Here is a 57,491-nt window from a genome sequence, read left to right on the forward strand (position 1 = left end):
AGCCGAAGCCGAAGCCGAAGCCGAAGCCGAAGCCGAAGCCGAAGCCGAAGCCGAAGCCGAAGCCGAAGCCGAAGCCGAAGCCGAAGCCGAAATGGCCGTGGAACCGACCCACGCTGAGCCTGCGGCGCACAAAGAAGAAAAGCGAGGCGGCTTTGTCCCGGCCCTGATCGGAGGTGCAATCGCCGCGGCGATTGGCTTTGCCGCTGGCAGCGCGGGCATGTTCAATTCGGGCCAGTCTGACGCGCTGACAGCCCTTGAATCGAAGTTGAGCGACCAGGCCAGCCAGATTGAAGCGCTGACGAAATCCCTATCCGAATCCCAGTCCGACAGTTCGGACGTAGACAGCAAGATCGCGGCCCTGACTGATCAGGTCACGCCGCTCAGTTCGGATCTGGCGGCGTTGAAAACCAGTCTGGATGGGCTGGCTGGCAAGGTTGGCCCCTTGGCCAGCCGTCTGAACGATCTGGAAAGCGGCGCCCTGACGCAAGGCGCCTCGCCCGAGGTCTCGGCCGCCTTTGAGGCCGAACTGAAGAAACTGCAGGACTCGCTGACCGTGCAGCGGGCTGAGGTCGAGAAAATGGTCTCGGATGCACAAGCGCTTGAGGCGCAGGCCGCGGTCAAGGCACAGGCCGCGACCAATGCCGCGGTTCTGTCTCAGGTGCATGGGCAGTTGGAGGCGGGCCAGCCTTATAACGACCTGGTAGACCAATTGACGGCAGGTGGCGTGAACGTGCCAGAGGCCCTGTCAACACCGTCCACGGAAGGCGTTGCAACTCTTGCCGCCTTGCGCGAGTCCTTTGTGCCCGCAGCCCGTACTGCGCTGGCCGATGCACGTGATGCCGACAAGACAACCGGGCTGGTCGCCTTTCTGCAACGGCAGACCGGCGCGCGATCGGTGACGCCGCAAGAGGGTGACGGCCCGGACGCGGTCCTGTCACGGGCACAGGCAGCCCTGTCCGAAGGGGATATCGCCACCGCGCTGAGCGAGCTTAAATCTCTGCCCGACACGGCACAGGCCGCATTGGCCGATTGGGAACAGGCGGCCCAGACACGTGTGGCTGCCGTGGACGCCGCAAATGCGCTGCAATCCAGCGTAAACTCGAACTGAAGGACCTGCCATGCTGTGGTCATTGTTAAAGATCCTTGTTTTTGTAGCGATTATCGGCCTGCTGGCCATGGGCGCCATGTTCCTGATGGAAACCAGTGGTGGCGTGCAGATCACCGTTGCGGGCACCGAATTTACATTGGGGCCATTGCAATCGGTGATCGCGCTGGGCGTGCTTGTGGCGGCCATCTGGGTGATCTTCAAGCTGCTGACCCTGCTGATTGCGACACTGCATTTCCTCAACGGCGACGAAACTGCCCTGTCGCGCTATTTCGACCGCAGCCGTGAAAAGCGCGGTTACCAGGCGCTGGCGGATGGGTTGATGGCACTTGCTTCGGGTGAGGGGCGCGTGGCGATGAACAAGGCCGCCAAGGCCGAGAAACTGCTGAACAAGCCGGAACTGACCAATCTACTGGTGGCACAGGCTGCCGAGATGAATGGCGATACGAAAAAGGCGTCAGAGACCTACAAGAAACTAGTCACCAATAACGCCACCCGCTTTGTCGGTGTGCGCGGCATCATGAAGCAGAAACTGGCCGAGGGTGATGATGACACCGCCCGAAAGCTTGCTGAAAAGGCGCTGGCGATCAAACCGCGTCACGCTGAAACCCAAGATATTTTGCTGGGCCTGCAGACCAAATCGCAGGACTGGGCCGGTGCGCGATCAACCCTGACGGCCAAGTTGAAGGCGGGCCAACTACCACGCGACGTGTTCAAGCGCCGTGACGCGGTTCTGGCCCTGTCCGAAGCCAAGGACATTCTGGATGACAGCGCCACGGTCGAACAACAGGAACACGCGATCGAGGCCAACCGCCTGTCGCCCGATCTGGTGCCTGCCGCCGCGATGGCCGCGCGTGCCTATATTGAAAAGGGCAAGCCGCGTGCTGCGACCAAGATCCTGAAAAAGGCTTGGGAGGTGCAGCCGCATCCCGATCTGGCCCATGCTTTTGCCGAGATTGCACCGGATGAAACCCCTGCGGCGCGGATTACCCGCTTTGTCGCCCTGACCCGTATCCACCCCGAGGATCTGGAGACCCGCCTGATCCTGGCTGAGTTGAACATCGTCGCCGAGGACTTCCCAGAAGCCCGCCGCGCGCTGGGCGATGTGGTGGAAAAACAGGCCGATGCGCGGGCCTATACCCTGATGGCAGCGATAGAACGGGGCGAAGGGTCCTCGGACGCTGTTGTACAAGGCTGGCTGGCCAAGGCGCTGAACGCGCCCCGCGGGCCGCAATGGGTCTGTGATAATTGCCACGACATTCAGCCCGAATGGGGACCGGTGTGCCAGAACTGCGGCAGCTTTGACACCCTCAGCTGGCAGACCCCGCAAACGCCCGAGATCGCCACGGCCACTGGTGTGCATATGCTGCCGCTGATCGTCGGCGCGCTGGAGGACAAAGTCGAGCCGGAACCCGAGCCCGAATCCGAGCCGGAAGAGGACGTGGTCGAAGAGGCCGAGGCCCCCGAGATCATCGAGATGGAGGCCGAACCTGTCCGCCCTGACGTTGAACCGGTGCGGCCCGATGTCGAACCCGTGGTGGAAAAACAGGCCTGACGCCTTAACGCGCAGTTTCTACGTTGAATGCGTCGTTCCAGAGTTTAAACAGCTCGGCCCGACGGTTCTGATCGCGCGCCACCAGCAGCGCTGGGGACAGGGCGATAAATCGGCGGGCGCTAGGGTTCAGGCCAGTCTCAGCCGCGTCCATCGGGGCGACAAGGCCCGAGGCCGCCAGCAGGGTTTGTGCCTCAGGTGACAGCAGGAAATCCAGAAACCCGGTGGCGGCATCCTTGTTTTCCGCCTGTGCCGGGATCATGAAGGCGCGGGATAGGACCAGCGTGTAATCCTCGGGCAGGATCACCCCCACACCGGGGGCATCGGCATTGGCTACGTAAGAGCCCAGAACGTTATAAGCGATCAAGAACCGCCCCTCGGCCACATCGCGGATGATTTCGGCGGAACAACAGGTGGCCACGGCGTCGATGCGGGCAAACCCCTCGATCAGGGACCCGAATGTCGTAGCCTCAAGACTGTCGCCATAAGCAAACAGGTACCCCAGCCCGGATGCGGCGATATCATAGGTGGCCACCCGCCCGCGTAACAGCTCGGGCTGGGTGCGCATGGCGTCCAACAGGGCAAACCGGTTGCGCGGAACATCCTGATCTGACAGCAGAGATTTGTTATAAGCAATAACCGCGGGTTCCGTGGTGATCCCCCACAGCTCATCCCTCCAACGCCGGGCCGCGGGCAGGGCTTCGGTTCGGGGTGATCTGTAACGATGCCCGCAGGCGGCGTTGACCAGCCAGACCATTTGCTGAATGGCCGAGGAAAAGACCACATCAGCCGGGTTCTCACCATTCTTGCAAACCGTCCGGCTGTGCTGGAACAGCGCGTTTGACCCCCATTGCTCATACGTGATCCGCAGGTCGGGGTTCTGGTCGGCAAACCGCTCAAGAACCGGGGCGATGATGGCGATATCAGTGGTCGAACGGATCAGCATCGGGTCGTCTCCGTCACCGAAGCTGGCCGTGGCCTCCTGCGCGCATGCAAGGCCAGGCAGGGCAAACAGAAGGCAGGTCATAAAGGCGCGGATCATTCCACCCCCCTTGAGGTCGTGGCAGGAAAGCTGAGTGCGGCGCGAAAGCCAATGTTGTCGCTAGTCATTTCAACCTTGCCGTCAAACGCCTCGGCTGTCGATTTCACGATGGACAGTCCCAGCCCGCTGCTGTCCTCGCCCGAGCCGGTGGTACGATTGAACCGATCACCGATTTGTTCGGCGACAGGGGTGGCCGGGCCAGGCCCATGATCGCGCACCCACAATACGGCACGGCCACTTTCTTGCGCAGCCCCAATGCTGACCGGGGGTTGCCCGTGCCGCAGCGCATTGCCCAACAGGTTTTTGGCAGCTTCGGCCAGAGAAAAGGCATCGGCATTTACCAGAACGGGATTTTCTCCGATCTCCAGCCGCACTTCGACCCCGGGGGCGACAAGCTCATGATCGCTTTGTTCCAGCACGTCCAATGCCACCTCGCGCAGATCAACGGGAAGGCGCGGGGCACTGTCGATGCGGTGGATCACCATGGCACGGGACAGCAGTTGGTCCAGCAAAGTGCCCAGCGATCGCGTGCGGCCCAGTAGCCGGTCTAATGCCCGTTTGCGGGCGGGGGGGTCGGGATCATCCTGCGCAATTTCCGCCTGAACCCGGATCGCCGCCACCGGCGTGCGTAGCTGATGCGCCGTGTCGGCAATCAGGTTGCGCATGGTGTCCACCTGCCGGTCCAGCCGTCCCATAAAGCGGTTCATCGCGTTCAGCATCACCTGCAGTTCGCGCGGCAGGCCGTCGCTGGCCATAGGGGTCAGATCGTGAGGATCGCGGCGGGTCAGATCCTCGGACAGGGCCTCAAGCGGGCGCAGGGCGGATCGGGTGACAATCCATGACATCGCCAGCAACAGAACGCCCGCCACCGCCATCGGCAGCAAGGCGTCGCGCATCAGGCCAACGGTCATCATCTGACGCGCGCGCAAGGTCTGCCCGACCAGTATTTCCACCTCGCCCGAAAACTCGCGTTCGGCAAACAGGCGGGCCAGGCGGACAAAGCGCGCAGGTTCTCCGTTCAGATCAGCGGCGAAATAGATCGGAGCAGCACCAGGCTGTTGCGGTATGTCGATCACCGTGTCGCGGTCCAACCCGGTGATAAAAGGGCCATCTGGTACTTGAACCGCATAGAAAATCCGATCTTCAGGGGCTTGCGCCAGCAGTTGAAAGGCGGAAACCGGCAGGTCTACGACGGGTACGCCGTCCTGAATCCGCACGGATTCGGCGATGTCGCTGGCGGCGCCAAGCAAAAGCCTGTCATAAGCCTGCCGCGCCGCCAATCTGCCATTGGCCCAGATCGACAAAGCGACAAGGCAGCCGCCCAGTATCAAAATCAGCATCACCGCGCTGAGAACACGGGCAGTCAGGCTGTGGGGCAGGTGCAGCTTAGCCATCCAGACCGATCCGGTATCCGACACCACGCCGGGTGGTGATGCTGACCGTACTGCCGGTGAACTTTTTGCGCAGGCGGGCGATATACAGCTCAATCGCGTTTTCGCCGACATCGGCATCCTCGAACCCGTAAAGCGAATCGTACAGCCGGGTTTTCGACAGGAATTGCCCCTCATGCCGGATCAGTGCGTCCAGCACAGCGGCCTCGCGCGCAGTCAGGTTCAGGCGTTTGCCCTCCAGCGCGGCGCTGCGGTCCTTGGGGGCATAGATCAGCGGGCCCAGCGTGATCTGCTCGGATTTTCGGTCGGCGTCGCGACGAACCAGGGCGCGCAACCGGGCCTCAAGCTCGCGCTGGTCGAAGGGCTTGCCCAGATAGTCGTCGGCCCCCTTGTCCAGCGCGGCGATCCGATCTTCGACCGAGGTCAGCGCGGTCAGCATCAGCACAGGGATACGGTCACCTGCAGCGCGGATCTTGCTTAGGAAACTCAACCCGGACCCATCGGGTAGATTGATATCCAGTAACATGGCGTCATAGGTTTGGACTGCACGAAAATCACCGGCGGCTTCGACGGTTGTGGCCAGATCACATACGACACCGGACCGGGCGAGATGGGCCATGACACCTTCGGCCAGATCTTCGGCATCTTCGATCATTAATACGCGCATGACCCCTCCCCAAGGCGAACGCCTGAACCCTGACAGGTTCGTGACAGCATTATTCGGTAAACAGATTCAACCTGCAAGAACGGGCCTTGTGTCCTGCGGGGATCGGTTTCGGCTGCACGCGCAGTCCAAAAAGACCAGAGGAGGAGACACGAATGAAACTGTTTGGAACCAGTGGCGCGATTGCGGCTGCTGTCTTTGCCCTGTCCGGCGTTGCGGCCAGCGCGCAGGAATGTATCGCCCCGGCCAACCCCGGTGGCGGATGGGATTTCACCTGTCGTCAGGTGGGTAAATCGCTGCAGGATCTGGGTCTGATCGACCAGACCATGCAAGTGGTGAACCTTGCCGGCGGCGGCGGCGGCGTTGCTTTTGCCGAGGTGGTGAACAAGCGCGGCGAGGATAATGAGCTGATCGTGGCGGCCAGTGCGGCCACTGCCACCCGTCTGGCGCAGGGGGCTTACCCCGGCAATACCATGGATCAGGTGCGGTGGCTGGCGGCCATCGGCGCGGATTACGGCGTGATTGCCGTTGCGGCAGATAGCCCGGTCAACACGCTGCCTGAATTGCTGGACCAGATCAAAGCCGACCCAACCGCCGTGTCGGTTGCGGGTGGCTCGGCCGTGGGTGGTTGGGATCACCTGAAGGTTCTGATCGCGGCCAATGCATATGGCATCGACGATGTGCGCTCGGTCAAATACATCGCCTTTGACGGCGGCGGTGAGGCCGTGACCCAGCTGCTGGCCGGGTCGGTTCAGGCCTTTACCGGCGATATCTCCGAGGCCAAGGGTTTCGTAGACTCGGGCGACATCAAGGTGATCGCGGTGCTGGCACCCGAACGTCTGCCCGGCGAATTCGCCGATTTCCCGACCGCCAAGGAACAGGGCATTGACGCGATCGGCGCCAACTGGCGTGGCTTCTATGCCCCCGGTGGCATGACCGATGACGCCTATGGCGACTGGGTCGGCAAGATCGGTGATCTCTACGCTTCGGATGAATGGAAAGAGGTGATGGCCGCCAACGGTCTGGCACCGCTGGACCTGCAAGGCGCAGATTTCCAGAACTTCGTGGCTGAATCCGTGGGTCAGATCCAGACCATCTCGAAAGAGATCGGGATCATCAAATAACACCACTCACTGTGATCCGGGCGCCTGGCTGTGCCCGGATCCAAATCATTTACCCGAACTATAGGAGACACCGATGAGTGACCGTATCTTCGGGGTCGTCGGACTGCTACTTGCCATCGGATTTGCCTTTTCCGCACTGGCGATCGAGGAAAGCTTTCTGTCTGACGCCGTCGGGCCCAAGGCCTTCCCGCTGATCATTGCTGCCATTCTGGGCCTGTCGAGCATCGTCATCGCCCTGCGCCCTGATACCGAACCCGAATGGCCCGCGCTGGGCCGTCTGGTTGAGATCGGCGCGGCCGTGGTCATGATGATCCTTTACGCCGAATTGCTGCCCGTTGTGGGATTTGTCATCGCCACCGCCTTTGCCGCCACCTATCTGGCCTGGCGTCTGGGGGCCGGGCCGCTGGAAAGCGTGTTGGTTGGCGTCGGCACATCCATAGGTATTTACGTAATTTTCCATCTGGTTCTGGGTCTGTCACTGGCCCGCGGCCCGCTGGGCTTCTGAGGAGAGGGGCATGGAAACATTAGCATCCCTTGGGGACGGTTTCGCCATCGCGCTGACATGGCAGAACCTGATGCTGGCCCTGCTAGGCTGTTTTCTGGGTACAATCATGGGTGCGTTGCCCGGTCTGGGCCCGTCCAATGGTGTGGCCATTCTGATCCCGCTGGCGTTCACGCTAGGTCTGGGGGCGACACCCTCGCTGATCCTGCTGACCAGCGTCTATTACGGTGCAATGTATGGGGGACGGATTTCATCCATTCTTTTGAATATCCCCGGGGATGAGCCCGCGATGATGACCTGTCTGGACGGGCATCCGATGGCCAAAAAAGGGTTCGCAGGTGAGGCACTGTCGCTGTCCGGCATCGCGTCGTTTGTTGGGGCGTTTCTGGCCACTTGGGGCCTGATCTTTCTGGCACCGCAGCTGGTGAAGATCGCGCTGTTGTTTGGACCGGCGGAATATTTCGCCCTGTTCGCGTTGGCCTTTATGACGTTGGGCGGCGTGTCGTCGACCAATCAGGCGAAATCGGCATTTGCCGCCGCATTGGGACTTGGGCTGGCAACCATTGGTGTCGACACACAAACCGGCGTGCCGCGGTTCACCTTTGGCGAGGTGCATCTGTATGACGGGTTGGATTTTCTAGTCGCCATCGTCGGCTTGTTCGCCTTGTCCGAAGTGTTCATCTTTCTTGAACACCGCCACGGCGGATCGGATGCCGAGGGGCGCAAGCTGAATATCGGTCGGCTTTACCCGCCGATGTCGATGGTCAGGAAATGCACACCGACCATGCTGCGCACCTCTTTCCTGGGCTTTATAGCCGGGGTTTTACCGGGTGCAGGCGCTTCGTTGGGCTCGTTCATTTCCTATTCGATGGAAAAGCGGCTGGTCGACAAGGAAAACACCTTTGGCACCGGTGATCCGCGCGGTGTGGCGGCGCCCGAGGCCGGGAACAACGCCGCTGCCGGGGGTGCTCTGGTACCAATGCTGGCGCTGGGCGTACCGGGTTCGGGAACCACGGCCGTGCTGTTGGCGGTCCTGCTGGCGCTGAACATCACGCCGGGGCCGCTGCTGTTCACGCAGAACCCGGATGTGGTCTGGGGTTTGATCGCGGCGCTGTTCATCGCGAACTTTATGCTGCTGGCGATGAATATCCCGATGGTGGGCCTGTTCACGCGGGTTCTGATGGTGCCGTCGCGCATCCTGATGCCCGTCGTGGCGATGGTCAGTTTTGTGGGTATCTATGGCATTTCGGGCTCCAGCTTTGATCTGCTGGTGATGATCGGGTTCGGTGTCATGGGGTGGGTTCTGCGCAAGCTGGACGTACCGCTGGTGCCGGTTATCTTGGGCACGCTTTTGGGCAACTCGATGGAAAACAACCTGCGTCGAGCGGTGACCATCGACAACGGCAACTGGTGGACCCTGATCGACAGCCCGTTGTCCATCGCGCTGTGGACCATTGCCATCATCGGCTTTGTTCTGCCCCTGATCGTGGGCGCACGGGTCAAAGCCAAGATGCACCAGCGCCGCGATGAAGAAGGCGCGATCAGCGATTGATGAATCAGGCGTCGCCGATCACGTGTTGGCGGCGCCGTCCCAGGGTCTTTCGGTTTGGTAATTCGCCTGAATTGTCGTTTCGGATGCCGAGCTGAGGCGTCGTTGGAACCCATATGCAGCAGGTTCTGACCCTGATTGCTTAGATGCGATAGAACTGGCGCGCTGTGCCTCCGAAGACAAGATCGTGGTCTTGTTCGGGAACCAGCGCGCCGTACCTTTCAACCAAAACCGCATAGGTGGAAGACAGGCTGTCGACCGGGAAATTCGACCCGAACATGCACCGATGGGGCCCGAATTGGGTCAGGCATGTGTCCACGATGGGCCGCACGCGGTCGGCGCTCCAGTTGTGATCGAACATGCCAAGACCGGACAGTTTGCATGTCACCTGCGGCAGCGCCGAGAGGTGATGCAGTGCTTGCACCCACCGTTGCAACCCTTGTTCCGACCGGTCATGGGGTGACCCTGCATGGCACAGCGCCACCCGCGTCGCAGGGGCCTGCGCCAGAACGGCGGCGGTCTGCTCCATCAATTCTGGCAGCAATTGCAGGTCAAATGACAGTCCGCGGTCACCCAGTTGTTTCAACCCGTCCAGAAACCTTGGATTGTCCAGCAGGTCGTTTGTGCCGGACAGTTGATCCTCGCCCGGTGCGCGGCCGATGATCTGACGCACCCCACGCACAGAGGGCAGGGTTTGCAAACGGTCCAATTGCGCGGTTACGTCCTGTGCGGTCAGATCACAAAAGGCAACCTGGACCAGTGGCCAATCGGGATTTTGATCGGCAACAGACTGGACCCATTGCGCCTCGGCCCAGGGATCGGCCGCACCTACCTGGATATGGACCGAGGCGGAAAATCCTTGAGCGTCAGCTCGGAACTCGGGCAGCAGATAGTTCCGCTGAATGGGGCTGGGGTCACCGAAGAATCGCACCGCGCCCTTTTCCATCAACCACGGATAATGCACCGCGGTCAGGTCCCACAGATGGTGATGCGCATCAATCCTCATGGTGTTTCAATCCCGGTTGTGCGGGCCAATATATCGACGCCTTGTTGTTTCCAGAAATGCAATAGATCGATGAAGATCCAGTTCTCGGCCAGCTTGTCACCCGCACGGCGATAGATGTCGATCACCCGAAACTCAGCCGCCTTTCCGGTGGCGGGCATCCCCATGAAACCGCCCGTGGGCACGGCGGTGAAATTGGGCCAGCCGAAAAAGCCGCCATAGTGCCCCTCGGCCATGCGGCAGATATGTTGGGTCTTTGAGCGTTCGGTGAAGGCCGCGCGAAACGGGCCGGAATGCTGTTGCGCGTAACGCGCGATTGTGTAGGTGGCACCGATCCCTTCGGGCCCCCACCAGATCATGTCCTCGTGCCAGGTTTGCGCCAGCTCATCCGTCAGGGACAAGCCGCTGTCCCACTGCCCAAGGTCCGCGATCATGGCGTTGATGACCTCCAGCGTCTTGTGAGCTTCGTCGGCGGGCTGATCTTCGGTCAGAATGCCGTCATGTGTCATAGGTCCGGGCTGCACCAGATGCGCTGCGGTCTGTGGCGGAAAGGGGTTCTGACCGGCCTGAACCATCAGGTGCGGAATGTCGAAATACATTGCCGTTTCGGAAATCTTGCCATCTGCAACATTGTGAAATTCGCAATACCGCAGAAGGGCCATCTTGCCAGTGGGGCGGATGCCCAGCCATGGCGCGTCGAACAGACCCATGAGGTGCCCCATCGACACCACCCAGACGCCCCCTTCGGTCAAAGAATTTCGGCCCGCGAAAAAGATATCCTGTCGGCGTTGTAGATGGGTCAGACTGTGTTTCAGCGGCTGCCAGAACCTGCGCGCCACCGCGTCAGGGCCTGCGATTTCGTCGAACGGGTGAAATCCGCGCCACACCAGATTCGGTGCGCAATATTGCTTTGTGACGGTGGCCAACTCATCCCCATAAGCGCGGCTAAGCGCGTCATGGAAGGACAGGATCAGCTTTTTTTCAGTTTGAAAACTCACGGTGCTTTCCGTTCTTTATCAGTGTTTTGCGGGGTCTATTCCGCGAATTCGACTCGGTGGTTTCGCGTATTTTTGCATACGTATGCAAAAAAGTCTTGCCTGATTTGATATATGCGAATTACTGTTTTGCAAACGTATGCAAACGAATCCTTTCAGGGGGCACCATGGCGGAAATTCAATTGCGCAACGTCGGCAAGCGCTGGGGGTCATTCATTGGGGTCCACAATTTCGACCTGACCATCGCGGATCGCGAATTTCTGGTTCTGCTGGGCCCCTCGGGCTGTGGCAAGACCACCACGATGCGCATGATCGCCGGTCTTGAGGACGTCACCGAGGGCGAAATTCTGGTCGATGGCAAGGTGGTCAACGATCTGGAGCCCAAGGACCGCGATGTGGCGATGGTGTTCCAGAGCTACGCGCTCTATCCCAACATGAACGTCTACGAAAACATCCGCTTTCCTTTGAAAGTGCGCGGCATCGACCCGTCGACCCATGACGACAAGGTGCGTCGGGCCAGCGCGATGGTGGAACTGGACGATTTCTTGCACCGCAAACCCGCCGAATTGTCAGGTGGTCAGCGGCAACGTGTGGCGCTGGCCCGCGCCATCGTACGGGAACCGAACGTGTTCCTAATGGACGAGCCGTTGTCGAACCTGGATGCCAAGCTTCGTGTTTCGACCCGAGCTCAGATTAAGAACCTCAGCCACGAACTGGCGGTGACAACCATCTACGTGACCCACGACCAGATCGAGGCGATGACGTTGGCCGACCGAGTTGTTGTGATGAAACAAGGCGTGGTGCAGCAGGTCGGCAGCCCGACCGATATTTACGACCGGCCCGCCAATACTTTTGTGGCCAGCTTTATCGGCTCACCGGCGATGAACCTGATGGATGGCGAGGCTTCGGGCGGTGTGTTCCGCGCCGAACATGTAGCCATTCCGGTCGACGCACCGGACGGTCCGATGACATTGGGCTTCCGCGCTGAAGATGCTGGCCTTGCCGAAGGGCAGGGCGAAATCACCGCACCGATCTACACGCTGGAACTGCTGGGCGATGCGACCATGATCTCGGTCCGGGTCGGCGGTGCGCTGGTATCGGTCAAAGCCGACAAAGCCTTCCGCGCCGAGATTGGAGATCCCGTCTCGTTCTCGGTGCCCAAAGAAATCTGTCACCTCTTCGAAGCTGGAAGCGGTGCGCGGATCGGGGAACAACCCCACGAACAGCCCATACGGGCTTAACACCGGTCCGGACGTCGACGACGGACCGATCCTGACAGGGAGAAACGCATGAAACTCAAGACGATCCTCATGGCAGGTGCCATGTCCATCGCGGCAAGTGGCACATGGGCTGCCTGTTCGTTTGAAAATGACGTACCGCTCAAATCGCTCTCGGCCGGTTTCGAGGCCTGGAAGGCCGTCACCGATGCGATGGCCGAATGCGGCAATTTCAATGCCTCGCTGGACCAGGAATTCCGCGAGAAACAGCCTGAGGCTTTTGCCGCCAGCCCGTCGCTCTATCAGATCGGTGGGGTGTCAAACACGACACTGATCCCGTTGCTGAATGCAGGCACGATCCGTCCGCTGGACGATCTGGTCGAGAAATACGGACAGAACCTGCTGCCAAACCAGCTGATCAAGGTGGATGGCAAGACCATGGCAATCGCCATGATGGTGAACGCGCAGCACATGATGTACCGCAACGACGTTCTGGCCGACCTGGGTATTGCCGAGCCCGCAACCTATGATGACGTTCTGGCCGCCGCCGCCAAGATCAAAGATGCGGGTGTTATGGAATACCCGATCGGCGGCACCTTCAAGACCGGTTGGAACCTCGGTCAGGAATTCATCAACATGTATATGGGTGAAGGCGGATCTTTCTTTGGCGACGGCAACATGCCTGCGATCAATAACGAGCAGGGCGTTAAGGCGTTGGAAACCCTGAAGGCCATGACCGATTATATGGATCCGGAATATCTGGTCTCGGATTCAACTTACGTTCAGCAGCAGTTCCAGCAGGGCAAGATTGCCATGGCAAACCTGTGGGCCAGCCGCGCCGCTGCAATGAATGACGAAGCCGAAAGCCAGGTGGTGGGCAAGGTTACTATGTCGGCGGCTCCGATGGGCTCGGCTGCACCGGCCACCACGATCTGGTGGGACGGTTTCGTTCTGGCCTCGAACATGAGCGACGAAGAGGCCGACGCCGCCTTCCGCGTCATGCTTGAAGGCATGGATGAGGAAATGGTCAGTGCCAACAATGACGCTGCCGTCTGGCTGAACCCGGCCTACAAGGCAGGTGAACTGGCCGCCGGTGCGGCTGCATCCGCCCAAGCCGGGGCCAAGGCATACCCGGCTTCGGGCCCGATGGGCATCATGCACACTGCATTGGGCAACGGTCTGGCTGATTTCATGACCGGCGCCAAGGACGCGCAAACCACACTGGCCGATATCGAGGCGGATTACATCACCGCCGCCAAAGAAGCCGGTTTGATCAACAACTGATCCTCCCGCGGGAGGGCCTCGGCCCTCCTGCACTCTTCCCTTTGAGAACCATGAGAAAGGCAGAGCCATGAATTTCCGGACATTTGCCGCCTTTGTTGGCCCCTCTGTCTTTATGATGCTTCTCTTTATCGCGTTCCCGCTGATCAGCGTGTTCAAGCAGAGTTTCTATGTCACCCAACCGATCTATGAGACGGTTGAAGTTGAAACCTGCACCCCCGGCTTTCTGACCCAGACCTGTGTGACCGAGACGGTTTCGCAACCCCAACTCGACGAAGAGGGTAAGGTCATCATGCAGACCCAGTATGTCGGGCTGGAAAGCTATCGCAACGTGCTGGAGCCTGAACGTGCCTGGCGCGCGATCAGCGAGGGCAGCTGGAATGTGTTGTCCACCATCAACTTCTGGAAAGCGCTGCGGTTCACGCTGACTTTCACGCTGATCACCCTGCCGCTGGTCATCGTCTGCGGGCTGGGGATCGCCGTTTTGATCAACAATGCCGCGCAGGCGATAAAAGGGCCGGTTATCTTTATTTCGCTGTTGCCCTTCATCATTACCCCGGTGATCGGGGTGCTGTCGGTCAACTGGCTGTTTCGCGGCGACGGTATCCTGACGGCGCTGCTGGAGTGGTGGTTGAACCGCGATATCGCCCTGTTTGCGCAGGCCTGGACAATTGAGGTGCTGATGATGCTGTACCGCGTCTGGCACGTCGCCCCCTTTGCCGCCATCGTGTTTTACGCCGGTTTGCAAACGGTCAATCAGGACAGTCTGGAAAGTGCTGTGATTGACGGCGCAACCCGGTGGCAGCGGATGAAATACATCGTCATCCCGCATCTGATGCCGCTGATCATCTTTGTGTCGATGATCCACCTGATGGACAGCTATCGGGTGTTCGAAGAGATCGTCGGTTTCGCAAGTCAGGGCTATGTCATCTCGTTGCAGTGGTTGACCTATGACTTCCTGGTGCCTGATCAGGCGGGCAACCGTTCGATCAGCCGGGCCTCGGCCAGCGCCATGCTCACCATGATCGGTATTGCCATCCTGCTTATCTTCCCGCTGCGCCGGACATGGCGCGATCACAAAGGAGGTCACTGACATGTCCTCGCGCGCGCTTCGCCAACCGCTCAGCCTGCGGCTGACTTCAAACATCTTCCTAGCCTTCTGGTGCATCGTCGCCATCTTCCCGATCTTCTGGATCACGGTGATGAGCTTCAAGTCCCCAGTCGACGCCTTTGACGGTAATGCCCTGAACGTGATCTTCGGGCCGGCGACGCTGGCCAATGGCAAGGGGATTTCGCTGCTGGATATCCTTCTGGGGATCGGGGTGATCTGGGGCACGATTGCTCTGGTGACCAAAAAGATGCCTGGGATGATCAAAGCCTATTCCAAAGAAGGTCAGGAGTGGTTTGGCTGGGTGATTGGCATTCTGGCCACCGTGGTGGCCTTTCTGATCGTATTCTTCGTGATCCTGCCTGCCATTCTGAGCATACTGAACCCGCTCTTTGGCCCTCTGGGGCGGGACATATTGGGGCTGACGACCGAACACTATAAAACCGTTTGGATCGACCGAGGGTTTTCGAACAACTTCAAGAACTCGCTGATCGTAACCACGGGGGTTGTTGTTCTGTCGCTGTCGGTCGGGACACTGGCGGGTTACGGGCTGGCACGGTCGGGTTCGACTCTGGCGTTCTGGCTGCTGATCGTCGCGCTGATCTTCCGCGCGCTGCCACCCTCGGCGCTGGTGGCCAGCTATCTGCCGGTCTTCATCAGCTCCTCCGAATGGCTGGCGCCGATTCTGGGGGAAAACGCACCGACCCTCTACGGCAAGCCTTTCGCGGTGATCGCGGTGCTGGTAGCGATCAACCAGCCTTTTACGATCTGGATGCTGCGGTCATTCTTCCAGAATATCCCGGCCGAACTGGATGAGGCCGCGCGCGTTGATGGCTGCAATCACTTCCAGGCGTTCCGACGCGTGATCATGCCGGTGATGTGGCCGGGAGTGATCACTACCGGGCTGTTCAGCTTCCTGCTGGCGTATAACGACATCCTCGTCACGTCGCTGCTGCTGGATGCGCAGAACCAGACCATGGTTCCCGCCATTGTCGGCATGTTCAACCGCGAGACCACGACAACCGACCAGGTGGTCGCCGTGGCTGCCGCCGTATCGATCACCGCGCCGCTGATCTTTCTTGTTCTGATCTTCCAGCGCCAGATCGTCAGCGGTCTGACTGCCGGAGCGGTGAAAGGGTAATGAGCAAGAACGCACGCCATAACGCCCTGTCGCGCCACCCGGCGCTGAACAGGATGCCCAGGGATTTTCTAAGCATTGGGGTCTCTTGACCCAATCCCTCCCTCGGCAACCTGAAAGGATAGAAAGATGAAAGGTTCCCGCCCCGAACAAGCGGTTCTAACCCGCGACACGGACCTGGACAAAACCGAAGACACGCGCCGCGTGATCGAAACCATGGTCGATGGCCTGAATGACCACCGCATTGATGACATTGGCGAGTTCTTTGCTCAGGGCTTTCGCTGGATGGGCAATCAGGGCTGTGGCACCAAGACCGGCCTGCAAGAGTTTCAGGACAACTGGCAGCGCCCGTTTCAGGCCGCGTTCTCGGACAAGACCTGCATTGATGAGGCCCGCCTGTATATGGGCGAATGGGCCGCAGCGTTCGGCCGCCAAGAGGCGACCCATTCCGGTGAGTTTCTGGGCATCGCCCCCACCGGCAAACGGGTCGAGATCCGGTACATGGATTTCTGGAAAGTGGTCGATGGCAAGATCGTCGACAACTGGGTGAACGTCGATTTCGCACATGTCGCGGCGCAGCTGGGTGTCGATCTGTTCAACGGGGAAGGCTGGGAAGCTTTTGACCGGGGTGAAAAAGTAGCGCCCCGGCCGGAAAACTGAGGATTGGAAACATGACAATCGAGTATCTCAAACGCGGTAAATCTGATGCTGACCGGGCCGAAGATGACGCCAAAACCCGCGCTGTGGTCGAAGCGACCCTGAAAGACATCGAAACCCGTGGCGATGTAGCCGTGCGCGAGCTGAGCGAAAAGTTCGACAATTATTCGCCCCCGTCGTTCCGCCTGTCTCAGCAGGACATTGACGACCTCATCGGACAACTGACCGACCGTGAACTGGCCGATATCAAATTCGCGCAGGAACAGGTGCGCAACTTTGCGCAAGCGCAGCGCGATTCCATGGTGGATATCGAGGTCGAAACCCTGCCCGGCGTCATTCTGGGCCACAAGAACATCCCCGTGCAGTCGGTGGGATGCTATGTGCCCGGTGGCAAATTCCCGATGGTCGCCTCGGCGCATATGTCGGTGGCGACGGCTTCGGTGGCGGGCGTGCCGCGCATCATCGCCTGTACACCTCCGTTCAATGGCAAGCCGAACGCAGCGGTGATTGCCGCGATGCATCTCGGCGGCGCCCATGAGATCTATGTCATGGGCGGCATTCAGGCCATCGGCGCGATGGCGTTGGGCACTGAAACGATTGACCCCGTGCATATGCTGGTCGGCCCGGGCAACGCCTTTGTGGCCGAAGCCAAGCGGCAACTGTTCGGTCGTGTCGGCATTGACCTGTTCGCTGGCCCGACCGAGACCATGGTCATCGCCGACGAGACTGCCGCCGATGCGGAACTCTGCGCGACCGACCTGCTGGGTCAGGCGGAACACGGCTATAACAGTCCTTGCGTGCTGCTGACCAACTCGCGCAAATTGGCCGAGGACACGATGGCCGAGGTCGACCGTCTGCTGGGTATTCTGCCCACGGCAGGCACCGCGAAAGTATCGTGGGACGAATATGGCGAAGTGATCGTTTGCGACACATATGATGAGATGCTGCAGGTCGCCGATGATATCGCATCCGAGCATGTGCAGGTGATGACAGATAGGGATGATTGGTTCCTTGAGAACATGACCTGCTATGGCGCGTTGTTTCTTGGTCCGCGCACCAATGTCTCGAACGGGGATAAGGTGATCGGAACAAACCACACCCTGCCAACGAAGAAAGCCGGGCGCTATACTGGCGGTCTTTGGGTGGGTAAGTATCTGAAAACGCATAGCTATCAAAAGGTTCTGACCGACGAGGCGGCGACGTTGATTGGCGAATATGGGTCGCGCCTGTGCATGCTTGAAGGTTTTGTGGGCCATGCTGAACAGTGCAACGTGCGGGTGCGCCGCTATGGCGGTATCAACGTGCCTTACGGCAAGCCCGCACCGTATCGGGATGCCGCTGAATGAGCGACAAGCACACACAGCATAAGGCCCTGATCGCTTTGCTCAGGGCCGCGATGTATGACTTTTCCGAAGCCGGCGTCCGCAAGGCGCTGGCTGAGGTCACGACATCGGATGCAGTGTTCCACCTATGCCATCCCTTTGGTGACAGTATCGGCAGCGATGCATATTACGACTGCGCCTATAAGGACCTGCTGGACGCATGGCCCGATCTGGAGCGTCGCGACTATATCGTCATGGCCGGGCCGGACGAAAACGGCGCGGACTGGGTCGGGTGCGGGGGGTATTACACCGGTACCTTCACCGGGCCTTGGCTGGATATCCCGCCGACGGGCCATCAGGTCACCATGCGGTTCCACGAATTCTATAGTTTCGTGGACGGACAGGTCGTCGAGGTTCAGGCGCTCTGGGACATCCCTGAGGTGATGATGCAGGCCAACGCCTGGCCGATGGCCCCCAGCCTTGGCCGAGAATGGCATGTGCCCGGACCAGCCACTCAGGACGGGTTCGTGCCCGGACCTTACGATGCGGCCAAGGGCAAGGCGACGTGCCAACACATTATCGACATGCTGGAACACTTGAAAAAACACCCGTCACAAGGTGGCCCCGAAGTGATGGAGATGGAGCGGTTCTGGCATCCGCGTATGAACTGGTACGGGCCTTCGGGCATCGGCACCGGGCGCGGTTACGCGGGATTCCGCAACTGGCACCAGATTCCATTCCTGAACGGCATGCCGGATCGTGGTCAATATGTGGACGACATCACCTATCATTTCTTCGGTGATGGCGAATACGCGGCTGTGACCGGCTGGCCGAACATGATCCAGACCGTGACCCATGATGGTTGGCTGGGAATTGCGCCGTCGGGCAAGAAAATCACCATGCGCAGTCTGGATTTCTGGCGGCTCGAGAATGGGCGTATCCGTGAAAACTGGGTGCTGGTCGATCTTCTGGATGCCTACCGCCAGCTTGGCGTTGACGTTTTCGCCCGTCTGCGTGAATTCAACAAGGCCCGGAATCTGGGCCGCATTGAAACGCCTGATGGAATGAGCTGATGACTGACCTGCCCCGCACCCCTTCGTTTTCGCTGAACGGCAAAACCGCCCTTGTGACCGGCGCGTCCTCGGGGATTGGACAGGGCTGTGCGGTGGCCTTGGCCGAGGCCGGGGCGCATGTGGTCTGCGCCGCGCGTGGGGCAGACCGGCTGGCTGAAACCGTCGCGGCGTTGCAGGCGCAGGGCTGGTCGGCCGAAGCTGCGGTTGTGGATCAGGGCGATTTGAATGCCCTGCAGCAGCTGTTTGATGGGCGCGTCTTTGACGTCGTGGTGAATTCCGCCGGAACCGCGCGCCACAGCGCGGCGATCGACACCACGCCCGAGGATTTCGATGCGGTCACGGATGTAAATCTGCGGTCGGCTTATTTCCTGTCGGCCTATGCGGCCAAGGCATTGATGGCGACGGGCAGGCCGGGCTCGATCATCCATATCTCAAGCCAGATGGGCCATGTCGGCGGGGTCGATCGGGCGCTGTATTGTGCCACCAAGCACGGGCTTGAGGGTATGGTCAAAGCCATGGCAATCGAATGGGGAAAGCTGCGCATCCGCATCAACACAGTCTGCCCGACCTTCATTCGCACACCCTTGACGCAAGCCACCTTCGATGACCCCGAGCGCGCCGCCTGGATCATGGAGAAGATCAAGCTGGACCGTGTCGGTGAGGTCGAAGACATCATGGGCGCGGTGACCTATCTGGCCTCGGACGCCTCGGCTTTGGTGACCGGAACTTCGATGTTGATTGACGGGGGGTGGACAGCGGATTGATGGCAGAAAAAGTCACATCCCTTCAGGTTGCGCAACTGGCAGGCGTCAGTCAGTCGGCGGTTAGCCGGGTGTTCACGCCGGGTGCCTCGGTCAGCAAAAAGACTGAAGAAAAGGTGCGCAAGGCGGCGGCAGAGCTGGGGTATCGACCCAATGTTCTGGCCCGGGCGATGGTATCCGGCAAAAGCCGTATCATCGGTTTGGTGGTCGCCTATCTGGACAACTACTTCTATCCCGAAGCGCTTGAGAAACTGTCCAACGCCCTGCAAGAACAGGGGTATCACGTGCTGATCTTCATGGCTTCGCGCACGGCGGGTAACATTGATGACGTGATGGAGGAAATCCTCGACTATCAGGTGGATGGCGTTGTTTTGGCCTCGGTTGCGATGTCGTCAGATATTGCAACGCGCTGTCAGCAGGCGGGTGTACCCGTGGTGCTGTTCAACCGAAGTCAGGACCTGGACGGGATCACGTCGGTCACGTCGGACAATTATGCCGGTGGCCGCAAGGTGGCCGAATTCCTGGTTGCCGCTGGCCACAGTCGCATTGCTTATATCGCGGGTTGGCAGGGTGCCTCGACCCAGCGTGACCGCGAGGCCGGGTTCCGGGCGGCATTGGCTGAGGCCGGTGAGACCGTGTTTGCCCATGGTGTGGGTGAGTTTCACACGGAAAATGCCCGAACGGCTGCACGTCGCATGTTTGATGTTGCACCGGATGACAGGCCGGATGCCGTGTTCGTGGCCAATGACCATATGGCGCTGGCCGTCATGGATGTCATCCGCTTTGAGCTTGGCCTGCGTGTGCCCGAAGATGTCTCGGTGATCGGATACGATGATGTCCCGCAGGCGGGGTGGCTTGCCTATAACCTCACGACGATCCGACAGCGGGCCAATCTGATGGTTTCTGAAACCGTAGACGCGCTTTTGGATCATATCGAAAACCCGGCAGCCGCCGCGGCGCGCAAGGTGGCCATAGACGGGCCGCTGATTGTACGTACCTCGGCCCGGTTGCCAAAAGGGTGGACCCCACAAAGGACAGACATATGAAAGGCTTCGATCCGAAGTTTCGGGATTTTCCCGACTATATTATCGGTATCACCAAGGAAATTTGGGAAGACCGGGGCATCGCCACGCTGCATGACTATTACAGCAAGGATATCGTCGTGCGCTCGCCTGGATCTGTGGTTCTGGGCAATCAGAACGTCATCGGCGCCACCATGGCAACACTGGCTGAGTTTCCGGATCGGCAGCTGTTGGGCGAGGATGTGATCTGGTCCGGCACGCCGGAAGAGGGGATGTTAAGCTCGCACCGGATAATCTCCACGGCGACGCATTTGGCCGAAGGGGTGTATGGCAAGCCGACCGGCACAAAGCTGCGCTATCGGATTCTGGCCGACTGTCACGCCAAAGATAATCAGATCGACGATGAATGGTTGATCCGCGATCAGGGTGCCATCGTCCGGCAGATGGGCTGGGACCCCAAGGAATACGCTGCCGACCTGATCGCGCGCGAGGGCGGGCCAGAGAACTGCGTCAAACCGCTGACGCCGGAAACCGACCAGCCCGGCCCTTATAAAGGCAAGGGCAATGACAACGAATGGGGTCAGCGCTATGCCTATATCCTGACCAAGATCATGAATGCCGATATGGGCGTGATCGAGGCCGAGTATGACCGCGCCGTGCAATCGGAATATGTCGGCGGTGTCACTGGCCATGGCTGGGATGCGGTGGATCGGTTCTGGATGGGTCTGCGGGCCAGCTTCCCCAATGCGGAATTCAAGGTTGAACACCAGATTGGTCGCGATGATCCGAACATGCCGCCCCGTGCTGCCGTGCGCTGGAGCCTGTGGGGTAAACATGATGGCTGGGGTGCATTTGGCGCCCCAACCGGCGCGCAGGTCTATGTTCTGGGCATCAGCCATGCTGAGTTTGGTGCGCTGATCGGCGGTCAGCCACAGCTGCGGCGCGAGTACACGCTGTTCGACGAAACTTCGGTCTGGAAACAGATCCTGCTGCAGGGTGGAGAGGGTTAGGTGACCACGATGGTCTCATCCCTGAACGCCAGCCAGACTGCACGGCGCTATCATACCCATCGTGCGTCGCTGCGCGCGCGGCGTCTGAACAATCGGCCTCCGGGGGGCGGGAATTGATCCCATCTTTCCCCCAAATCCAAGGAGACACCGTCATGAGTACCATTCAACAACGCATCGTCCGTTATGGCGAGCTGCAACCCTGTAAAACCGCCTTTATCGACGCTCACACTCCGGGCAGCGATCAGAAAGAGAACTTTACCATCATCGGTGGCGGCGTGTCGGAATCGCCCGATCAGCACGTCCACATCACCGACAAGATCGGCTTTAACATCGGTGCAGCGGGTCAGCCGCCGAAATGCCGAAACTCGCTGCACAGCCACACCACGGCCGAGGTGTTCTTTGTCGCGAAAGGCCGCTGGCGGTTCTTCTGGGGACGCTATGGCACGGCCGGAGAATTCACTGCCGAAGAGGGGGATATCTTTAACATCCCCACAGGTATCTTCCGCGGGTTCGAGAATGTCGGTCAGGACTACGGCATGATTATGTCGATCCTCGGTGGCGATGATGCCGGTGGCGGTGTCACATGGGCCCCGCAGGTGATCGAGGACGCACAGGCGCATGGTCTGATGTTGGGCGACAACGGTGTGCTTTATGACAGCAAAAAGGGTCAGGAACTGCCCCACAATGTCCGGCCGATGCCCTTGTTGAACGAAGCAGAGTTGCAAGCCTATCCCGAGGTGCCGGTCGACGCGGTGATCGGCAAATACGTCGCCCGCTATTGGGACCTGATGGCGCTGGGCGCTGATAAACCTGCGCTGGTGATTGGTGAGACCGGTCTTATCAAGGACAAGCCGGGGTTCGAGGTTGATTTCCTGACCCGTGGTTCGGCTTTGAATGATCCGGTCAAAGCTGAAAAGCCGGTGGTTCTGATGCCGGCCAGTGGTCACTGGCGTATCACCGTAGACGGATATGAGGTCACATTGTCAAACGGCGATACCGCGCTGGTGATGCCTGGCGAAACCTACACCGTCGCGCCGTCCATGACCGGGCAGGCAGGCCTGTACCGCATCACGGCGACCGATGACCCCGCCGGAGCCACATGGGTCGGATGACCGTCGATCCGAACGATACCCACGCCGTTTATGAACGGCAGGCCAAAGCCTATGACGAGCAACGCTCGCGGGCTTTGTTCGAAGCGCGCTGGCTGGCGCGCTTCACCGCCAGTCTGAAGCCCGGCGATCACGTCCTTGATCTGGGCTGCGGCACCGGTGAGCCCATTGCCCGATGGTTCAAGGCCGAAGGGTTCACCGTCACAGGTGTCGATTTTTCCGAGGCCATGCTTGAGATCGCCCATAGCCGTTGGCCTGATGGAGACTGGCGGCAGGCCGACATGCGTAATTTCGAACTGGACCAGAGCTTTGATGGTATTGTCGCCTGGAACAGCTTTTTCCATCTGACCGCGGACGAGCAGAAAGACTGCATCGCCCGGATGGCCCGCCATCTGCGCAAGGGCGGAATGTTGATGCTGACCGTTGGCCCCAGCGCAGGTGAGGAACAGGGAACTGTTGGCGGCGAACCCGTGTATCACGCCTCTCTCTCACCCGCCGGTTACGCCACCTGTCTTGAAGAAAACGGGATGATCATGACCGGATTTCTAGCCAAGGATCCGGAGACCCAAAGCCACACAGTACTGATGGCACGCAAGAATTAACGGAGGTTCCATGACCGTAAAGACAACACATGTCGGATCCTTGCCACGAACTCAGGATGTGGTGGATTTCATCTTCGCGCGCGAGCGGGAGGAACCCTTTGACCCCGCTGCCTTTGACGCCTGCATGACTAACGCCGTGGCCGAGACCGTGCGCAAGCAGGTCGAGGCCGGTGTGGATATTGTCAGCGATGGCGAGACCTCAAAGATTTCTTATGCCACCTATGTCAAAGACCGCTACACTGGGTTTTCGGGCGACAGCCCGCGCAATGCGCCCGCTGACCTGAAGATGTTCCCCGGTTTTCTTCAACGGCTGGCTGATGATGGCGGTACGCCCCAATACGCGCGGCCTCAATGTACCGGCGAGGTGCGGTCGAAAGGGCAGGGTGAGCTTGAGAAGGACATCGCCAACCTCAAGGCTGCGATGGCGCAGCACGGGGCCGGGCAGGGCTTTATGAATGCCGCCTCGCCAGGGGTCATCTCGCTGTTTCTGCAGAACGATTTCTACCCCACGCGTGAGGCTTATCTGGCCGCGCTGGCCGATGCGATGAAGGAGGAATACGAAACCATCGTGGCCGCCGGGTTGGATTTGCAGTTGGATTGCCCTGATCTGGCCCTGTCGCGGCACATGCTGTTCACCGACCTGACCGATGAAGAGTTCGTCAAAATCGCCGACATGCATGTCGAGGCCCTGAACCACGCGCTGCAGAATGTTCCGCAGGACCGGGTGCGGGTGCATATCTGCTGGGGCAATTACGAAGGGCCACATTGTTGTGACATCGCCATGGATAAGGTGTTCAGCACTCTGATGGCGACCAAATCCCGCTACGTGCTGTTTGAAACCTCGAACCCGCGCCACGCCCATGAATGGACCGTGTTCCGCGACCGTAATTCCGAGATTCCGGACGACAAGGTTCTGGTTCCCGGTGTGGTCGACACCACCACCAATTTCGTCGAACACCCTGAATTGGTGGCGCAGCGGATCACGCGGTTTACCAATATCGTCGGTGCCGATCGGGTGATCGCGGGCAGCGATTGTGGGTTTGGCACCTTTGCAGGCTTTGGCGCGGTGGATCCCGATATTGCCTATGCCAAGCTGACGGCATTGTCCGAGGGTGCAAAACTGGCCTCGGCATGACACCGCTGGTTCTTTTGCCGGGTATGATGTGCAATGCGCGGTTGTTTCAGCCGCAGATCGCGGCAATGTCCGGGTCGCGCCCCCTGATGACTTTCCCGTTGGCAATGCAAGACAGCGTGCAGGCAATGGCGGCTGATATCCTATCGAACGCGCCGCCGGTTTTTGCATTGGCGGGGCTGTCGATGGGCGGCATCGTTGCGATGGAGGTGGTGCGGCAAGCCCCCGGCCGTGTTGAACGGCTGGCGCTGTTGGACACCAATCCGCTGGCCGAAAAGCCCGAGGTCAAAGCCCGGCGTGGCCCGCAGATGAAGGCCGTTCAGGCGGGTCAGCTGCGGCAGGTGATGCGCGACGAGATGAAGCCCAATTATCTGGCTGACGGCCCGCATCAGGGGGCAATTCTGGACCTGTGCATGGCGATGGCCGTTGATCTGGGACCGGACGTATTCCTTCGCCAATCCCGCGCTTTGATGGATCGCCCGGACCAGACCGAAACACTGGCCGTCTACACGGGTCCCTCACTGGTGATGTGCGGGCGCGAGGATGGCCTGTGCCCGGTCGAGCGGCACCAGTTGATGCACGACCTTCTGCCCAATAGCACGTTACAAATCATCGAAGAGGCCGGGCACCTGCCCACTCTGGAACAACCCAATGACACAACAGCGGCCCTGATCCGCTGGCTGGAGGCTCCATGACACCTTCCCTTCTGACCCTGTTGCGCAAGGTTGACACCCCCACCGTCTGCAACGCCATCGAGGTGGCGCAGGGCAAGCGCGGATTTGACGGCTTCTCGCGCGGCACCATGCTGTGTTCGGCCCCGTCGGAACCTGCGATCGTGGGCTATGCCCGTACGGCAAAGATCGCCGCTGTGCAGCCTCCGTCCGAGGCGCTTGAGGTCATCAGGGAACGCCGGATGGCCTATTACAAATACATGGCCGAAGGTCCCGCACCCTCGGTTGCGGTGATCGAGGATGTCGATTTCCCCAACTGTATCGGTGCCTATTGGGGTGAGATCAACACCACCGTACACAAGGGGTTCGGCATGTCCGGCGCGCTAACCAACGGTGTCATGCGCGACCTTGGCGATCTGCCCCAGGGGTTCCCGGTGGTTGCCGGATCGGTCGGGCCAAGCCATGGTTTTGTCCACGTGCGCGCGGTCGATACGCCGGTCTCGATCTTTGGTCTTTCGGTCAATCCCGGTGATCTGATCCATGCCGATCAGCACGGAGCGCTGGTGATACCAGAGGATGTTGTCGACCAGTTAGAGGACGCAATTCAGAAATTACTGTCCACCGAGCGCATCGTCCTCGACGCTGCCACACAGCCGGGGTTTGATTTCAATGCGTTTCAATCCGCTTGGGAAAAGTTCGAAAAATCCCGGGTCTGACAGGGTAAGACTGACCGGTTCAAACGGACGGGTCTGAACCATCCGGGGTGGTACGCCATCACCGGCGTCGCGATGGCAGGTCAGCCCGCTTTTCTTCCAGAACGGTTCGAAAAAGTACCTTAAGTTCAGATTTCTTCACCAGGGGCAGCCTGCGCCGATAATCCGAAGACAGGTCATCTACTGACACGTCCATCCGGTGCGCTTTCACTAACTTGAAGCGACTGAGAAACGAATTTTTCTTCATTGTTGCGGTCCTTCAAATTCAAAGCCTAAAATTTGCCGCTGCGGACCCGACCCGAACCCTATGGTCGAGAGCTCGAGGATCATTAATCCGTGAGTGATGATCCGCAGCGACAGGGCGCATTTAGGCAAGTCGTTTGCCACCGTAAGGGGGAAGAATCCGGGTTTTTGCGTCATTTATTAACCGACCAGTCAAAAAATGATTGGAAAGCTTACCTTTACGTAAAGATGCTCACTCACCCGGCCCGTTTTCGTGACGTAGCGTCACGAAAGATGCGGGTCACGCTAAGGCCTGTACGGGAACATTTAGCCAGTCTGTCTCCGCAGGAATCTGGCATAGCATAGCCCTAAGGGAGAGACGTCCATTAGATAGAAATTGGGGGAATACGTCACCCGAACACGTATTTGAAACGATCAGAGACAAGCCAAAAATCTGTCGGGGATATGGTGCCCAGGAGAGGACTCGAACCTCCACGTCCATACGGACACTAGCACCTGAAGCTAGCGCGTCTACCAATTCCGCCACCTGGGCAGGTGTCGTGGAGCGGCGTTTAAGCCTACTGACGGGGGGCGTCAACCAGATTCGGGAAGATTTTCACAAGTTTTTTGACCCACCTCCGAAACGCTTGGGAAATTGTCGGGGTTTTCGCGGACGCGCGGCGTTATTGCGCCTTGTTTGCCGGGGCTTTGGGCGGTAGATCGGATCAAGACCAATCAGCAGGAGCCCTCGCATGTCCAAACTGGTCACGATTTATGGCGGATCGGGATTTGTCGGTCGGTATATCGCCCGGCGTATGGCAAATGAAGGATGGCGTGTGCGGGTCGCAGTGCGGCGCCCGAATGAGGCGATGTTCGTCAAACCTTATGGCGTGGTTGGTCAGGTTGAACCCATTTTGTGCAACATCCGCGATGATGCGTCGGTTGCTGCCGTGATGCATGGGGCCGATGCGGTGGTGAACTGCGTGGGTGTGCTGAACGAGCTGGGTAAGAACGAATTTGACGCGGTACAGGCCGAAGGGGCTGAGCGGATCGCGCGCATCGCTGCCGAACAGGGTGTTGCGCGGATGGTGCATATCTCGGCCATCGGCGCGGACGCCACGTCCAAAAGCGAGTATTCCCGCACCAAAGCACAGGGCGAGGCCGGTGTGCTGGCGCATATGCCGAACGCGGTGATCCTGCGCCCGTCGGTTATTTTCGGAACCGAGGACCAGTTCTTTAACCGCTTTGCCGGGATGACCCGGATGGGGCCGTTCCTTCCCTTAGTCGGCGCAGAGACCAAGTTCCAGCCGGTCTATGTGGATGATGTCGCCAAGGCCGCCGTGCAGGGCGTTCTGGGGCAGGCCGAGGGTGGCACTTATGAGCTGGGCGGCCCAGAGGTAAAATCCTTCCGCGCGCTGATGCAGCAGATGCTGGGGGTGATTCATCGCCGCCGGGTGATTGTTGGTGTGCCGTTCTGGGCCGCCCGGATCATGGCGGGTGTGCTGGATATAGCCAAATTTGTCAGTTTTCAGCTGTTTCCCAACCACATTCTGACGCGCGATCAGCTGACGAATCTGCGCCGGGACAATGTGGTGTCGGGCGATGCCAAAGGCTTTGGCGATTTGGGGATCGAACCGGCTACTTTGGAATCCATCTTGCCGGACTACCTGTGGAAGTTCCGTCCCTCGGGTCAGTATGATGAGATTCAGAAATCGGCAGACAACCTGCGTACCTGATCAGCTATAGGCAATCACCAGCAGGATTGCCCCAAGAATCACGCGATATATTACATAAGGCGTAAAGCTGACGCTGCGCAGCAGGCGCATCATCAAGGAAAGCGCCAATAAGGCCGAGATAAAGGCAAAAAAAGCGGCTATGGCACCGTCCTTAGCCAGTTGGGCATCCGCCTCGCGGATCACCTGTGTCGACAGTAATACGCCCGAGGCCAGAATCGTCGGGATCGACATCAGCATCGCGATCCGCGCGCCGTCTTCGCGGCTATACCCCAGGTGCCGCGCACCGGTGATGGTGATACCTGACCGCGAGGTGCCGGGGATCAACGCAAGAACCTGCCACAATCCCATGATGATCGCATCGCGCGGGCCCCAATCGTTGGTTTTCTTGGTTTGGGGCCCCTTTTGGTCCATCCAATACAGCAACAATCCGAAACCCAGCATGGTCCAGCCAATCACCGCCATGGATCGGAGGGACTGGCTGAAACCAGTTGTGAAAAGAATGGCACCGACGATAACCGTGGGAATCGTTGCGATGATCAGGCTCATCGCCAGCCGCGCTTGCGGGGTGTCGATCTGCCCGGTCAGGGCGCTGGGCAGGCCGGCAGCGGCCTGTTTCACATCAGACCAGAAATACAGGATAACCGCGCCCAACGTGCCGACATGCACGGCGACGTCGATGGCCAGCCCCTGATCTTCCATACCGGTTAAGCTGGGCAGCAGGATCAGGTGACCCGAGGAAGAGATCGGCAAGAACTCGGTTATTCCCTGAATAATCGCCGCGAGAATCAACTGAAATAGACTCATTTAACCTGCCGTGCTGCCGCCGCGTATTGTTAGGGGAAATGGGTATAAGTGCGGTGCCGAAAAGGAAAGCACGTAAAAAGGTCCGAAGCGGAACTAAAAATGACGACATTTTCCAATTACTTTTCCTGACGTCGAATATTTTTTTAATTTAGGTCAGCATAATTGACTTTTAATCCGATAAGGTATCTCTTAAACAGGCGCGACCAAGCCAATTCATGGAGTCTGACCCGTGGCCAAGCAACCGATGCTGAAATTTGTGCAGATCGACCGCGTCATGCCTGAAAAGCGTGCCGCCGATGACCGCAAAGAAGACTTTGACGAAATCTATGCTGAATACGCCGCAGCTAAGGCGGAAGAACAGGCTAGTCGCTGCAGCCAATGCGGAGTGCCGTATTGCCAGTCGCATTGCCCGCTGCACAACAACATCCCCGATTGGCTGCGCCTGACCGCCACGGGCCGTCTGGAGGAGGCGTATCAGACGAGCCAGGCCACCAATACCTTCCCGGAAATCTGCGGCCGCATTTGCCCTCAGGATCGTCTTTGTGAAGGTAATTGTGTGATCGAACAATCAGGCCACGGCACGGTTACCATCGGCACGATTGAAAAGTACATCACGGACACCGCCTGGGACAAAGGCTGGGTGACCCCCGTGGCACCTGGTGCCGAGCGCAGCGAAAGCGTCGGTATCATAGGCGGCGGACCCGGTGGATTGGCGGCTGCGGACATGCTGCGCCGGGCTGGCATTCAGGTCACTGTGTATGATCGTCACGACCGTGCCGGTGGCCTGTTGATGTACGGTATTCCAGGCTTCAAGCTGGAAAAGGACATTGTTCAGCGTCGCAACGAATTGCTGGCTGATGGCGGGGTCAAGTTCGAGCTGAACTGCGACGTGGACGCCGCCAAATTCGACGACATTCGCGCCAAGCATGATGCAGTGATCATCGCAACCGGGGTCTATAAATCCCGTGATCTGTCAATGCCAGGCAGTGGCCTGAACGGTATCGAAATTGCCATTGATTTCCTGACCGCTTCGAATCGCAAAAGCTTTGGTGACGCGGTCGAGGATTTCGACAATGGCCGGCTGAATGCCAACGGTAAAAAAGTTGTTGTGATTGGTGGCGGCGATACCGCGATGGACTGCGTACGCACCTCGGTCCGTCAAGGGGCGACCTCGGTCAAATGCCTGTACCGCCGTGACCGGGCAAACATGCCGGGATCGCAGCGTGAAACGCAGAATGCCGAGGAAGAAGGCGTGATCTTTGAATGGCTGAGCGCCCCCAAAGGGTTCACCGGCGATGACAAGGTTTCCGGCGTGATGGTGCAAAAGATGCGTCTGGGTCAGCCAGATGCCACTGGCCGCCAAGCCCCCGAGGTCATCGAAGGTGCGGACTATGTCGAAGAGGCCGATCTGGTCATCAAGGCGCTGGGCTTTGAGCCCGAAGACCTGCCTACGCTGTTTGGTCAGCCCGACCTGCCCGTGACTCGTTGGGGCACCGTTAAGGCCGCGTTCCAAACCGGCGAAACCGAGATGGACGGTGTCTATGCCATTGGTGACATCGTGCGTGGCGCCTCGCTGGTGGTCTGGGCGATCCGTGACGGCCGCGACTGTGCTGATGCGATCATTGACAGGTTCAACAGCAAGGCTGCCGTCGCAGCCGAGTAACACCCAGCCCAGCGACAGGAGGGTCAGGAATGCCTGAACTGCAAGGCCAATGCATGTGCGGTGCGGTCACCGTCACCGCCACCCCAGCGAAGGATGCGCTGGGTGCCTGTCATTGCGACCAGTGCCGCCGCTGGACCAGTTCAATGCTGGTGAGTTTTCAAGCCGAAGAGGGGTATGCCGCGCTGGGGCCGGTCAAGACCTTTACCTCGTCCGACTGGGCCGAGCGCGCCTTTTGCGCCGAATGCGGCTCGGCCCTGTGGTATCGGGTCACCGCGCACGGCGACATGCACGGACACACAGAAATGGCAGCGGGCCTGTTCGAAGATACGGGCCACGGACTGCAACTGGAACTTTTTATAGACAAAAAGCCCAAAGGATATGCGTTCGCAGGTGAGCGCAAGCAAATGACCAAAGCCGAGGTCGAGGCGATGTTTGCCCCCTCGGAAGAAGGAGACAGCCAATGAACAAATATGATGCCGATTGGGTACGGGCCGAAGAAGCCAAACGTGAATGGATGGCAAAAAACGGTCTCTATTCCGAAGAAGAAGAGCATTCTTCCTGTGGCGTGGGTCTTGTTGTGTCCGTTGACGGCAAAGCATCACGCAAGGTTGTCGACGCCGGTATTGATGCGCTGAAAGCGATCTGGCACCGCGGCGCCGTGGATGCTGATGGCAAGACCGGTGATGGTGCGGGCATCCACGTGCAGATCCCGGTTCGTTTTTTCTATGACCAGATCCGCCGCACAGGTCATGAGCCCAATCTGGACCAGTTGATAGCTGTCGGTCAGGTGTTTCTGCCTCGTACCGATTTCGGCGCGCAGGAACAGTGCCGGACCATCGTAGAAACCGAAGTTCTGCGCATGGGCTATTACATCTACGGCTGGCGTCACGTGCCGGTCGATGTGACCTGCTTGGGTGAAAAGGCCAACGCGACCCGACCCGAGATCGAACAGATCCTGATCTCGAACTCGAAAGGTGTAGATGAAGAGACGTTCGAGCGTGAGCTGTACGTCATCCGTCGCCGTATTGAAAAAGCTGCCGCCGCTTCCGGGATTTCGGACCTGTATCTGGCGTCGCTGAGCTGCCGCTCGATCATCTATAAAGGCATGATGCTGGCTGAGCAGGTCGCGGTTTTCTACCCCGACCTGATGGATGAGCGGTTCGAATCCGCCTTTGCGATCTATCACCAGCGTTATTCGACCAACACCTTCCCGCAATGGTGGTTGGCGCAACCGTTCCGGATGCTGGCCCATAATGGTGAAATCAACACCCTGAAGGGCAACGTCAACTGGATGAAAAGTCATGAGATCCGCATGGCCAGTGGCACCTTTGGCGACTATGCCGAAGACATCAAGCCGATCATCGCGGGTGGATCGTCGGATTCGGCCGCATTAGACTCGGTTTTCGAGGTCCTGGTGCGCGCGGGCCGCTCGGCCCCGATGGCGAAAACCATGCTGGTGCCGGAAAGTTGGTCCAAGCAGGCGGTGGAACTGCCGCAGGCCTGGCGTGACATGTATTCCTACTGCAACTCGGTGATGGAGCCGTGGGACGGTCCCGCCGCGCTGGCGATGACCGATGGCCGCTGGGTCTGTGCCGGTCTGGACCGGAACGGGTTGCGCCCGATGCGCTATGTGGTGACGGGCGATGGTCTGGTGATTGCGGGCTCTGAGGCTGGTATGGTGCCCATTGATGAGGCCACTGTGACCGAAAAAGGCGCGCTGGGTCCGGGGCAGATGCTGGCCGTGGATATGAAGAAGGGCAAGCTGTTCCGTGACAAGCAAATCAAGGACAAGCTGGCGCGCGCCCTGCCGTTCGGCGACTGGGTCGGTAAAATCAACGATCTGGACACTACGCTGGGCAGTGTAACCGAACAGCCCTTGTTTAGGGGTGAGGAACTGCGCAAGCGTCAGATCGCGGCTGGATATTCGGTCGAAGAACTTGAGCAGATCCTTGCACCCATGGCCGAGGACGGCAAAGAGGCTTTGGCCTCGATGGGGGATGACACGCCTTCGGCTGTGCTGTCAAAGCAGTACCGTCCGCTGAGTCATTTCTTCCGGCAGAATTTCAGCCAGGTGACCAACCCGCCCATCGACAGCTTGCGCGAATACCGCGTGATGTCGTTGAAGACGCGGTTCGGGAACCTCAAGAACGTGCTGGACGAGGACAGTAGCCAGACCGAGATCATCGTTCTGGAAAGCCCTTTTGTCGGCAACGCTCAGTGGGAAATTCTGGCCGAAAACTTCAACGCGCCGCTGGCTGAGATCGATTGCAGCTTTGAACCCGGTGAGGGCGCGCTGGACCGCGCTTTGATCCGTATCAGAGCCGAAGCGGAAGAGGCCGTGCGTTCTGGTGCAGGGCATCTGGTGCTGACCGATCAGTATTCCGGGCCGGACAAAGTGGCGATGCCGATGATCCTGGCCACAAGCGCGGTACACAGCCATCTGACACGTCAGGGTCTGCGGACCTTCAGCTCGCTCAACGTGCGGTCGGCGGAATGTATCGACCCGCACTATTTTGCCGTGTTGATTGGTTGTGGCGCGACAGTTGTGAACGCCTACCTGGCCGAGGATTCGCTGGCCGACCGCATAGAACGTGGCCTGTTGGATGGCACGCTGACCGAAAATGTGGCCCGCTATCGCGAGGCAATTGATCAGGGTCTTCTCAAGATCATGGCCAAGATGGGTATCTCGGTTGTCTCCTCTTACCGCGGCGGACTGAATTTCGAAGCCGTGGGTCTGAGCCGTGCAATGGTAGCCGAGTATTTCCCAGGCATGATCAGCCGTATCTCGGGCATTGGTATTCACGGCATCCGCGTCAAAGCCGAAGAAATTCACGCCAAGGGCTGGGACAGCGGTCTGGATGTGCTGCCCATCGGTGGTTTCTACAAAGCACGCAAGTCGGGTGAGACTCACGCGTGGGAAGCAACCTCGATGCATATGATGCAGATGGCCTGTAACCGCGCATCTTATGAGCTGTGGAAGCAATATTCGGCCAAGATGCAATCGAACCCGCCGATCCATCTGCGCGACCTGATGGATTTCAAACCCATGGGCAAACCGGTGCCGATCGAAGAGGTGGAATCGATCACCTCGATCCGCAAGCGCTTTGTCACGCCGGGCATGTCGCTGGGCGCACTCAGCCCCGAGGCGCACAAGACGCTGAACGTGGCGATGAACCGGATCGGTGCGAAATCCGACTCGGGCGAGGGTGGTGAAGATCCGGCCCATTTCGTGCCGGAACCCAATGGCGACAATCCGTCAGCCAAGATCAAACAGGTGGCGTCGGGCCGGTTCGGTGTAACCGCCGAGTACCTGAATCAATGTGAAGAGCTGGAGATCAAGGTCGCCCAAGGTGCGAAACCGGGTGAGGGTGGTCAGCTGCCGGGCATGAAGGTCACCGACTTGATCGCGCGTTTACGCCATTCGACCAAGGGCGTGACGCTGATCTCGCCGCCGCCGCACCACGATATCTACTCGATCGAGGATCTGGCGCAGCTGATCTATGATCTGAAACAGATCAACCCGCGCTGCAAGGTGACGGTGAAACTGGTGGCGTCTTCGGGCGTTGGCACGATTGCCGCCGGTGTGGCCAAGGCCAAGGCGGATGTGATCCTGATCTCGGGCCACAACGGTGGTACAGGTGCGTCGCCCGCGACGTCGATCAAATATGCCGGTTTGCCGTGGGAGATGGGCCTGACCGAGGCGCATCAAGTTCTGGCAATGAATAACCTGCGTGATCGCGTCACCCTGCGGACCGATGGTGGTCTGCGGACTGGTCGCGATATCGTCATGGCCGCGATGATGGGGGCCGAGGAATATGGCATCGGCACTGCCGCCCTGATCGCGATGGGCTGTATCATGGTGCGTCAGTGCCAGTCGAACACCTGCCCGGTTGGTGTCTGTACGCAGGACGAGGACCTGCGCGCCAAGTTCACCGGCAATGCAGACAAGGTGGTGAATCTGATCACCTTCTATGCGCAGGAAGTACGCGAGCTTCTGGCCAGCCTCGGCGCGCGTTCGATTGATGAGATCATCGGCCGGGCCGACCTGTTGGCGCAGGTCAGTCGTGGATCGGCGCATCTGGACGATCTCGACCTCAACCCTCTGCTGATCACCGTCGATGGCGCACATGATATCGTCTACAACCGCGACAAGGACCGTAACGCAGTGCCGGATACGCTGGACGCTGAAATCGTGCGGGATGCCGCGCGGTTCCTGAAAGACGGCGAGAAAATGCAGCTGTCCTATGCGGTGCAGAACACGCACCGAACTGTGGGCACCCGCGTCTCAAGCCATATCGTGCAGAACTTTGGCATGCGGAACACGTTCCAGTCCGATCACCTGCACGTCAAACTGCAGGGCTCGGCCGGTCAGTCGCTGGGGGCTTTTGCAGCACCCGGTCTGAAGCTGGAAGTGTCGGGTGACGCCAATGACTATGTCGGCAAGGGTTTGTCGGGTGGTACCATCGTCGTGCGTCCGCCACAGGTCAGCCCGCTGAAGGCGGATGACAACACCATCATCGGCAACACCGTCCTGTACGGCGCCACCGATGGCCACCTGTTTGCCGCTGGTCGCGCGGGCGAGCGATTCGCGGTGCGCAACTCGGGCGCGAAGGTTGTGATCGAGGGCTGCGGTTCGAACGGGTGTGAATACATGACCGGCGGAATCGCGGTGATCCTGGGTGATATTGGTGCCAACTTTGGCGCGGGCATGACCGGCGGTATGGCCTATCTGTACGACCCGGAAGGCAAGGCGCAGGCGCTGATGAACATGGAAACGCTGGTGACCTGCCCGGTGACCGTCGACCATTGGGAAGATCAGCTGAAATCGCTGATCGAAACCCATCAGGCCGAAACCTTCAGCCGTAAGGCCGCCGACATTCTGCAGCATTGGGATGTTGAAAAGGCCAACTTCTTGCAGGTTTGCCCGAAAGAGATGCTGAACAAGCTCAGCCATCCTCTGACCACCGAAGCAACGGCTGTTCCGGCTGAATAACAGGTTGCAACAGACCAGACCCAAACCCGCGCGCCAATTGGCAGCGCGGGTTTTCTTATACCTCTGTTCCGACAACACCCGTTTCAAACGCGCGCCCAACGTCGTATAGCTGTGACATGGCAAAAGCAGCAGTCCGCAAAAAAAGCGGTAAGAAAAAAAAGGCATCCAAAGCCAAAACCCCACTGATGCAACGGCTTCGCCGATGGGTCAGTCGTGGCTTGTTGGCGGCCGTTGTGTTCGTCGTTGCATTGGTCGCTTTGTATTCGGTGGTGAACCCGCCCGTGACCCACACGATCTGGTCTGAATGGCGCCGGTTGGGCAAGGTCGAGCGTGACTGGGTCCCGATAGAAGAGATCTCGCCCGTCATGGCCCGCGCGGTTGTCGCGGCCGAGGATGCGAATTTCTGTCAGCATTGGGGCTTTGACGTCGAGGCCATTCGCGATGCGCTTGAAGATGGCGGATCACGTGGGGCGTCGACAATTACCCAGCAGGTGGTGAAGAACGTGTTCTTGTGGCAGGGCCGCAGCTGGGTACGCAAAGCGCTGGAAACTTCGATCACGCCGGTTGTCGAGATCTTCTGGAGCAAACAGCGTATTCTCGAGGTCTATCTGAACGTCGCTGAAACCGGACAGGGCGTATTTGGGGTCGAAGCGGCGGCCCAAAGCAATTTCAACGTATCCGCTGCCCGGCTGAGTCCGGTTCAGGCGGCCCGGATCGCGGCGATTTTGCCCTCACCCCGCAATCGCTCAGTCACTGATCCGTCAGTGCGGACGCGCAGACGGGCCGCGTCGATCCTGGATGGAGCGGCCACCATCCGCGCAGATGGTCGCGCGGATTGTTTCGAGGATTGAAACTCAACACCCCTCAAGGCTAAAGCTGGGGGGTATACACTGGTTCGATTGGAAGCTCATGGCGCGTTTGTTTCACGTTCCCCTGTCCCCTTATTGCCGCAAGGTTCGTCTGTCTTTGGCGGAAAAGAAGATCGAGGTTGAGCTGGTCGAAGAGAAATACTGGGAGAAAGACCCGGATTTCCTGCGTCGCAACCCTGCCGGAAAGGTGCCGGTGTTGCGACTGGACGGGCAGGTGATGGCGGAAAGCGCGGCGATTTGTGAATATATCGAGGAAACGCGTCCGGAGCCTGCGTTGATGCCGAAAACACCCGAAAGCCGGTACGAAGTGCGGCGTCTGGTGGGATGGTTCGATGATAAGTTTCACCACGAGGTGACCTCGAAACTGCTGTATGAACGGGTGAACAAGAAAGTCACCGGTGAAGGCTATCCGGACAGCAAGAACGTCAAGGAAGGCGCGCGGGCAATCAAATATCATCTGGACTACATGGCCTGGCTTTTGGATCACCGCCGTTGGCTGGCGGGGGATCAGATGACATTGGCCGATTTTGCCGCTGCTGCGCATTTGTCAGCGCTGGATTATATCTCGGACGTGGACTGGAATAGATCGCAAGCGGTGAAAGACTGGTATGCCAAGATCAAGTCACGCCCCGCGTTTCGGTCGATTCTTGCGGATCAGGTGCCTGGATTCCGACCCCCTGCGCATTACGCCGATCTGGATTTCTGATAGGGTGGAACAAGGGCTGTCTGCCCCTTTTTGGCCCTATAGGCCAATTCACCCCCAAGGATATATTTTGGCCAGATGAAGAGCGGATCGGATCTAAAGGAAAAGTTGGTGGCGCAGGCACTGAGCGAGGGCTTTGTGTCTTGCCGGATTTGTCGACCCTGGGATGTACCGCAGGTGCCGTCACGGCTGGAGGCATTTCTTCAGGCTGAGTATCATGGGCAGATGGGATGGATGGCTGAGCGTACCCATTGGCGGGGTGATCCGGCGGCCCTGTGGCCCGAGGCGCGGTCGGTGATCATGCTGGCCGAAAGCTATGCGCCCGAGCATGATCCAACGGACGTATTCGATTACCCGGACAGGGCAGCGATTTCCGTTTATGCGCAGAACAAGGATTATCATGATCTTGTCAAGAAACGGCTGAAGCGGCTGGCGCGCTGGCTGATTGCCGAAAGCGGCGGAGAAGTTAAGGTTTTTGTTGATACCGCGCCTGTTCCAGAGAAGGCCTTAGGCCATGCCGCAGGGCTGGGTTGGCAGGGGAAACATACCAACCTTGTCAGCCGAGATTGGGGAAATTGGGCCTTTATAGGCTCTGTTTTCACGACATTGGACTTGCCGGTCGACGTGGCTGAAACAGATCATTGTGGAAAATGCCGGGCTTGTTTGGATTCATGTCCAACGGATGCGTTTCCGGCCCCGTATCAGTTGGATGCGCGGCGCTGCATTTCGTATCTGACAATCGAACATAAGGGTCCGATTGAGGAAGACCTGCGCGGCAAGCTGGGCAATCGGATTTACGGGTGCGACGATTGTCTGGCGGCCTGTCCGTGGAACAAATTCGCCGTTGCGGCCAGCGATGTCCGGTACGCCGCACGGGACGATCTGAAAGCGCCACCCCTGGCTGAGCTGGCGGTATTGGACGATGCCGCGTTTCGGGCGAAGTTTTCCGGTTCGCCCATCAAACGGATCGGGCGCGATCGGTTCGTGCGTAATGTTCTGTATGCCATCGGCAATTCGGGAATGGCTTCGTTGCGACCGGTGGCGCAAGGATTGGTGGAAGATCCAGACCCAACGGTGGCAGATGCCGCGCGCTGGGCGGTCGAACAACTGGCGTAAGTGCCGCAAACAGGCTGGACGTGTCGGTCCAAACCGCTACACCCATCAGCAGCGAACAGGAAGGAGAACCCGATGGCGCTGGCTTTGGGGGTGGATACGGGTGGAACATACACCGACGCGGTGCTGATCCGGGATGAGCGTGAGGTGATCGCCTCGGCCAAGTCCCTGACCACGCGAGCTGATCTGGCGATCGGTGTGGGTAAGGCTATTCAGGCGGTTCTGGATGCGGCGCAGGTGGCACCGGGGCAGATTTCCATGGCGTCCTTGTCGACCACACTGGCCACGAATGCGCTGGTTGAAGGGCAGGGTGGACGGGTTGCGTTAATCTATATCGGGTTCAAGGATGGTGATCTGGATAAGCACGGATTGCGGGATGCGCTAAAGGGCGATCCGGCGCTGGTAATTTCCGGGGGTCACACCCATGCCGGGGGAGAGACCACGCCGTTGGATGTGACCGCGTTGGACGCATTTTTAGACTCTCATAAAGGCATATCTGGCTTTGCGGTGGCCTCGCAATTCGCCACCCGCAACCCCGCACATGAGCTGGAGGCCGCACGGATCATCACCGACAGGACCGGCGCACCGGTGACATGCTCACATCATCTGTCAGCCAAATTGAACGGCCCGAAACGGGCGGTGACGGCGGTATTGAACGCCCGTTTGATCGGGATGATCGACCGGTTAATCGGGCGTGCACAGGATCGGTTGCTGGAATTGGGCATCACCGCGCCGATGATGGTTGTGCGTGGAGATGGTGCGTTGATGAGTGCCGAACAGGCAAGGGAACGCCCGATTGAGACCATACTCAGCGGACCTGCTGCGTCTATCGTCGGAGCCAGTTGGCTGACCGGGGCAGAGAATGCGCTGGTGTCGGATATCGGTGGAACGACCACGGATGTGGCCCTGATCCGCGATGGCAAACCTGCAATTGATCCAGCGGGCGCGCAGGTCGGCGGTTTCCGCACCATGGTTGAAGCCGTGGCGATGCGTACCCATGGTCTGGGTGGTGACAGTCAGATGCATGTGGTGACCGAAGGTTTGGGTGGCGGTGTGTTTTTGGGGCCGCGACGGGTTTTGCCGGTTTCCCTGATTGCATCTGAGGCACCAGATGTTGTCCACGCGGTTTTGGATATGCAATTGCGGTCCACAACGGTGGGCGAACATGATACCCGGTTTGCCCGCCAGGTCCCAGGCATCCACGCCGAAGGCCTGGGCGCGCGGGAAGAGGCGTTGATGGAGCGGTTGGGCAATAATGTCATGCCGCTCAGCGATCTATTGCGCACCCGGATGGAAAACGGTGCCCTGACGCGCCTGGTGGATCGCGGGATCGTTCAGGTCTCTGGCGTGACGCCTTCGGATGCCAGCCATATGTTGGGCCGGCTGGATGCGTGGGATGCGGATGCGGCGCGTAAAGCGTTGGAGATTGTCGCGCGCAAGCGTGTGGGAACCGGCGACATGTTGGCCGCATCACCGGAAAAGCTGGCGCAGATGATCGTGGACCAGTTGACCGAACAGACCGCATTGACCTTGTTAGAGAGTGCTTTTGCTGAAGAGGCCGATGACTTTGGCGTGCCCTCTGCTGATCTTGCCCGTCACGTTCTGACGCAAAAAGGGCTGGCGCGCCATCGTGGACTTTTGGCGCTGGATACAGCGTTGAATGTGGGTGTGGTGGGTCTTGGGGCCTCGGCCCCCAGCTATTACCCAGCGGTTGGGGAACGACTGCACGCCCGCATGATCCTGCCTGAACACGCGGGCGTGGCCAACGCCATCGGTGCTGTGGTCGGACGGCTGACCCTGCGCCGGTCCGGCACGGTGACATCCCCGTCCGAGGGGCGGTTCAGGGTACATCTTGAGGACGGTCCACAGGATTTCACCGAGTCCGACAAGGCGCTGGACATGCTTGAATCGGTGCTGCGGGACGAGGCAGAGGGCGCTGTGCGTCAGGCCGGGGCTGCGGATATACGGGTCGTGGTTGACCGGGACATCCGCACTGCCCGTATCGAAGCGCAGGAGGTATTCGTCGAGGCTATGGTCACCGTTGAGGCCAGTGGCAGGCCCCGCGTTGCGTCGGAATAGCCCCGCAGGGGGCTATCCGTATTATTCAGCCGCGTCGCGTTTGGGCAGAACCCACCCCGCGCGCGGGAAGTGGCAAGTGTAACCGTTTGGGATACGTTCCAGGTAATCCTGATGTTCGGGCTCGGCGTCCCAGAAATCACTGACGGTCTCGACCTCGGTCACCACTTTGCCGGGCCACAGACCGCTGGCATTCACATCGGCGATCGTATCCAGCGCCACTTGTTTTTGCTCGTCATCGACAAAATAGATGGCCGAGCGATAGCTCATCCCGCGATCATTGCCCTGACGGTTCGGCGTGGTCGGGTCGTGGATCTGAAAGAAAAACTCCAGCAATTCGCGATAGGTTATCTTGGCTGGATCGAAAAAGATCTCAATCCCTTCGGCATGGGTGCCGTGATTGCGATAGGTGGCATTGGGCACGTCACCGCCAGTATAGCCAACGCGCGTGCGCGACACGCCCGGCAATTTGCGGATCAGGTCTTGCATGCCCCAGAAACAGCCCCCGGCAAGAACGGCGCGTTGTTCGGTCATTTGATGTCCTCCACATGGATCAGGTACTCGCCATAACCTTCGGCCTCCATCTCATCGCGATGAATGAATCGCAAGGCGGCAGAGTTGATGCAGTAGCGCAGCCCGCCATGTTCACGCGGGCCGTCCGGGAACACATGCCCCAGATGGCTGTCGCCGTGTTTCGAGCGGACTTCGGTGCGGATCATACCATGGGTGGCGTCGTGAAACTCCTCCACATGCTCATGGATGATGGGCTTTGTGAAACTGGGCCAGCCGCAACCGGATTCGTATTTGTGGGTCGAGGCGAACAACGGCTCGCCCGAGACGATGTCCACGTAAATACCCGGTTCCTTGTTGCTCAGGTATTTGCCGGTTCCCGGGCGCTCAGTTCCGCTGCGCTGCGTGACGTGAAACTCTTCGGGCGACAATGCCGCGATGGCCTCGGGGGATTTAGTGAATTGGGTCATGGGTCCTCCGGTCATTAAGCTTGTGGCATAATCTGGGGGCAGGGGTGCAGAATTCAAAGCCCTATTTCAGTGTCCTCGCGCAGTCGTGCAGGTGATCTGCAATCGGTTTCCGTACGTAATGAGAGCAAAGGGAGGCCATGTAATGATCAGAATGCTTCTACTAACGGCTTTGATAATGCTTGGTCGCGCCGTTCAGGCCGCGCCGCTGGGCGGAGAATTCGCGTCAATCGATGGTGGCACCATTTCGATTGCAGATTGGAGGGGACAACCGGTTCTTGTCGTCAACACTGCGTCACACTGCGGATTTACCGGACAATATGAAGCTCTGCAAAAGGTGCATGAGGTTTATTCTAACCGCGGACTTGTGGTTTTGGCCGTGCCGTCAGACTCGTTCAATCAGGAGTTAGGGTCTGCTGAAGAAGTCTGGCAGTTCTGCGAGTTGAATTATGGACTAACATTGCCAATGACGGATATTACGCCGGTCAGGGGTGCCGATGCCCATCCATTTTACAAGGAGGTAAAGGCGCAAACCGGGTTTGAGCCTGGTTGGAATTTTAACAAAATATTGCTCGATCCCAACGGGGAAGTCGTCGTTACATATGGTGCAAATGTGAAACCAAACTCACCCAAGCTGCTGCGTCAGGTCGATGCTTTATTGCCCTGAGCAGGTTGGCGGGAAAGCTGCACTGCTAAAATGCCCAGTGTCGTGATCCCAACCCCGACAGCATCCAGCGGGCCTAGCTTTTCACCCAATAGAATAGCGGCGATGGTAACGCCGAAGACCGGGTTGAGGAAATGGAAGGTCGCCGCGCGGGTGGCTCCGATCCGGTCCAGCAGCAGAACCCAGATTAGGGTGGCCAACAGGCCCGGGAACAAAGTGGTATAGGTGAAGGCCATCGCCAGGGGCACGGTTGGGTGGATAAAGATCGTCTCGAATATGGGGGCGGCAACAAACAGAACGGCTGAGCCCACAAGCATCTGCAATCCGACTACCATCATGAAATTGCCGCCCGATGTGGCGCCGCGGATGGTCAGTGTGGCAAAAGTCAGCGCCAGTGCCCCGATACAACACAAAGCCACACCAAACAGGTCGAGGCCACCGCCGATGCGGGTGCTCATGATCAGGGCGACGCCAGCAAATCCGGCGATCAGACCCAGCACCGCAACCGGGCGCAGCTTTTCACCCAAAAACAACCATCCGGCCAAAGCGACCAGTAACGGCATGGTGGACGCGATTATAGCCGCCACCGAGGCTTCGACTGTTTGCATCGCATAGAAATTCAGACCCAAATAAAGGGCATTCTGGCAAATTCCGAACAGAATTGTAGCGCGCCACTGGGATCGGGTCAGGTGCCAGCTTTGCCCCATGGCCCGTGCGATAGCCACGCCTATCAATCCCGATATCAAGAACCGCAGTGCCAGCGAGAACAGAGGCGACGCATCGGCAACGATGATCCGGGCTGAGGTAAAAGCCGAGGACCAGATAAAAGCAAAAACCAGCCCCATGGCGATGGCGCGCAGATCCATTGAGCATCCCCCAGTCAGAACGCGGCGACTGTTTCCGAATTTCTATCAGGCCGCAAGCGCCCCTTGCCAAAAAACCACACCTTTGGGGCAAGCGTGAAAACTGCGACGTTTTTATTGATTGACTGGCCAATTAAAGATAAATGCGAAAAATCTGGCTGATTATGGGAGGTTTGTCAGTGCTTCTGGAATACATTCTGTCTTTTGGCGTCCTATTGGCTTTGGGCCTGGTCGCTTTCTTCGTTGTGAAATGGTGGAATCTGCGCTGTGTCGGTGTGACACCTGTTCATCTGTTCACCTTCATCGCGATCCTGTTCACATCCGGTCTGGATGTAGGTCTGATCATGTTCCCGCTGACCGAGTTCGGCGGCTATGCCGAAGATCCAGCCTATGCCTTTGCCAATCCGCTGGCGATCGAGTTCGGGTTCTGGGGCTTTCTGATCTGGGCCTTCTATTTCCTGACCGCATTCTACTTCTGCGTGATCGAACCGCGGGTCAAGTTCTTTGAGATCCCGCTGGTCAAGCTGATCAACAACGTGGTCATCATCGGCACCTGCGCCTTTACGGCCAGCCTGTTCCTGATCTACCTGCCCGGCTACCTGCCCGAGGTCGGAGACGGCGAATCCGTGGTCACCACCTTCTATGTCATCGTATTTGTGGTCATTCTGGCGGCGGCCTATTCGTCGACCGACCTGAAATACGTGCGTATCCTTTCGGTGGGCTCGACCTTTCTGTTTCTGGCGCTAATCTTTGGCATGTGGGTTGCAGCTGGCATGGGCTTTACCGGTTTTGCGGAAACCAGCAGCAATATCGGGGCCTATTTCGCCAACCTGCACAAATTCGTCCTGCCGCTGACCGACTATCACGCCTTCTACCTGTTCTGGTGGTTTGCGTGGTCGATCATGATTGGCCAGTTCACCTCGCGCTTTGTGGGTGGGTTGAAGACCTGGCAATTGCTGGCGGCACTGCTGATCTTCCCGTCGATCCCGTTGGCGATCTGGTTCACCGTTCTCTACTACTATCACCTGAACGGCATCAGCACCGCAGGCATCACCAACATCGCGATGGTGATTGTGGGCGTGACCTTCGTGATCAACTCGCTGGACTCGCTGATTAGGCTCTATACCGACAACCTGAACATGACGGTCGAGCGGTTTGGCAAGGCGATCTATGTGGCAGGCAATGTCGTGCTGCTGTTCGTGCTGACCCTGTTGTTCCAGAGCCAGTGGTTGCAGATCCAATGGATCGGAGCGGTGGTCGTCGGCCTGTACCTGGCCTGCGTGGTCTATATCCTGATCGCCAAGCGCAAAGAGGTACTGAGCATCGATTCGATGCCCGAAGACCGCGACCTGGATTTCCACAAGGTTGAGACGGTTCACTGATCAACTTTGTCGATTAACCAAACAACGGGCGCCAAGGCGCCCGTTGTTTCCATCGGAAAAGCAGGCAGTTTTCGCAGCTTTGCAGAGTAAGATTATTGCTTTGCGTCGGCTTGTGAAATCTAATGTGTATGCGTAGCTTAAGATTATGAAAAGAATAATTCTTTTACTGCTATTCTCATTGCTTGCCTTTGCTTTTGCTTATCAGTCCTATCGATTGGCGGCTCTTGAGAGCCTGAGCGGTCGACAAAATTCCTACATTCGTTTGATTGATGAAACCGCGAAAGTTGGCTGTTTGAAGAAGCACGCTTTCGTCGAGGTTTTAACATCAAAAAACTTGCACCACTGGGTTATTGACGCCGAAAGTTCTTTAGTAAGTAGTGAAAAGCTTCCAGATGAAACAGCTTTGATAGAAGTCTTATTGAGGCCAAATCCCTTCCTTGCGCCTCCAGTTTTCACGAGGTTTTATTTTGACGAGGCGGATTGCTGGTTGCCAATTTAAGTTTTTAAACAGGGTTTTGATCTTTGGGCCGAAAGAACTCATCGCAATCGAAATTGCTTCTAGTCGCTAGGTGCAAAAAAAACGCCCAAAATATCGGAAAGAAACAACGCATAAGAGTTGTTGAAGAGCTATGAAGCCCTACCTCGTCTGTAAGGGCGATAGGAAACTTCATGCTGGAAGAAAAACGCAAAGATCTGGACTCGGAAAAACAGAAGAAACTGCTGTTTAGGCTTGTGGATGAACTCAGCCGGTCTTCGCCGGATTTGTACTATCGCTCGACCAGCGAAATTGCCGCGTATCTCGAGGCATACATTCGCAAAGGGGCAAAACTGTCTGCTGATGACAGGGCTTTGATGATCCGCCTCAACCGCCGCGATTTGGAAGTGCTGCTAAGCCTGCACTGAGGCAAAGAAAAAGGGCCCCCAATCGGCGGCCCTCAATCGCTTGTCCGTATAGACTGGGATCAGCCGTTCACGCTGTCTTTCAGAGCCTTCGCGATGGTCATCTTGACCACCTTGTCGGCTTCTTTCTTGAACTGCTCGCCGGTGGCGGGGTTGCGCACCATGCGCTCGGGGCGCTCGCGGCAGTAGATTTTGCCAACGCCGGGCAGGGTTACCGCACCACCAGCAGACACTTCGCGGGTGATCAGGCCGGTCACGGCCTCCAGCGCGGCGTTTGCAGCTTTCTTGTCGGTTCCCATTTCCTCAGCGAGAGCAGCAACCAGCTGAGTCTTTGTCATAGGCTTTGCCATTTCTTGGTCTCCTTAACGTGCCCGATAAATAGGGCCTCACCGCGTAACTGTAACGGGATATTGTGGGCGAACACAACGAATAGTAGCGTCGAAAACCCTAAAAATAGGGGGATTTCGTTGCTTTTTTGCTTCAGAGAAAGGCCGTTTCGTCAAATGAACGCAATTTCCGGCTGTGCAGACGCTCTAACGGCATGCCGCGCAGGTGTTCCATCGCACGGATTCCGATCGCCAGATGGCGGCTGACCTGAGTGGTATAGAACGCCGACGCCATGCCGGGAAGCTTTAATTCACCATGCAGCGGTTTGTCGGACACACACAGCAATGTGCCGTATGGAACCCGGAACCGATAGCCATTGGCGGCGATGGTGGCGCTTTCCATATCCAGCGCAATCGCGCGGGATTGGCTGAGGCGTTGGACTGGGCCGGATTGGTCGCGCAGTTCCCAGTTGCGGTTGTCGACCGAGGCGACGGTACCTGTCCGCATGATCCGCTTGAGTTCATAGCCTTCCAGTTCGGTGACTTCGGCCACGGCGCGTTCCAACGCGACCTGAATCTCGGCCAGGGGCGGGATCGGCACCCAGACGGGTAGGTCGTCGTCCAGTACCTTGTCTTCGCGTAGATAGGCATGGGCCAGCACAAAATCCCCCAATGCCTGCGTGTTCCGTAACCCGGCGCAATGGCCCACCATCAACCAGGCATGCGGGCGCAGGACGGCAATATGGTCGGTGGCTGTTTTGGCGTTCGACGGCCCCACCCCGATATTGACCAGAGTAATCCCGGACCCATCCTCGCGTTTGAGGTGATAGGTCGGCATTTGCGGCAGTTTCAGGGGTTGGTCCAATGTGCCATCTGGCGAGGTGATCTCGACATTTCCGGTTGAAACAAAGCTGGTATAGCCGCTTTCCGGATCGGCCAGCTGTGATCGGGCATAGTTTTCGAATTCGGACACATAGAACTGGTAGTTGGTGAACAACACGTGGTTCTGGAAATGGCTGGGATCGGTCGCCGTATAATGCGCCAGCCTTGCCAGTGAATAATCCACCCGTTGCGCGGTGAACAAGGCCAGCGGGCCGTGATCCCCTTCGTGATCATGAACCCCGTTAACGATGTCATCATTGGTTGTTGTCAGATCCGGCACGTCGAACACATCGCGCAGCGTAAACCCGGCTGCTCCCTGATGCGGAACCACCAGGTCGGGATTGTTGGCAACAGCGAAATGCACCGGGATCGGCGTGTCCGACGCACCGATGGACACTGGTTGGCCATGGTTGCGGATCAAAAGGGCGATCTGCTGCGTCAGGTAGGAGCGGAACAAATCAGGACGTGTCACCGTGGTTGCATGGGTGCCGGGTTCAGAGACGTGACCAAAACTAAGCCGGCTGTCGACCTGAGCATAGGTTGCCGTTTTGATGCGAATTTCCGGGTAATAGGCCCTGAATCGTTCGGGCGGTGCCTCCCCTTCTATTGCCTTGGCAAAGCTGTCGCAGAGGAACTGGGTCGCCTGATCGTAAATCTGTTCCAGACGAGCCACCGCCGCCGCGGGATCAGTAAACTTTTCGGGTGTAGGAACGTCGGGTGTTCTGATTATTGTCATGCAAGGGGTTCCAAAAGGTCGATCTTTTCAAAGGTCCGCACATCCACCAGCCCAAGGTCTGAAATCCTCAATTCGGGAATCACGACTAAGGCCAGCAGCGAGTGCTGCATATACGCGTTGTTCAACTGGCAGCCGCAGGCCTGCATAGCCGCGACCATCTGTTCTGCTTTCGCCGCCACTTCAGTCGCTGGGCTATCCGACATCAGGCCTGCAATGGGCAGTTCCACCAGTGCCAGTTCCGCGCCATCGCGGAATATAGTGATGCCGCCACCCACCTCGGCCAAACGGTTTACTGCCAGTGCCATCTGGTCTCGGTCGGTGCCGACAACGATCATGTGGTGACTGTCATGCGCCACAGTCGAAGCCATCGCCATTTTGCCTTGATATCCAAAGCCCGAGACAAAGGCGTTTGTCACCCCCCCGGTGGCGCGGTGGCGCTCGACCAGCGCGATCTGGCAGACCTCGCCTTCGCCTTCGACCAACCCGCCGATGATTGGCAGCTCGCATTTCAGCGCCTTTGTGGGGGCCTGATTTTCCACAACGCCAATCACATTGGCCTGCACACGATTGGCACCTGCGGGGGCATTGATTTCGAAATCCGCACCGGTCAGTGCGTGCCCCAAATGTACGGTGTCGCGCGCAGTACCCGGCCAGTTCAGGTGCGGGCAATCTACTGAAATTGCGCCCTTTTCGGCGGCAATCTGACCCCGGGCGATGACCATCTCGATGGGCAGCTCCATCAGGTCCGAGCTGAGAATAATATCCGCTCGCCGTCCCGGAGTGATCGAACCGATCTCACGCTCCAACCCGAAATGGGTGGCCGTATTGATCGTTGCCATCTGCAAGGCCACCAGCGGATCGCAACCACAAGCAATTGCATGGCGCACAACCCGATTCATGTGTCCGTCATTGACCAAGGTGCCGGAATGACAATCATCGGTACACAGGATGAAATTGCGCGGGTCCAATCCTTTATCGGTGACCGCTGTGATCTGGCTTTCCACATCAAACCAAGCCGAGCCCAGCCGCATCATCGACCGCATGCCCTGCCGCACGCGGGCAATGGCATCGGCCTCGCAGGTGCCTTCGTGATCATCCGCTGGTCCGCCGGCCACATATGCTGCAAAATCAGGCCCTAAATCAGGCGAAGCGTAATGCCCACCGACTGTTTTCCCGGCTCGCTGAGTCGCCGCGATTTCAGCCAGCATCTTTGGATCACCGTGAATAACACCGGGGAAATTCATCATCTCGCCCAGCCCGATGATGCCCGGCCAGTTCATGGCCTCTGCCACATCCTCGGCCGTAATTTCATAACCTGTGGTCTCAAGCCCCGGTGCCGACGGCGCACATGACGGCATCTGCGTGAAGATGTTCACCGGCTGCATCAGCGCCTCATCATGCATCATGCGCACGCCGTCCAGCCCCAGCACATTCGCAATCTCATGCGGGTCGGTGAACATCGAGGTGGTGCCATGCGGAATCACCGCGCGGGCAAATTCAGCCGGGGTCAACATCCCCGATTCGATATGCATATGGGCGTCGCACAGTCCCGGCAGCATATAGCGACCATGTGCTTCGATGATCTGCGTGTCGGGGCCAATGCAATGGGACGCGTCGGGCCCAACATACGCGATGCGCCCGGCGGCAATGGCAATGTCGTGATCGGGTAGGGTTTCGCGGCTATGTACATTCACCCAAGTGCCGCCGAGAATGACCAAATCCGCGGCCTCCCGTCCCGCGGCAACGGCAATCAATTTAGGGGCGACATCGGGCCAGCTTGGGAAAGGTGTGTATTCCATGGCTCAACTTTCCTGAATGCAGAGAAAGGTTCAACCCCCACCGTACAGCTGTCATGAAACCGTCACGCAGCGCGTCAGCGCTGCCGGACCCAACCAGAGGAAGTGCCGCACAGCGGCAGTGACGATGGGCGGGAGTACCCCTTATCAAGACTTCGCGTCTGCCTCCATCTCGCGGCACAACCAATCTGCAAAAGCCAGCGCCCCCGGGGTTTCTTCGGCTTGGGGTGACAATAACAGATAATAGGCTTCGGGCATTGGAGCGCGATGGGCAAAGGGGGCCACAAGCCGCCCCTGTTCGATCAAGCCGCGTGCAATAGTGTCGTGGGTCAGGCATAGCCCCCCGCCTGCCATCGCGACGGACAGGCTGACCAAATAGGTTGTCGAGTAAGTGATAGGCGGATTTTCCCAAATTAGAGCCTGTTCTTCGGCCCAATTTGCCCAGTTTGACAGCAGATTCGAACAATCGAACAACGGCTTTAGTTGCAGCGTGTCCAGCATCACTTCATAGCCCGGTGCACAGACTGGGTAATAATAATCGGTCCGCAACAATTCCGTTCGCACCATATCGGATGGGCGCAGAGAAAATCGGATTTCCACGGCGGCCCCTTCGGCCATCTCCCGCGGCTCCCATAATTCGGTAAAAATGTTCAGTTGGACTTCTGGGTGTGCCTCGCGGAATTGCGGCAGGCGCGGGGCCAGCCAATTGACGGCAAACGTGATGTTGCTTTGCACCTGAACGGCGTTTTGCTGCGCGCCTGTGACGGCTTGCGTGCCGCGGACCAGCGTTCGAAACGCCTCGCGCACCACCGGCAGATAGGTGATGCCGGCCTCGGTCAGTTCCAGCGCGCGCGGGCGGCGCAGGAACAGGGGCTGGCCCAGATATCCCTCCAACGATTTGATCTGCTGGCTGACCGCGCTTTGGGTCATGTTCAGGTCGCGGGCAGCGCCGGTGAAGGACAAGTGGCGCGCAGCGGCTTCAAACGTGCGTAACCACCCCAGCGGAGGAAGCTGTTTCTGCATTCGCATAATCCTGCCATTAGCTCAACTTATGAATTAGGACTGTTTTTTTCGTTGGTCAATTTTTTAAAGCGCAGGCAGGCTTTTCCGCAGCCCCAACCACCCTATCGGAGCCCGCAATGACCGTCACAAACCTGCGCCCCAATATCGACCATTGGGAGGACCGCGTAGATCTTGCCGCCACCTTTCGTTGGACAGAACGTCTGAACATGCATGAAGGCGTCGCCAATCATTTCAGTCTGGCAGTGAATGAAAATGGTACGCAGTTTCTGATGAATGCCAATCAGATGCATTTTGCCCGTATCAAGGCCTCGAATCTGTTGCTGCTGGATGCCAATGACCCGGACGTCATGTCCCAGCCCGGGGCGCCTGACCCAACCGCGTGGGGATTGCATGGCTCGATCCACCGCCATTGCCCGCATGCGCGCTGTGTGATGCATGTGCATTCGATCTTTGCCACCGTTCTGGCCTCGCTGGCCGACAGTCGCCTGCCGCCGATCGATCAGAATACGGCCACCTTCTACAATCGCTATGTGGTGGACAACGAATTTGGTGGTCTGGCCTTTGAAAGCGAAGGTGAGCGCTGCGCGTCAATGCTGTCGGATCCGCAGAAGAAGGTCATGATCATGGGCAACCATGGCGTGTTGGTGATCGGAAGCGATCCCGCGGATGCGTTCAACCGGTTGTATTATTTCGAACGTGCGGCCGAAACGTATATCCGTGCGCTGCAAACCGGCCAGCCGTTGCGCGTGTTGTCGGATGAGATTGCCGAAAAGACGGCACAGGAACTGGACGAGTATCCCGACCAGGCCGATGCGCATCTGCGCGAAATCAAGGCTCTGCTGGATGCCGATGGCTCAGACTACGCCACATAAAGGGTAATGCTATGACTGATTCTACTCAGGACCCCGAAGCCGCCCGCTGGAATTACCACCCCGAAGGGCCAGTGGGATTGAATCCGTTGTTCAACTGGCCCCCGCGCCCCGCTGCCGTGCTGAAATGGTATAGCGGTGCCTGGTTGCAGATCACGTCGCTGACGCTGTGCTTGGTGCTGGCGGTGACGGCCTATGTGCTCTTTTTCCCAGCGTTAGAGACTATGAAAAGTTTCGCGCCCGGCTGGATGTTCCGCATTTGGCTGCTGAACATGGTGCCTCAGATTCTAATCGCGGGTGGTCTGCACTGGTGGCTGTACATGCGCAAAGGGCAGGGCATGTACAAAAAGTTCGACCGCCGCGACCTGACCCGCAGCAACGGCACGTTCACCTTTCGCAATCAGGTTTGGGACAATATCTGGTGGACGCTGGGCAGCGCGATGACAGTCGCGACAGTGTATCAGTGGATCATCTACTGGGCGATGGCGAACGGCTATGTGCCCACCGTAACTTGGGCCAACGCGCCGGTCTGGTGCATTGTTTGGCTGGCATTCATCCCGATGTGGTCGGGATTGCATTTTTACTGGGTACATCGGCTGGAACATCACCCCAAGCTGTATAAACACGTGCATGCCGTGCATCACCGCAACGTAAATACGGGGCCGTGGTCAGGCATTTCAAACCATTGGTTTGAAAACATCCTGTACTTCACCACCTACTTCATCCACTTGATCGTGCCCTCGCATCCGCTGCACCTGCTGTTCCATGCCTATTTCCAACAGGTCAGCCCGGTCCTGTCGCATTCCGGATTTGAAAAGCTGCGTGCCCGGGAAACCGATGCCGCCCGCGCAGGGGACTTCTTCCACCAGCTGCATCATCGCTATTTCGAGTGCAACTACGGCACCTCTGAGATTCCGTTCGACAAGTGGTTTGGCACCTATCACGACGGCTCGGCCGAGGCGACGACGCGGACGCGCGCTTTCAAAAAGCAGATGTATACCTAAAAGGTCAGCTCCGCTCGAACAAGGCGATCAGAGCGGTGTCATCCTTGTTGGGGCCTGCGGCGAGGTCCCCATAGATGCGCACCTCAGGCAGGGTCAGGTTTCGAATCTGGCCCTGCGCCAGTTTGTGCAAGGTTTCGGCAAAGCCCATTTTCTCATAGTGTTTTGCGTTGATCGACAGGGCGAACTGTGCGCCGGGGCGGGCAATGCGCAGCAGGGCGAGCAGGGCCTCGGGTCCCAGATGGCCGTGGGTGAAAGTGCCCGAGGATACGATGCCCGCATAGCTGTCGCGCGGGACCGGGATACCCTGGTTCAGATCGGCCTCAATCGCGTCGCGGTAGATATCCTTGCGCATGGCCTGATCCAGCATTTCGGCGCTGATGTCCGTGGCATCAATTGGCCCGACGCCCAGACCGGCCAGAACCGCACCGCACAATCCTGTGCCTGCGCCCACATCCAGAACCGGGCCTTGCCCACCCGCGCTCACAAAGGCACGGGCCGTGTGGATGTGCAGTTGATAGTCTTCCAGCGCGGCAAAGGAATCGTCATAGTCCCCGGCCCACTCGGCATAGAGCCGTTTGTGTTCTTCCGGTGAGTCTAGGGCATAGGCAGCGTGCAGATTGGGCGTTTTGTCACTCATACCCAAAAGAAAGGCGCATTGAGGGATTCGAATCAAGTATTCCGGCGCAATTGCTTGCATCCGCCGGGATTGCGGATCATCTAAGGCGCCATGATAGGAACTCTTTTTTCGTTCGGCCATGGATATTCGGCGCAAGCCTTGTCCCAGCTACTGAATCCACAAGGCTGGCGCATCTACGGCACCACACGCGACCCGGCCCAATCCCCCGCTATTCGCGCATCCGGAGCAGACCCGCTGGTCTGGCCAGGGCAGGTGCCGAATCTGGACGGGGTGACGCATTTGCTGATTTCGACGGCGCCGAAAGCGGACGGAGACCCGGTGCTAGCTGCCCTGCAGGATGAGATTGCCGCGCGGGCTGCACAGTTTGAATGGGTGGGATACCTGTCGACGACCGCAGTCTATGGCGATCATCAGGGTGCATGGGTGGATGAAACTACCCCGCCTGCGCCCACGGCTGAGCGTGGCAGATGGCGGGTGAAGGCTGAACGGCAGTGGATGAGCATCCCTGAGCTGCCCACACATATTTTCCGGCTGGCGGGCATCTATGGTCCCGGTCGCGGTCCGTTTTCCAAGCTCAAACGCGCGGGGATGCGGCGTATTATCAAGCCCGGTCAGGTGTTTTCGCGCATTCACGTCGCGGATATCGCACAGGTTCTGGCCGCCTCGATGGCCGCGCCCAACCCTGGTGCCATATATAACATCTGCGATGATGAGCCGGTGCCACCGCAGGACGTTATCGCCTATGCCGCTGAGCTGCAGGGCCTGCCCTTACCGCCAGAGGTGCCGTTCGACGAGGCTGATCTGACCCCCATGGCCCGCAGTTTCTATAACGAGAATAAGCGGGTCAGGAATGATCGGATCAAGGACGAACTGGGTGTACGTCTGCTTTATCCTGATTACCGCACGGGACTTGAGGCCCTGATGAAAGACGCCTGACGCTCAGCCATCGGCCTTGATCAGATCGGCGGCCTTTTCGGCAATCATGATAGTGGGCGCATTGGTGTTACCGGACACCAGCGTCGGCATAACCGAAGCGTCGATCACGCGCAGCGCATCGATACCGCGTACGCGCAATTCCGGGTCGACCACGGCCATGTCATCCAAACCCATTTTGCAGGTCCCGACCGGGTGATAGATCGTGTCGGCGCGATCGCGGATGTGGTTTTCCCAATCGGCATCGGTTTGCGCGGTTTCGGTTCCGAACATTTCCTTGTGCCGATACTTCTCCAGCGCCGGGGCCTGAATGATGTCACGCGTCATCCGCGCGCCCTTGATCAGTGTTTCCAGATCACGGTCGTCAGACAGAAACGCTGGATCAATGGCAGGGGCGGCGAATGGGTCGGCGCTGTGCAGCCCCACCGTGCCCCGGCTTTCGGGACGCAATTTGCAGACGTGACAAGTAAAGCCGTGACCGTAATGCAATTTGCGGGCATGGTCATCAACCAACGCAATGGTGAAATGCAGCTGAATATCAGGCCGATCCAGATCAGGCGATGTTTTCAGAAAAGCCGCCCCTTCGGCAAACGGCGTGGCCGCCATTGAAACGCCGGTCTTGCGCCAACGAAGCAGGTGCCGCAGCAGGTTCAATGATGCGGCCGCCCCGATCCCGAAACTGTCAGTGTCTTTGGTTTTGTAGGACAGAATAAAATCTAGGTGATCCTGCAGGTTCTGGCCAACGCCGGGCAGGTTATGGCGCACCGTGATGCCGTGTCGGGCAAGGTCCGCGCCATCCCCAATTCCTGACAGTTGCAGCAATTGCGGAGATTTGAGTGCACCGGCACAAATCAGCACTTCTCGTCTGGCCGTAACCACGACGTCGGGCCCTTTGCCTTTTTTCTTGAAGATCACGCCGCTCGCGCGCTTGTCGTCGAATGTCAGCTCTTTTGCCACTGCATGAGTGATGACTTTCAGGTTCGGGCGGTCCATCACCGGAAAGACATAGGCCGCAGCTGCTGAACAACGCTCTCCATTTCGGGCCGGGTCGTGAAATTGGGTCACTTGGTACAGGCCGACCCCCTCATTGTCGCCACGGTTAAAGTCATGCGTGCGGCGGTGCTGCAATTGTTCGGCTGCGCGGATGAAATCATGAGTGATCGGGCGCGGCTCTTTTTGGTGTGAAACCTGAACCGGACCGCTGTCACCATGCAGATCATCGGCTCCGTCCTCATTATTCTCGGACCGTTTGAAATAGGGTAGAACGCTCTCCCAATCCCAGCCGGTGCAGCCCAGATCGGACCAGCCGTCATAGTCCTGACGCTGTCCCCGTATGTAAAGCATCGCATTGATGGCACTGGACCCACCCAGTGCCTTGCCGCGCGGCTGATATCCCCGGCGTCCGTTCAGGCCCGGCTGCGGCACGGTCTCGAACGCCCAGTTGTTGATCTTTGGCCGCCCGGGCAGGGCAGCGACCACGGCCGAGGGCATACGGACCAGAATACTGTCGCCACGACCGCCGGCCTCAAGCAGGCAAACGCGGGTGTTTGGGTCGGCGCTGAGGCGATTGGCCAGTACCGAACCCGCGGACCCGCCGCCAACGATGACGTAGTCGAATTCCATCCTGACTCCCTCAGTGCCGGATCGGGCATGGCTATGCCTGTAACCTTCCGTGGGTCTGACTGTGGCGCAGCGATCGAAAAAAACAATTGGCGCTATTGGGATGTGACCCAAGGTTATTTTGTGGTGCTGCCGGTGAATGGGTCGGAACGCGGTGGAATATGAAAAAACCATAATCGTTTCCTATTGCATTCATCATTAAACAAAACTTTTATGCATGATTTTGATTTGCTACTTCTGGTGGTGACAAGACCAAAGAGTCGCCGATCCCCCCCGAGCGAAAAACGCGTGCCCCTGGGCGCGCGTTAAGGGCGGGTAAAGGTGTCATCTGCATGAGTTCTTGATCGACCAAGTTTGAACCGTGCGAACCTGCCGGAAATTAGCCAGGAATGGAGATCGATATGGATGGAAGTGATAACCCCAAAACGGGCGGATGCCCGGTGATGCATGGCGCCGGAACCCGGTCAAACCGGGATTGGTGGCCCAACCAACTGAACTTGTCGATCCTACACCAGCATGCGCCCGCGTCGAACCCGCTTGGGGGCGATTTTAATTACGCGGAAGAGTTCAAGAAGCTGGACATGAAAGCGCTGAAGGAAGACCTGTACGCGCTGATGACGGATTCTCAGGATTGGTGGCCGGCGGATTACGGTCATTACGGTGGACTGTTCATCCGGATGGCTTGGCACAGCGCTGGGACCTACCGGACCGCAGATGGCCGTGGTGGCGCGTCGACCGGCAACCAACGCTTTGCGCCGCTGAACAGCTGGCCGGACAACGGCAACCTGGATAAGGCGCGCCGTCTGTTGTGGCCAATCAAACAGAAATACGGCAATCAGATTTCCTGGGCAGATCTGATTATTTTGGCCGGTAACTGCGCCATCGAATCCATGGGTGGCAAGACCTTTGGCTTTGCCGGTGGCCGCGAAGACATCTGGGCACCCGAAGAAGACATCTATTGGGGTACGGAAACGGAATGGCTCGCTCCGACAGACAATCCTCACAGCCGCTATTCAGGCGAGCGTGATCTGGAAAACCCGCTGGCCGCCGTGCAGATGGGCCTGATCTATGTGAACCCCGAGGGCCCCGACGGGCAGCCTGATGCGTTGGCCTCTGGTCGTGACATCCGCGACACGTTTGGTCGGATGGCAATGAATGACGAAGAGACAGTCGCATTGGTCGCGGGTGGTCACACTTTTGGCAAGGCACACGGCGCAGGTGATCCCGATCTGGTTGGTCCGGAACCCGAGGCTGCGCCGATCGAGGAAATGGGCCTTGGCTGGATAAACAAGTTCGGTTCGGGCAAGGGTGACGACACCACCACCAGCGGGATCGAAGGGGCGTGGACCGCGAACCCGATCCAATGGGACAATGGCTATTTCGACCTGCTGTTCGGCTATGACTGGAACCTGACCAAAAGCCCCTCGGGCGCCTGGATCTGGGAACCGGTCGGCGTGAAAGAAGAAGATATGGCCCCCGCGGCGCATGATCCGTCGAAAAAGGTCAAGACAATGATGACCACGGCGGACATGGCGATGCGCATGGACCCGATCTATGGCCCGATCTCAAAGCGGTTCCACGAGAACCCGGAAGAGTTCGCGGACGCCTTTGCCCGTGCCTGGTTCAAGCTGACCCACCGCGATATGGGCCCGCGCTCGAACTATATCGGTGATGAGGCCCCGACCGAAGAGTTGTTGTGGCAGGACAATGTACCGGCCGTGGATCACGATCTGATCGACGACATGGATGCGGCTGACCTGAAGAGCAAGATTCTGGCAACCGGCCTGTCGGTCTCTGAACTGGTGTCGACTGCCTGGGCTTCGGCCTCGACATTCCGCGGGTCGGACAAGCGCGGCGGAGCCAATGGCGCCCGCATCCGTCTTTCGCCGCAGAAAGACTGGGACGTGAACGAACCAATGAAGCTGTCCAAGGCGCTGGATGCGTTGGAAGGCGTTCAGAAAGCGTTTAACGATGCGCAGTCGGGCAACAAACGGGTCTCATTGGCCGATGTGATCGTTCTGGGCGGCGCAGCCGGTATTGAACAGGCCGCCAAAGCGGCGGGTCATGAGGTTCAGGTACCGTTCGCCCCGGGCCGCACCGATGCGACGCAGGATCAGACAGATATCGAGTCGTTCTCGGTGATGGAGCCAATTGCAGACGGCTTCCGGAACTATCAAAAGTCCGACTACAGCGTATCGCCCGAAGAGCTATTGATCGACCGGGCGCAGCTACTGGCTCTGTCAGCCCCGGAAATGACGGCGCTGGTTGGCGGGCTTCGGGTAATGGGCGCAACGTTCGGCGACACAACACATGGTGTGTTCACTGACAACGTCGGCACGCTCAGCACCGATTTCTTTACCAACCTGCTGGACATGGGTACTGAGTGGAAGCCTGCGGGCAACGGCGTCTATGAAGGCCGCGACCGCGCCAGCGGGGCGGTCAAGTGGACCGGTACGCGTGTTGATCTGGTCTTTGGGTCGAACTCGCAACTGCGGGCGCTGGTCGAGATCTACGGTCAGGCTGATGCCGGGGGCAAATTCGTCTGCGACTTTGTTTCGGCCTGGAACAAGGTGATGAACGCGGATCGCTTCGATCTGTCATAAACACGCGACTAACGTAATGATTGCGCCGTCCGAAGAGACTCGGGCGGCGTTTTCTTTGGCCCAGCCCCGGGCGCATACCAAGCATTGGGTACGATTCCGCCCATAGACCAACCCTTCCCCCAATTTCAGTGGCCTGTAAGCGGGTTTTTCCCACGAATTGTTAAGTTAACTTATTGATTTCATTAAGGTGGGTAAGTTTCTGCGGGGAAAAGCGAAGTTTTTTCAAAATGGGGGTTGCAGGTCCCAGACCTAATCCGTAAATACCCCTTCACCGGCGCTGCTGAGGCGGTGTTGGGACGCTGGAGACGGCGGAGACGCTCAGGAGAGACTGGGGGCATCTTGAGGGATTTGTTA

Annotated in this window: 51 protein-coding genes and 1 tRNA gene; 36 read left to right on the plus strand and 16 right to left on the minus strand. The window is 58.6% G+C overall.

The features are described from left to right. Positions 1-1,108, plus strand: a 1,108-nt coding sequence (locus ACR0B8_RS19635) for a COG4223 family protein (protein ID WP_480659410.1), incomplete at its 5' end; no start/stop codon positions are given. Positions 1,109-1,118: 10 nt separating this feature from the next. Next, positions 1,119-2,660, plus strand: coding sequence for a heme biosynthesis HemY N-terminal domain-containing protein (locus ACR0B8_RS19640; RefSeq protein WP_480659408.1), 1,542 nt, complete (start codon positions 1,119-1,121; stop codon positions 2,658-2,660). Positions 2,661-2,664: 4 nt separating this feature from the next. Here the strand turns inward: ACR0B8_RS19640 and ACR0B8_RS19645 are convergent, their stop codons facing one another. The 3 genes from ACR0B8_RS19645 to ACR0B8_RS19655 are packed head-to-tail and all read right to left on the minus strand — an operon-like array spanning position 2,665 to position 5,757. Next, a complete protein-coding gene (locus tag ACR0B8_RS19645; protein ID WP_480659406.1) occupies positions 2,665-3,699 on the minus strand; it encodes an ABC transporter substrate-binding protein in 1,035 nt (344 codons plus the stop codon). Then, positions 3,696-5,093: a sensor histidine kinase gene (locus ACR0B8_RS19650; RefSeq protein ID WP_170349512.1), complete on the minus strand. Its 1,398-nt coding sequence runs from the start codon at positions 5,091-5,093 to the stop codon at positions 3,696-3,698. Before ACR0B8_RS19650 ends, ACR0B8_RS19645 begins: the two co-directional genes overlap by 4 nt. Continuing rightward, the gene (locus ACR0B8_RS19655) at positions 5,086-5,757 is read right to left on the minus strand and encodes a response regulator transcription factor (RefSeq protein WP_170361120.1); all 672 of its coding nucleotides are present in this window, start codon (positions 5,755-5,757) and stop codon (positions 5,086-5,088) included. Before ACR0B8_RS19655 ends, ACR0B8_RS19650 begins: the two co-directional genes overlap by 8 nt. A gap of 152 nt (positions 5,758-5,909) precedes the next feature. Between ACR0B8_RS19655 and ACR0B8_RS19660 the strand changes: the two genes are divergently transcribed. The 3 genes from ACR0B8_RS19660 to ACR0B8_RS19670 all read left to right on the plus strand — a co-directional run bounded on the left by ACR0B8_RS19660 (position 5,910) and on the right by ACR0B8_RS19670 (position 8,932). Then, positions 5,910-6,878 (plus strand): Bug family tripartite tricarboxylate transporter substrate binding protein, encoded by a 969-nt coding sequence (locus ACR0B8_RS19660; protein WP_170349510.1) that lies wholly within the window; start codon positions 5,910-5,912, stop codon positions 6,876-6,878. Positions 6,879-6,951: 73 nt separating this feature from the next. After that, entirely contained in the window at positions 6,952-7,383 is a 432-nt protein-coding gene (locus tag ACR0B8_RS19665) for a tripartite tricarboxylate transporter TctB family protein (RefSeq protein ID WP_170361122.1), read from the plus strand. Between the two features lie 10 nt (positions 7,384-7,393). Further along, the gene (locus ACR0B8_RS19670) at positions 7,394-8,932 is read left to right on the plus strand and encodes a tripartite tricarboxylate transporter permease (protein WP_170349508.1); all 1,539 of its coding nucleotides are present in this window, start codon (positions 7,394-7,396) and stop codon (positions 8,930-8,932) included. 139 nt (positions 8,933-9,071) lie between these two features. On the opposite strand, the gene ACR0B8_RS19675 is transcribed toward ACR0B8_RS19670, so the two are convergent. Further along, the gene (locus ACR0B8_RS19675) at positions 9,072-9,935 is read right to left on the minus strand and encodes an amidohydrolase family protein (RefSeq protein WP_226688996.1); all 864 of its coding nucleotides are present in this window, start codon (positions 9,933-9,935) and stop codon (positions 9,072-9,074) included. Then, complete coding sequence (locus ACR0B8_RS19680) at positions 9,932-10,930, minus strand: nuclear transport factor 2 family protein (protein ID WP_226688995.1); 999 nt, start codon at positions 10,928-10,930, stop codon at positions 9,932-9,934. Before ACR0B8_RS19680 ends, ACR0B8_RS19675 begins: the two co-directional genes overlap by 4 nt. 164 nt (positions 10,931-11,094) lie before the next feature. Between ACR0B8_RS19680 and ACR0B8_RS19685 the strand changes: the two genes are divergently transcribed. The 15 genes from ACR0B8_RS19685 (at position 11,095) to ACR0B8_RS19755 (ending at position 25,746) form a co-directional block, all read left to right on the plus strand. Further along, a complete protein-coding gene (locus ACR0B8_RS19685; protein ID WP_170361129.1) occupies positions 11,095-12,168 on the plus strand; it encodes an ABC transporter ATP-binding protein in 1,074 nt (357 codons plus the stop codon). A 48-nt stretch (positions 12,169-12,216) separates the two neighbouring features. After that, positions 12,217-13,428: an ABC transporter substrate-binding protein gene (locus ACR0B8_RS19690; protein WP_170349504.1), complete on the plus strand. Its 1,212-nt coding sequence runs from the start codon at positions 12,217-12,219 to the stop codon at positions 13,426-13,428. A gap of 67 nt (positions 13,429-13,495) precedes the next feature. Continuing rightward, positions 13,496-14,518 (plus strand): carbohydrate ABC transporter permease, encoded by a 1,023-nt coding sequence (locus tag ACR0B8_RS19695; protein ID WP_170349503.1) that lies wholly within the window; start codon positions 13,496-13,498, stop codon positions 14,516-14,518. A 1-nt stretch (position 14,519) separates the two neighbouring features. Continuing rightward, positions 14,520-15,674 (plus strand): carbohydrate ABC transporter permease, encoded by a 1,155-nt coding sequence (locus tag ACR0B8_RS19700; protein ID WP_170411195.1) that lies wholly within the window; start codon positions 14,520-14,522, stop codon positions 15,672-15,674. A gap of 126 nt (positions 15,675-15,800) precedes the next feature. Then, positions 15,801-16,331 (plus strand): ester cyclase, encoded by a 531-nt coding sequence (locus ACR0B8_RS19705; protein WP_170361133.1) that lies wholly within the window; start codon positions 15,801-15,803, stop codon positions 16,329-16,331. 11 nt (positions 16,332-16,342) lie between these two features. Further along, positions 16,343-17,674 carry a histidinol dehydrogenase gene (hisD, locus tag ACR0B8_RS19710; RefSeq protein ID WP_170349500.1) on the plus strand — a complete coding sequence of 444 codons (1,332 nt, stop codon included), beginning with the start codon at positions 16,343-16,345 and terminating at the stop codon, positions 17,672-17,674. Next, positions 17,671-18,723: an ester cyclase gene (locus tag ACR0B8_RS19715; RefSeq protein ID WP_226688994.1), complete on the plus strand. Its 1,053-nt coding sequence runs from the start codon at positions 17,671-17,673 to the stop codon at positions 18,721-18,723. The genes hisD and ACR0B8_RS19715 overlap by 4 nt, the downstream gene beginning before the upstream one ends. Further along, on the plus strand, positions 18,723-19,487 hold the full coding sequence (locus tag ACR0B8_RS19720) for an SDR family NAD(P)-dependent oxidoreductase (protein ID WP_226688993.1): 765 nt from the start codon (positions 18,723-18,725) through the stop codon (positions 19,485-19,487). The genes ACR0B8_RS19715 and ACR0B8_RS19720 overlap by 1 nt, the downstream gene beginning before the upstream one ends. Next, on the plus strand, positions 19,487-20,530 hold the full coding sequence (locus ACR0B8_RS19725) for a LacI family DNA-binding transcriptional regulator (protein ID WP_217355401.1): 1,044 nt from the start codon (positions 19,487-19,489) through the stop codon (positions 20,528-20,530). The genes ACR0B8_RS19720 and ACR0B8_RS19725 overlap by 1 nt, the downstream gene beginning before the upstream one ends. After that, positions 20,527-21,516 carry a nuclear transport factor 2 family protein gene (locus ACR0B8_RS19730; protein ID WP_170349496.1) on the plus strand — a complete coding sequence of 330 codons (990 nt, stop codon included), beginning with the start codon at positions 20,527-20,529 and terminating at the stop codon, positions 21,514-21,516. Before ACR0B8_RS19725 ends, ACR0B8_RS19730 begins: the two co-directional genes overlap by 4 nt. Before the next feature lie 152 nt (positions 21,517-21,668). After that, positions 21,669-22,628, plus strand: coding sequence for a cupin domain-containing protein (locus ACR0B8_RS19735; protein ID WP_226688992.1), 960 nt, complete (start codon positions 21,669-21,671; stop codon positions 22,626-22,628). Then, entirely contained in the window at positions 22,616-23,227 is a 612-nt protein-coding gene (locus tag ACR0B8_RS19740; protein WP_170550420.1) for a class I SAM-dependent DNA methyltransferase, read from the plus strand. The genes ACR0B8_RS19735 and ACR0B8_RS19740 overlap by 13 nt, the downstream gene beginning before the upstream one ends. 10 nt (positions 23,228-23,237) lie before the next feature. After that, a complete protein-coding gene (locus tag ACR0B8_RS19745; protein WP_480659401.1) occupies positions 23,238-24,362 on the plus strand; it encodes a cobalamin-independent methionine synthase II family protein in 1,125 nt (374 codons plus the stop codon). Beyond that, positions 24,359-25,054, plus strand: coding sequence for an alpha/beta fold hydrolase (locus ACR0B8_RS19750; RefSeq protein WP_480659400.1), 696 nt, complete (start codon positions 24,359-24,361; stop codon positions 25,052-25,054). The genes ACR0B8_RS19745 and ACR0B8_RS19750 overlap by 4 nt, the downstream gene beginning before the upstream one ends. After that, positions 25,051-25,746 carry an RraA family protein gene (locus tag ACR0B8_RS19755; protein WP_170506473.1) on the plus strand — a complete coding sequence of 232 codons (696 nt, stop codon included), beginning with the start codon at positions 25,051-25,053 and terminating at the stop codon, positions 25,744-25,746. The genes ACR0B8_RS19750 and ACR0B8_RS19755 overlap by 4 nt, the downstream gene beginning before the upstream one ends. A 685-nt stretch (positions 25,747-26,431) precedes the next feature. Here ACR0B8_RS19755 and ACR0B8_RS19760 read toward each other — a convergent pair. Then, positions 26,432-26,518 (minus strand) — tRNA-Leu (locus ACR0B8_RS19760). A 199-nt stretch (positions 26,519-26,717) separates the two neighbouring features. On the opposite strand from ACR0B8_RS19760, the gene ACR0B8_RS19765 reads away from it, so the two are divergent. Further along, positions 26,718-27,701: a complex I NDUFA9 subunit family protein gene (locus tag ACR0B8_RS19765; RefSeq protein WP_170361154.1), complete on the plus strand. Its 984-nt coding sequence runs from the start codon at positions 26,718-26,720 to the stop codon at positions 27,699-27,701. On the opposite strand, the gene ACR0B8_RS19770 is transcribed toward ACR0B8_RS19765, so the two are convergent. Continuing rightward, positions 27,702-28,505 carry an undecaprenyl-diphosphate phosphatase gene (locus ACR0B8_RS19770; RefSeq protein ID WP_170361157.1) on the minus strand — a complete coding sequence of 268 codons (804 nt, stop codon included), beginning with the start codon at positions 28,503-28,505 and terminating at the stop codon, positions 27,702-27,704. Between the two features lie 229 nt (positions 28,506-28,734). Here ACR0B8_RS19770 and ACR0B8_RS19775 point away from each other — a divergent pair, with 229 nt between their 5' ends. The 7 genes from ACR0B8_RS19775 (at position 28,735) to ACR0B8_RS19805 (ending at position 39,925) form a co-directional block, all read left to right on the plus strand. Further along, positions 28,735-30,168: an NAD(P)-dependent oxidoreductase gene (locus ACR0B8_RS19775; protein WP_170361159.1), complete on the plus strand. Its 1,434-nt coding sequence runs from the start codon at positions 28,735-28,737 to the stop codon at positions 30,166-30,168. Between the two features lie 29 nt (positions 30,169-30,197). Beyond that, positions 30,198-30,632: a GFA family protein gene (locus ACR0B8_RS19780; protein ID WP_170361161.1), complete on the plus strand. Its 435-nt coding sequence runs from the start codon at positions 30,198-30,200 to the stop codon at positions 30,630-30,632. Beyond that, complete coding sequence (gltB, locus tag ACR0B8_RS19785) at positions 30,629-35,161, plus strand: glutamate synthase large subunit (protein WP_226688988.1); 4,533 nt, start codon at positions 30,629-30,631, stop codon at positions 35,159-35,161. The genes ACR0B8_RS19780 and gltB overlap by 4 nt, the downstream gene beginning before the upstream one ends. Positions 35,162-35,277: 116 nt before the next feature. Continuing rightward, positions 35,278-36,012, plus strand: coding sequence for a monofunctional biosynthetic peptidoglycan transglycosylase (gene mtgA, locus ACR0B8_RS19790; protein ID WP_170396961.1), 735 nt, complete (start codon positions 35,278-35,280; stop codon positions 36,010-36,012). A gap of 58 nt (positions 36,013-36,070) precedes the next feature. Continuing rightward, a complete protein-coding gene (gene fzlA, locus ACR0B8_RS19795) occupies positions 36,071-36,736 on the plus strand; it encodes an FtsZ-binding protein FzlA (RefSeq protein ID WP_170349481.1) in 666 nt (221 codons plus the stop codon). A gap of 75 nt (positions 36,737-36,811) precedes the next feature. Continuing rightward, positions 36,812-37,849 carry a tRNA epoxyqueuosine(34) reductase QueG gene (queG, locus tag ACR0B8_RS19800; RefSeq protein ID WP_170376664.1) on the plus strand — a complete coding sequence of 346 codons (1,038 nt, stop codon included), beginning with the start codon at positions 36,812-36,814 and terminating at the stop codon, positions 37,847-37,849. Between the two features lie 72 nt (positions 37,850-37,921). After that, positions 37,922-39,925: a hydantoinase/oxoprolinase family protein gene (locus ACR0B8_RS19805; RefSeq protein ID WP_170361172.1), complete on the plus strand. Its 2,004-nt coding sequence runs from the start codon at positions 37,922-37,924 to the stop codon at positions 39,923-39,925. A 21-nt stretch (positions 39,926-39,946) separates the two neighbouring features. Here ACR0B8_RS19805 and msrA read toward each other — a convergent pair whose 3' ends face one another. Further along, positions 39,947-40,456 (minus strand): peptide-methionine (S)-S-oxide reductase MsrA, encoded by a 510-nt coding sequence (msrA, locus tag ACR0B8_RS19810; RefSeq protein WP_170376669.1) that lies wholly within the window; start codon positions 40,454-40,456, stop codon positions 39,947-39,949. After that, positions 40,453-40,902: a peptide-methionine (R)-S-oxide reductase MsrB gene (gene msrB, locus ACR0B8_RS19815; protein ID WP_170349474.1), complete on the minus strand. Its 450-nt coding sequence runs from the start codon at positions 40,900-40,902 to the stop codon at positions 40,453-40,455. The genes msrA and msrB overlap by 4 nt, the downstream gene beginning before the upstream one ends. A 142-nt stretch (positions 40,903-41,044) precedes the next feature. Here msrB and ACR0B8_RS19820 point away from each other — a divergent pair, with 142 nt between their 5' ends. After that, the gene (locus ACR0B8_RS19820) at positions 41,045-41,566 is read left to right on the plus strand and encodes a glutathione peroxidase (RefSeq protein ID WP_480659394.1); all 522 of its coding nucleotides are present in this window, start codon (positions 41,045-41,047) and stop codon (positions 41,564-41,566) included. Here the strand turns inward: ACR0B8_RS19820 and ACR0B8_RS19825 are convergent. After that, a complete protein-coding gene (locus ACR0B8_RS19825; protein ID WP_170361180.1) occupies positions 41,542-42,429 on the minus strand; it encodes a DMT family transporter in 888 nt (295 codons plus the stop codon). The genes ACR0B8_RS19820 and ACR0B8_RS19825 overlap by 25 nt on opposite strands. Before the next feature lie 182 nt (positions 42,430-42,611). On the opposite strand from ACR0B8_RS19825, the gene ACR0B8_RS19830 reads away from it, so the two are divergent. From ACR0B8_RS19830 to ACR0B8_RS19840, 3 genes are all read left to right on the plus strand, one after another. Next, positions 42,612-43,808 (plus strand): BCCT family transporter, encoded by a 1,197-nt coding sequence (locus tag ACR0B8_RS19830; RefSeq protein WP_226688998.1) that lies wholly within the window; start codon positions 42,612-42,614, stop codon positions 43,806-43,808. Positions 43,809-43,953: 145 nt separating this feature from the next. Next, a complete protein-coding gene (locus tag ACR0B8_RS19835) occupies positions 43,954-44,307 on the plus strand; it encodes a hypothetical protein (RefSeq protein ID WP_480659392.1) in 354 nt (117 codons plus the stop codon). 170 nt (positions 44,308-44,477) lie between these two features. Further along, a complete protein-coding gene (locus ACR0B8_RS19840) occupies positions 44,478-44,711 on the plus strand; it encodes a hypothetical protein (protein WP_170550462.1) in 234 nt (77 codons plus the stop codon). 59 nt (positions 44,712-44,770) lie between these two features. Here ACR0B8_RS19840 and ACR0B8_RS19845 read toward each other — a convergent pair whose 3' ends face one another. The 4 genes from ACR0B8_RS19845 to ACR0B8_RS19860 all read right to left on the minus strand — a co-directional run bounded on the left by ACR0B8_RS19845 (position 44,771) and on the right by ACR0B8_RS19860 (position 49,471). Continuing rightward, on the minus strand, positions 44,771-45,058 hold the full coding sequence (locus ACR0B8_RS19845; RefSeq protein ID WP_170349467.1) for an HU family DNA-binding protein: 288 nt from the start codon (positions 45,056-45,058) through the stop codon (positions 44,771-44,773). 130 nt (positions 45,059-45,188) lie between these two features. Continuing rightward, positions 45,189-46,652, minus strand: a complete 1,464-nt coding sequence (locus ACR0B8_RS19850; RefSeq protein WP_226688983.1) for an AMP nucleosidase — start codon at positions 46,650-46,652, stop codon at positions 45,189-45,191. Continuing rightward, on the minus strand, positions 46,649-48,451 hold the full coding sequence (ade, locus tag ACR0B8_RS19855; protein WP_226688982.1) for an adenine deaminase: 1,803 nt from the start codon (positions 48,449-48,451) through the stop codon (positions 46,649-46,651). The genes ACR0B8_RS19850 and ade overlap by 4 nt, the downstream gene beginning before the upstream one ends. A 144-nt stretch (positions 48,452-48,595) precedes the next feature. Continuing rightward, on the minus strand, positions 48,596-49,471 hold the full coding sequence (locus ACR0B8_RS19860; RefSeq protein ID WP_226688981.1) for a LysR family transcriptional regulator: 876 nt from the start codon (positions 49,469-49,471) through the stop codon (positions 48,596-48,598). Positions 49,472-49,587: 116 nt separating this feature from the next. On the opposite strand from ACR0B8_RS19860, the gene ACR0B8_RS19865 reads away from it, so the two are divergent. Then, entirely contained in the window at positions 49,588-50,343 is a 756-nt protein-coding gene (locus tag ACR0B8_RS19865) for a class II aldolase and adducin N-terminal domain-containing protein (protein ID WP_226688980.1), read from the plus strand. Positions 50,344-50,354: 11 nt separating this feature from the next. Continuing rightward, positions 50,355-51,344 (plus strand): sterol desaturase family protein, encoded by a 990-nt coding sequence (locus ACR0B8_RS19870; RefSeq protein WP_226688979.1) that lies wholly within the window; start codon positions 50,355-50,357, stop codon positions 51,342-51,344. 4 nt (positions 51,345-51,348) lie between these two features. On the opposite strand, the gene ACR0B8_RS19875 is transcribed toward ACR0B8_RS19870, so the two are convergent. Then, entirely contained in the window at positions 51,349-51,981 is a 633-nt protein-coding gene (locus tag ACR0B8_RS19875; protein ID WP_170376693.1) for a class I SAM-dependent DNA methyltransferase, read from the minus strand. Positions 51,982-52,071: 90 nt separating this feature from the next. On the opposite strand from ACR0B8_RS19875, the gene ACR0B8_RS19880 reads away from it, so the two are divergent. Continuing rightward, positions 52,072-52,917: an SDR family oxidoreductase gene (locus tag ACR0B8_RS19880; protein ID WP_480659388.1), complete on the plus strand. Its 846-nt coding sequence runs from the start codon at positions 52,072-52,074 to the stop codon at positions 52,915-52,917. A gap of 3 nt (positions 52,918-52,920) precedes the next feature. On the opposite strand, the gene ACR0B8_RS19885 is transcribed toward ACR0B8_RS19880, so the two are convergent. Beyond that, positions 52,921-54,537 (minus strand): GMC family oxidoreductase, encoded by a 1,617-nt coding sequence (locus tag ACR0B8_RS19885; RefSeq protein WP_480659386.1) that lies wholly within the window; start codon positions 54,535-54,537, stop codon positions 52,921-52,923. Positions 54,538-54,935: 398 nt separating this feature from the next. Between ACR0B8_RS19885 and katG the strand changes: the two genes are divergently transcribed. Continuing rightward, on the plus strand, positions 54,936-57,137 hold the full coding sequence (katG, locus tag ACR0B8_RS19890) for a catalase/peroxidase HPI (protein WP_226688976.1): 2,202 nt from the start codon (positions 54,936-54,938) through the stop codon (positions 57,135-57,137). Positions 57,138-57,491 lie beyond the last annotated feature (354 nt).

This window comes from Ruegeria sp. BH6 (genome assembly GCF_056538105.1).

Excerpts from the sequence above, each read along its gene's own strand:
- ACR0B8_RS19640 (WP_480659408.1), top strand. The coding sequence starts at position 1,119 with ATGCTGTGGTCATTGTTAAAGATCCTTGTTTTTGTAGCGATTATCGGC.
- ACR0B8_RS19645 (WP_480659406.1), bottom strand. The coding sequence starts at position 3,699 with ATGATCCGCGCCTTTATGACCTGCCTTCTGTTTGCCCTGCCTGGCCTT.
- ACR0B8_RS19650 (WP_170349512.1), bottom strand. The coding sequence starts at position 5,093 with ATGGCTAAGCTGCACCTGCCCCACAGCCTGACTGCCCGTGTTCTCAGC.
- ACR0B8_RS19655 (WP_170361120.1), bottom strand. The coding sequence starts at position 5,757 with ATGCGCGTATTAATGATCGAAGATGCCGAAGATCTGGCCGAAGGTGTC.
- ACR0B8_RS19660 (WP_170349510.1), top strand. The coding sequence starts at position 5,910 with ATGAAACTGTTTGGAACCAGTGGCGCGATTGCGGCTGCTGTCTTTGCC.
- ACR0B8_RS19665 (WP_170361122.1), top strand. The coding sequence starts at position 6,952 with ATGAGTGACCGTATCTTCGGGGTCGTCGGACTGCTACTTGCCATCGGA.
- ACR0B8_RS19670 (WP_170349508.1), top strand. The coding sequence starts at position 7,394 with ATGGAAACATTAGCATCCCTTGGGGACGGTTTCGCCATCGCGCTGACA.
- ACR0B8_RS19675 (WP_226688996.1), bottom strand. The coding sequence starts at position 9,935 with ATGAGGATTGATGCGCATCACCATCTGTGGGACCTGACCGCGGTGCAT.
- ACR0B8_RS19685 (WP_170361129.1), top strand. The coding sequence starts at position 11,095 with ATGGCGGAAATTCAATTGCGCAACGTCGGCAAGCGCTGGGGGTCATTC.
- ACR0B8_RS19690 (WP_170349504.1), top strand. The coding sequence starts at position 12,217 with ATGAAACTCAAGACGATCCTCATGGCAGGTGCCATGTCCATCGCGGCA.
- ACR0B8_RS19695 (WP_170349503.1), top strand. The coding sequence starts at position 13,496 with ATGAATTTCCGGACATTTGCCGCCTTTGTTGGCCCCTCTGTCTTTATG.
- ACR0B8_RS19700 (WP_170411195.1), top strand. The coding sequence starts at position 14,520 with ATGTCCTCGCGCGCGCTTCGCCAACCGCTCAGCCTGCGGCTGACTTCA.
- ACR0B8_RS19705 (WP_170361133.1), top strand. The coding sequence starts at position 15,801 with ATGAAAGGTTCCCGCCCCGAACAAGCGGTTCTAACCCGCGACACGGAC.
- hisD (WP_170349500.1), top strand. The coding sequence starts at position 16,343 with ATGACAATCGAGTATCTCAAACGCGGTAAATCTGATGCTGACCGGGCC.
- ACR0B8_RS19715 (WP_226688994.1), top strand. The coding sequence starts at position 17,671 with ATGAGCGACAAGCACACACAGCATAAGGCCCTGATCGCTTTGCTCAGG.
- ACR0B8_RS19720 (WP_226688993.1), top strand. The coding sequence starts at position 18,723 with ATGACTGACCTGCCCCGCACCCCTTCGTTTTCGCTGAACGGCAAAACC.
- ACR0B8_RS19725 (WP_217355401.1), top strand. The coding sequence starts at position 19,487 with ATGGCAGAAAAAGTCACATCCCTTCAGGTTGCGCAACTGGCAGGCGTC.
- ACR0B8_RS19730 (WP_170349496.1), top strand. The coding sequence starts at position 20,527 with ATGAAAGGCTTCGATCCGAAGTTTCGGGATTTTCCCGACTATATTATC.
- ACR0B8_RS19735 (WP_226688992.1), top strand. The coding sequence starts at position 21,669 with ATGAGTACCATTCAACAACGCATCGTCCGTTATGGCGAGCTGCAACCC.
- ACR0B8_RS19740 (WP_170550420.1), top strand. The coding sequence starts at position 22,616 with ATGGGTCGGATGACCGTCGATCCGAACGATACCCACGCCGTTTATGAA.
- ACR0B8_RS19745 (WP_480659401.1), top strand. The coding sequence starts at position 23,238 with ATGACCGTAAAGACAACACATGTCGGATCCTTGCCACGAACTCAGGAT.
- ACR0B8_RS19750 (WP_480659400.1), top strand. The coding sequence starts at position 24,359 with ATGACACCGCTGGTTCTTTTGCCGGGTATGATGTGCAATGCGCGGTTG.
- ACR0B8_RS19755 (WP_170506473.1), top strand. The coding sequence starts at position 25,051 with ATGACACCTTCCCTTCTGACCCTGTTGCGCAAGGTTGACACCCCCACC.
- ACR0B8_RS19765 (WP_170361154.1), top strand. The coding sequence starts at position 26,718 with ATGTCCAAACTGGTCACGATTTATGGCGGATCGGGATTTGTCGGTCGG.
- ACR0B8_RS19770 (WP_170361157.1), bottom strand. The coding sequence starts at position 28,505 with ATGAGTCTATTTCAGTTGATTCTCGCGGCGATTATTCAGGGAATAACC.
- ACR0B8_RS19780 (WP_170361161.1), top strand. The coding sequence starts at position 30,198 with ATGCCTGAACTGCAAGGCCAATGCATGTGCGGTGCGGTCACCGTCACC.
- gltB (WP_226688988.1), top strand. The coding sequence starts at position 30,629 with ATGAACAAATATGATGCCGATTGGGTACGGGCCGAAGAAGCCAAACGT.
- mtgA (WP_170396961.1), top strand. The coding sequence starts at position 35,278 with ATGGCAAAAGCAGCAGTCCGCAAAAAAAGCGGTAAGAAAAAAAAGGCA.
- fzlA (WP_170349481.1), top strand. The coding sequence starts at position 36,071 with ATGGCGCGTTTGTTTCACGTTCCCCTGTCCCCTTATTGCCGCAAGGTT.
- queG (WP_170376664.1), top strand. The coding sequence starts at position 36,812 with ATGAAGAGCGGATCGGATCTAAAGGAAAAGTTGGTGGCGCAGGCACTG.
- ACR0B8_RS19805 (WP_170361172.1), top strand. The coding sequence starts at position 37,922 with ATGGCGCTGGCTTTGGGGGTGGATACGGGTGGAACATACACCGACGCG.
- msrA (WP_170376669.1), bottom strand. The coding sequence starts at position 40,456 with ATGACCGAACAACGCGCCGTTCTTGCCGGGGGCTGTTTCTGGGGCATG.
- msrB (WP_170349474.1), bottom strand. The coding sequence starts at position 40,902 with ATGACCCAATTCACTAAATCCCCCGAGGCCATCGCGGCATTGTCGCCC.
- ACR0B8_RS19820 (WP_480659394.1), top strand. The coding sequence starts at position 41,045 with ATGATCAGAATGCTTCTACTAACGGCTTTGATAATGCTTGGTCGCGCC.
- ACR0B8_RS19825 (WP_170361180.1), bottom strand. The coding sequence starts at position 42,429 with ATGGATCTGCGCGCCATCGCCATGGGGCTGGTTTTTGCTTTTATCTGG.
- ACR0B8_RS19835 (WP_480659392.1), top strand. The coding sequence starts at position 43,954 with ATGAAAAGAATAATTCTTTTACTGCTATTCTCATTGCTTGCCTTTGCT.
- ACR0B8_RS19840 (WP_170550462.1), top strand. The coding sequence starts at position 44,478 with ATGCTGGAAGAAAAACGCAAAGATCTGGACTCGGAAAAACAGAAGAAA.
- ACR0B8_RS19845 (WP_170349467.1), bottom strand. The coding sequence starts at position 45,058 with ATGGCAAAGCCTATGACAAAGACTCAGCTGGTTGCTGCTCTCGCTGAG.
- ACR0B8_RS19850 (WP_226688983.1), bottom strand. The coding sequence starts at position 46,652 with ATGACAATAATCAGAACACCCGACGTTCCTACACCCGAAAAGTTTACT.
- ade (WP_226688982.1), bottom strand. The coding sequence starts at position 48,451 with ATGGAATACACACCTTTCCCAAGCTGGCCCGATGTCGCCCCTAAATTG.
- ACR0B8_RS19860 (WP_226688981.1), bottom strand. The coding sequence starts at position 49,471 with ATGCAGAAACAGCTTCCTCCGCTGGGGTGGTTACGCACGTTTGAAGCC.
- ACR0B8_RS19865 (WP_226688980.1), top strand. The coding sequence starts at position 49,588 with ATGACCGTCACAAACCTGCGCCCCAATATCGACCATTGGGAGGACCGC.
- ACR0B8_RS19870 (WP_226688979.1), top strand. The coding sequence starts at position 50,355 with ATGACTGATTCTACTCAGGACCCCGAAGCCGCCCGCTGGAATTACCAC.
- ACR0B8_RS19875 (WP_170376693.1), bottom strand. The coding sequence starts at position 51,981 with ATGAGTGACAAAACGCCCAATCTGCACGCTGCCTATGCCCTAGACTCA.
- ACR0B8_RS19880 (WP_480659388.1), top strand. The coding sequence starts at position 52,072 with ATGATAGGAACTCTTTTTTCGTTCGGCCATGGATATTCGGCGCAAGCC.
- ACR0B8_RS19885 (WP_480659386.1), bottom strand. The coding sequence starts at position 54,537 with ATGGAATTCGACTACGTCATCGTTGGCGGCGGGTCCGCGGGTTCGGTA.
- katG (WP_226688976.1), top strand. The coding sequence starts at position 54,936 with ATGGATGGAAGTGATAACCCCAAAACGGGCGGATGCCCGGTGATGCAT.